Here is a 55,356-nt window from a genome sequence, read left to right as displayed (position 1 = left end):
GGCGGTCGAGGTCGCGTCGTCGCGGCCCGAGCTGCGTGGTGCCACGCGCGTCGTGGCGGGCGGACGCGGTCTCGCCTCGAAGGAGAAGTTCGTGCTCGTCGAGCAGCTCGCCGACGCCCTGGGCGCCGCCGTCGGTGCCTCGCGTGCAGCCGTGGACGCCGGCTACATCCCCCAGTCCCACCAGGTCGGGCAGACGGGGGTGTCGGTGTCGCCACAGCTCTACGTCGCACTCGGGATCTCGGGTGCGATCCAGCACCGCGCGGGCATGCAGACCTCGAAGACGATCGTCGCCATCAACAAGGATGCCGATGCGCCCATCTTCGAGGTGGCCGACTTCGGCATCGTCGGAGACGTGTTCAGCGTGGTGCCGCAGCTGATCGCCGCCCTCGAGGCGCGGAAGAAGTAGTCATGACCACGCGGATGCTGCGGCGCGGACTTCCGCGCGTTCCCGGCGGTGAGCCGTGGCCGCCCGCGGACGCTGCCGGAATCGACGAAACCGTCGACGTCGAGATGCTCGCAGCTCCCGCCGCCGCGTCGGCGGCGCCCGAGCCTTCCCCTGCTGCAGCTCCCGCGACGACGCCTGCGCCGGTTGCGACGACCGCGGAGGCTGTCGCCTCCACGTCCACGACCACGACCACGACCACAGAGCCTGTTCCCTCGCCGGCATCTGCGGGCGAATCCGGGGCAACCGGTATGCGTCGCGGGCTGCCGCGCGTAGCCGGAGGCGAACCATGGCCACCGGCCCGCCTGAGCTCGGCGTCCGGCGGGAAGGCACCGTCGTCGGTCGCCACGGCGGAGGTGGCTTCCGCTCAGGTGCCGGCCGCACCCGCCGCGCATGCCGCAGCGGTTTCCGCCTCAGCCGCGCCGGCCACGACAGCATCCCCCGCTCCGACCACGGCCGCACCCGCCGCCCAGTACGCACCGCCGAACGAGACGACGGTGCGCCGCGGCCTCCCGCGCGTCGCGGGCGGCGAACCGTGGCCACCCGCCGGAACCCGCCCCGTGCAGGCAGCGGATCCGGGAGCCGCGTCGACGGCGCCGGCTGTCGCCGCCGATGCGGACACCGCACTGCCGGAGCCCGCTGCGGCGTCCACGAGATCCGTGGCCTCTGAGCCTGCAGCCACCGCGTCGAGGGACCTCATTCCAGCCGCCGCGCCCGCAGCCATCCTCACCCCCGACATCGGCACTCCGCTGCCGTGGTCGCGAACGGTGTGGAACGGCCGCGCGCCGCGCCACGTGACCGCGACGCCCGCGTCCGGCCGGCTGCGCCCCACGTGGACGCAGGCGATCGCCGGGCTCTTGTCAGCAGCCGGTCTCGGCATCGCCGCCGCCGCCGGCGTCGCGTTCGTGCGGGCGCTGCTGAGCTTGCCGTTCATGCAGGACTTCCTCGTCGCTTTCCCCGGCGAGTACCACCCGGCGATCGACGTCGCTGCGGGTTTCGCGCCGTGGGTCGGATGGCAGCACTTCTTCAACGCCTTCCTGATCGTGCTGATCATCCGCTCCGGGTTGCGCGTGCGCACCGAGAAGCGCCCGACCGTGTTCTGGACCCCGCGCGGCAACAACAAGGGCAAGATCAGCCTGACGCTCTGGTTCCATCAGGCACTCGACATCCTCTGGCTCGTGAACGGCCTGATCTTCATCGTGCTCATCTTCGCCACCGGGCATTGGGTGCGCATCGTGCCGACCAGCTGGGAGGTGCTGCCCAACGCCCTCTCCGCCGCCCTGCAGTACGTGTCGCTGGACTGGCCGACGGAGAACGGCTGGGTGAACTACAACAGCCTGCAGCAGCTCGCTTACTTCGCCACCGTCTTCATCGCAGCTCCCCTCGCCGCGATCACCGGATTCCGGATGTCCGGCATGTGGCCGAAGAGTGCGGAGAAACTCTCCCGGGCCTACCCGGTCGAGTGGGCGCGAGCGCTGCACTTCCCGGTGATGCTCTACTTCGTCGCCTTCATCGTCGTGCACGTCGCGCTGGTGATGTTCACCGGGTTCCTGCGCAACCTCAACCACATGTACGCCTCGCAGGACGCCGTCACCTGGACCGGTTTCTGGGTCTTCACGGCATCCGTCGTGGTGATGATCGCGGCATGGGTCGCTGCTCGCCCGCTGGTGCTGGCGCCCATCGCGAAGCTCTTCGGCAGCGTATCCGGGCGCTGAAGGTTCAGCGGACGAAGCGGACCTCGGTGAGCGTCTCGCCGAGGAAGGGCTCGGTGTGCGTGGCGCCGTCGAGGCGGAAGCCGTTGCGGGTGTAGAACCGGTGCGCGCGCGGGTTGTCCTCGGCGACCCAGAGGTACAGCGGCTCGTCCTTCTCGACGGCGGCGTCGAAGAGGCGCTGGCCGATGCCGGTGGAGTGGTAGGCGTCGAGAAGGTAGATGAAGTAGAGCTCGCGGAACGCCGGCGCATCCTTGTCGCGCGCCGGTCCCGATCCGACGAAGCCGACGATCTCACCGTCGACGAGCGCGGCGCTCATCCTGAAATCGGGGCCCTGGGCGGCCCAGTGCGTCCACAGTTCCGCCATCCGGCGCGGCGACACGCGCTCGAGCGCCGCCTTGCTCACGAGGTGGTCGTAGGTCTCGTGCCAGCACTGGGCGTGCACGCGACCGAGGGCTTCCGCATCCACATCACGGACCGGACGGACGATGACTTCTGGCTGGGCTTCGGCGCTCATGTCGCGACTCTACGCGCGGCTTCCGTCAAGAGGAAATCGAGCGGATGCCGTTTCGGACACGATTCGACCGCATGGAGGCATCCCACAACGATGTTCGCCGATCGTGCGTCGATGGCTACGATCGATCCTCGTGAACGTGATCTGGCGCACTCTCCTGGTGATCCTCGGCGCTCGTCGTCGCGTACGGCAGGGGCGCACCCTCGATCCGACATCGGTCGGCCGCATCCGCCTGACGACGCTTCCGAGCGACATCGACATCCTCCGGCACATGAACAACGGCCGCTACCTGTCGCTGTTCGACCTCGGGCGCTGGGACCAGCTCATCCGCACCGGTCTGTTCGACGCCATGAGGGAACGCGGCTGGTACGCCGTGGTGTCGAGCGAGACCGTCACGTTCCGGAAGTCCCTGGAGCTGTGGCAGCGCTTCGAAGTGCAGTCCCGATTCATCGGGCACGATGACAAGGCGCTGTTCATGGAGCATCGCGCCGTCGTCGACGGCGAGGTGTACGCACGGGCGATCGTCCGTGCGAGGATGCTGCGACGCACCGGAGGCACCGTCAGCAACGAGGAGCTCTTCGCGGCTGTGGGCAAGCCGGAGGGCGTGCCCGAAATCGATGCCTGGGTGCACGACTGGGCTGCAGCCTCCGCCCTTCCCCCGGTCCGCGACGCGGCTCCCAGCGTCTGGCACTGAACCGCGCGGATCCCTCGCACCTCGACCGCCGCGGGCGGTAGTTTAGGGGCGTGCTGGGGATCCTGACCACGACCGGACGTGTGCTGCTGCGACACTGGCCCGCGCTCACGGCGTGGTACCTCGCCGGGGTGCTGGTGCACTACGCCATCGCGCAGGTCGCCGGCTTCATCGGCGCCTACTCCGCGACGGTCGGCTTCCTCGTTCTTCCGCTTGCCATCCTCGCCCGGCTGGTCAGTCTGGTGGCGATGTTCCTCGTCCTGCGTGACGGATTGCTCAACCTGCAGGAGGTCGCCCCGCTGCCGGAGTCTCCGGTGGAGCGGCGCCGCACCTTCCTCTCCGCGCTGCTCGCGGGCATCCTGCCGTTCTTCGCCGTGTACTGGGCGCAGGGTCTGCTCCGCGAGGACGTGAACGCCTACTCCGCGCGTGCTCTCGAGGTGCGCACCGACATCATCTTCGCGGCCAGCGCAGACGGCGGGGGCCCGGTGAGCAATCAGGACACCGTGCTCAATCTGCCGCTCAACCTCTGGACGATCGCGATCATCGTCGTCGCCTTCGCCGGTAGGTGGGCGTGGTCGAAGTGGTCGGCGAGACTGTCGACCTGGCTGTCGCCGGTCGCGGTGTACTTCGAGGTCGTCTGGGTCTTCTTCTCGGTGATGGTGCTCGGCGATCTCTTCGACACCGTCAAAGCCTGGGTGGACGGTCGCGCCGCCATGGCGTTCCTCGAAGACGTTCGGGAGCGGGTCCTCGAGGTCGTCGCACCGCTGCGCTGGCTGTGGGAGGCGATCGGCTGGGTGCTCTCGGAAGCAGGGCCGGTTCTCGTCGCCCCTCTCGCGTGGCTCACCATCGCCGGTGTCGTCTTCGGCCAGGCGATCGTCGCGGAGAAACTGCGGCTGGAGAATCAGCTGATCGCGCGCTTCCGTCAGCACGCGACGGTGATCCCGAATCCGGTGGTGCGCCGGCTCAAGGATCTCGGCGAAGAACTCGGCGCCCGCTTCCGGCCGATCGGACGAGCGGTCCTGCTGATGTGGCGGGCAGGGCCCATCCTGGTCGCTTCCTACGCCCTCTTCTATGTCGCGGCGAAGGCGCTCGAGTCGTATCTGAGCTTCGGCATCACCCGGCTGATCGGTCCGCACGAGTTCCTGACCTGGGCGATCGCCCTGCCGGTGGTCTCACTCCTTCCCCTGCTCATCACCGAGCCGGTGCGCATCGCCGTCGTCAGCGGTGCCTACGACGCGACACTCGGTCGGCTGCGACGGCGGCCGCAGGAGCGCACCGACTCGGCGAGTGTCTCGGCAGAGGAGACCGAGATGCGCGCGGTGGCCGACGCCGCAGGGCTGCTGCCGGCATCGGCGGATGCCGTCGCCGCCGCCATCGTGTCGGCTCCGCCGCGAGACGTGGTGGGCGGTCAGGGTTCGAAGGGGAACCTGAGGAACGACCGGCCCGCGTCCTGAGGCCAGACGTCGACCCAGAACGGACCCTTCACGTCGTCGGGAACCACGAAGGGGACGATCAATTCGTAGTCGCCCTTCTGGCTCGCAAGGCACGTCTCCGGCTCGTCGGGGTCGGAGAGCAGTCCGATCTCGGAGCGTGCCGTCTGCCACTCGCGGCCCGTCTCCTGATGCACGAGCACGGGTGTTGTGCAGGTGACCCCCTCAGAGCCGGCGCTGACGGGAAGGCCGACGGCGATCACGGTCGCATCGTCGGGAACGTCGAACCCGCTGAGGTCGTCGATCTCGCCGCCGCGGACCGGGCCCCAGGTCGCGCCCGCCAGCTCGGCGGAGTCGTCCTCCGGAACGACGATCGGAGTCACCGGCCGCGCGTCGAACCCGTAATACTGGTGCCACTCGTGCCATCCGATGCCGACCGCGGTCACCGGCGCGAGCACGGCGAGGGCGATCAGCGCCAGTCGGTTGCGCCGCCACCAGGACGTCGGCTTCGCCGGCTCTGGGGGAGCGGGCAGGGGGGCCGGCGGCAGCGGAACGGTCATCGCGCCCATCCGTTCTCTTGAACGACAGCCTCGGCCTCGAAGGGAAGCTCGTCGAGCACGAGGGGCAGTTCGATCACGCCATCGAGGAGAACCTCGCCCGAGAAGCCGGTCGTGAGGCCCAGCCGGAGGGTGGCTGGGCCGTCGAGCGCGTCGTCGGGAAGCTCGAAGGCGAGGCTGCCGGCCCGAGGGACTCCCGTGACCAGGCGCTGCCCTGCGAACGTGGTACCGCGGTCGGTGGCGCTGAACGTGCGCTCGGCCACGACCAGCTCAGCAAGACGCAGGGTGCTCCCCTCCTGCGTCACGACGGATGCTGCCTCAAGGTCGACGACGAGCCAATTGCCCTCGGCCGTCCACCCGTCAGCGTCCCTCACGCTGCGCGCGAGGCGCACGTCGGTGATCGTCACTTCGAGGTTCCTGGCGAGCGCGGGCTCGCCGACCTCGGCCTCCGTGCGGAAGGGCGCGATCGTCGCATCGTCCGACAGCGTCGCCTTCGACACGCCCCATGCTCCCGCGAGCAGCGCGACGGTCAGCACCCACACGAGCACCTTCGACTTCATGGCGCCGTCACCTCGTCGATCGTCGCCGTCATGGTGGCACCGACGCGCACGTCATCCCAGTAGTCGCCGCGAACGACACTCTGACCCACGCGATGCGTCGAATCGGGCATTGTCAGCCGCACCTCGTCGCCCTCCTGGAAGTCGTCGGCGCCGACGACCCAGGCGAGGAGCAGGCGGGCCGGCACGCCCGGCTGCAGCATCGGCGAGCCCGTGCCGTCATCGGCGCGGGAGACGGCCGCCGTGTCGTCGAGGCCTTCGATGCGGATGCCGTCGACGACCGCGGAGTTCGTCCTGCCGGCGGCGGAGCTCCGCGGCACGGAGAAGGTGTTGACGACGTCGACGACGACCACGAGCGCCCGCTCGCCCTTCTCCTCGTCGGGGAACACGAGCGCGTTCCCCCGCTCGTCGCGCACTTCGACTCCGACGACCGTTATCTCCAGGTCAGACCCTTCGAACGCCTCGCCGACGGCCACGACGGGAACCGAGTCGACCGCCGCTGCCTCCAAGCCGCCGAAGAGCGCCGTGGTGGCGAGCAGTGCGGCGCCGGCGCCGGTGACCAGCCATGAGGTCGGGACGAGATCGATGCTGCGCCGCGCCCAGCCGAGCACCTTCGCCCGCGCGCCGGTGTCAGCCCGGCGCGCGGCGGATGGATCGGGCTCCTGCGACGGCGCTCCCGACGGTGTCGTTGTCACGGCAACAGCATAGAGCGGCCGGTCACGGTGCGGCGCGCCGACCCCGTCGACCGGGTGGCGTCCGCTGATCGACCGGCATCGAGACCTAATGTGGGAAACATGGCAGAGTCGTCGTCATCCCCCTCGGATGCCGTGGCATCCGCTCCGCTCGAGGATCAGGCGGTCGAGCTCGCCCGCCGCTGGGTGATCGAGGCCGCCGCCGCCGAGGCCGACCCGGCCGCAGAACGGCTCGCCGGCGTGCTGCAGGACGCCAACGGCCTGCCCTTCACCCTCGGCTTCGTCGACGGCGTGATGCGTCCGGAGAGCCTGGGCGCCGCCGCGTCGCAGTTTCATCGGATCGCGCCCATCGTGCCGGACTTCCTGCCGTGGTACCTGCGCGGCGCCGTGCGACTCGGCGGTGGCGTGGCTCCGATCCTGCCCACTCTGGTCGTGCCGATCGCTCGTCGTGTTCTGCGCGAGATGGTCGGACATCTGGTCGTCGACGCCCGTCCGGCCAAACTCGGCCCGGCCATCGCGAAGCTCCGTGAATCCGGTGCCAGGCTCAACCTCAACCTGCTCGGCGAGGCTGTCTTCGGGGAGGCGGAGGCGAAGCGCCGACTCGACGGCATCCATGACCTGATCCGCCGGCCCGACGTGGACTACGTCTCGGTCAAGGTCTCGGCGATCATCGGCCACCTCTCGATGTGGGCGTTCGACGAGGTCGTCGCCGCCGTCGTCGAACGGCTCCTGCCGTTGTATGTCACCGCTGCCGCCGACAGCACGTTCATCAACCTCGACATGGAGGAGTACCGCGACCTCGACCTCACCATCGCGGTGTTCACGCGCATCCTCGAAGACCCGCGGCTGGCCGGCCTCGAGGCGGGCATCGTGCTGCAGGCGTACCTGCCCGACGCGCTGCCCGCGCTGCAGGAGCTGACGGCGTGGGCGCGCGAGCGCGTCGACAGCGGCGGAGCGCCGATCAAGGTGCGCCTGGTCAAGGGGGCGAACCTGGCCATGGAGCGCGTCGAGGCGCGGATGCACGGTTGGACGCCGGCGACCTACGACACCAAGCTCGACACGGATGCGAACTATCTGCGATGCCTCGACTGGGCGCTGCGTCCGCAGAACACCCCCGCGGTACGGATCGGTGTCGCCGGTCACAACCTCTTCGGCATCGCGTATGCGTGGTTGCTCGCGGGTGAGCGAGGCGTTCGTGACGCGATGGAATTCGAGATGCTCCTCGGCATGGCGCAGGGACAGGTGCAAGCCGTGTCGCGGGAGGTCGGTCCGGTGCTGCTGTATGTGCCGGCGGTGCCGCCGGCAGAATTCGACGTGGCGATCAGCTATCTGGTGCGCCGGCTCGAGGAGAACGCGTCGCCTTCGAACTTCCTCTCGGCCGCGTATCGCATGGGTGAGGATGAGGCACTGTTCAACCGCGAGCAGCGGCGCTTTCTCGACGCGGTCGCGCGTTCGGCGGACCCGACGCTGCGGGTCGGCCCTCGGCGCACGCAGAATCGTCTCGCCCCGGTCCACGAGTCGGTGCGACCGGCCCCGCCGCAGCCGGCGGAGGAGACGGAACTGACCAAGGCCGTGCTCGGTATCTCCCGCGGCTCCGACGACGAGCCCTTCCTCGAGACGGCGGTGTATTCCCCGCGTGAGCTTGCCGTCGACGCCGGTGGTGCGCCGGGATTCGTCAATGCGACCGACAGCGACCCGGCGCTTCCGGCCAACCGCGACTGGGCACGCGCGGTGCGAGAGCGGATCGCGACATCCACCGCAGGAGACACGACGCTGGCCGCGGCGCGGATCACCGCCGCCGAGGCGCTGGAGGAGACGATCACGATGGTGCGCGAGAGCGCACCCATCTGGGGGGCCCGGCCCGCGGCGGATCGTGCCGAAGTGCTGCAGCGCGCGGCTGCGGCCCTGGAAGCCAGGCGCGGCGAGCTGATCGAGGTCGCCGCGTCCGAGACCGGCAAGCTCTTCGCCGAGGCCGACGTCGAGGTGAGCGAGGCGGTCGACTTCGCCCGCTATTACGCGGCACGGGCGCGCGAGCTGGATGCCGTCGCCGGCGCGACCTTCGTGCCGTCGCGCGTGACGGTGGTCACCCCGCCATGGAACTTCCCCCTCGCGATTCCTGCCGGCGGCGTGCTCGCGGCGCTCGCCGCAGGCTCCGGCGTGGTGTTGAAGCCCGCACCCCAGGCGCGGCGCTCTGCCGCCGTCGTGGCAGAAGCCCTCTGGCAGGCGGGCGTCCCGCGAGACGTGCTCGTGCTCGTCGACATCGAGGAGGGAGAGCTCGGTCGCCGCCTCATCGCCCACGAGTCCGTCGACCGCGTGATCCTGACCGGCGCGTGGGAGACAGCGGCGCTGTTCCGCTCCTGGCGGCCCGACCTTCCGCTGCTCGCCGAGACCAGTGGCAAGAACGCGATGATCATCACCGCATCCGCCGACCTCGACCTCGCGGTGTCCGACCTCGTGCAGAGCGCCTTCGGGCACGCCGGTCAGAAGTGCTCGGCCGCCTCGCTCGCCATCCTGGTCGGGCCCGTCGGGCGCTCCAAGCGCTTTGCGCGACAGCTGGCGGACGCCACCCGCTCGCTGCATGTCGGATGGCCCGACGAGCCGCTCGCCGAGGTGGGCCCCGTGATCGAGGAACCGCGCGGCAAGCTCGCCTGGGCGCTCACCGAACTCGAGGGAGACGAGCAGTGGCTCATCGCGCCGTCGCGGGTCGAGGGGGACTCGAGCGGGCGGCTGTGGCGGCCCGGCATCCGCGTCGGCGTCCAGCCCGGTTCGCGCTTTCACACCGAGGAGTTCTTCGGCCCCGTGCTCGGCATCATGCACGCCGCCACCCTCGCCAAGGCGGTCGACCTGCAGAACGCCGTGCAGTACGGGCTCACGGCCGGCCTGTACACGCAGGACCCCGCCGACCTCGCGCTCTGGCTCGATCGGGTGCAGGCGGGGAATCTCTACGTGAACCGGGCGATCACGGGTGCCATCGTGCAGCGTCAGCCGTTCGGCGGCTGGAAGCGCTCCTCGGTGGGACCGGGGGCGAAGGCGGGCGGTCCGAACTATCTGCTGGGTCTCGGTTCATGGCGCTCGCGACTCGGAGGGCCGGCATCCAGCACCCTGCATCTGAGGGGTCTGGACGCCCGCATCACCGCGCTCATCGAGGCGGCGCAGCCCTCTCTCGGCTACGAATCCTTCGAGTGGCTGCGGCGTTCCGCACTCTCGGATGCTCTGGCGTGGGATCGGGAGTTCGGCCAGGTGCGCGACGTGTCCAAACTCGAAGTCGAGCGGAACCTCTTGCGCTACCGGCCGGTGCCGGTCGCGATCCGCGCCACCGGCGACGCCCAGTGGCAGGAGCTGCTTCGGGTGGTGATCGCCGCGGTGCGCGCCGGCGCTGGATTCGTGGTCTCGACCCCGGTCGGACTTCCTTCCGCTGTGCGCCACGCGCTCGGCGAACTCAACGCTGTGGTCTTCATGGAGAACGACGAGGAATGGGTCGAGCGGATGAGAAGGCGGGATGCGCATTCCGATGAAACCGTCCTTGACCCGGCCCCTCGGCCTGACCGCGTGCGCCTGGTGGGGCCCGCCACGTCGGTCGCAGCGGTGCACCGCACGCTGGCCTCAGCGCTGGACGGCGACCCGGATCTCGCGGTCTATGACGGCGAGGTCACCTCGGCGGGGCGCATCGAGCTGCTGCCCTTCCTGCGGGAGCAGTCCATCACCATCACCGCGCACCGCTACGGGAACCCGGACGCCTGGAGCAGCGGGGTCATCTGAGCCGAACCGACGGCTGCGAGTCGAGATGTAAAGAATCCTTGACACGGCCTCGTGCGGCGACGTACGCTTCCCATGTCAACAATTTTTTACATCGGAGGCAACATGGTCTATCAAGAGCGCAACGCCTGGGCCGGACTCGTCGTCACCGTCATCGCGGTGACGATCTATGTGGTTCTCGTCATCCAGCAGGCGGAAGGCGGGCCCCTCACGGGTGTCGACTGGCTGCCGCTGATGCTCGGGACGATCGGAATCAGCATCGCGGTCACGATCGTGCTCAGCATCCTCTGGGGCATCCTCGCGGGGATGAAGGACTCGGAAGGCGTGGGCCGGTCGGATGTGCGGGACCGTGACATCAGCAGGATGGGCTCGCGGGTCGAGCAGGCGTTCCTCGTCATCGCAGGCCTCGGCGTCATCGCCCTGTGCGCCGTCGGAGCCGATGTCTTCTGGATCGCCAACACGATGTTCGCCGGATTCGCGGTGTCCGCCATCGTCGGAGGCATCGCTCGGGTCATCGCCTACCGGCGCGGGCTCGCGTGATGGTCAAGCCGACACTCGTCTCCAACAGCATCCGCACTCACCGTGAGGCGGCCGGGATGACGCAGGCCGAACTCGCCCGCGCCGTCGGCGTGACCAGGCAGACCCTGATCGCCATCGAGCAGGGGAAGTACTCACCGACCCTCGAACTCGCCTTCCAGATCGCCCGCGCCTTCGGCGCCGGTATCGACGACCTCTTCCAGTACCCGGAGCGATGACATGACCACAGCGATACCCACCACGATGCCCGCCTGGGTGCGCCGCACCTACGGCCCGGCCGCCGGTACCCGCATCGAGCAGCTGCCGGTGCCCGTACCGGGCCGCGGCGAGGTGCTGCTGCGGGTGCAGGCGACCGCGCTCAATGCCGGCGACGTGCGCCTGATGCTGGGCGACCCCCTGCTGGTGAGGCCGATGTTCGGCTTCACCCGCCCGAAGAATCCGGTGCGCGGGATGGATGTCGCCGGCACCATCGTCGCCGTGGGACCCGACGTCGTCGGCGCAGAGCGCGGTGAGGACGTCATCGTCGAGCTGCCCGGTGGTGGCGGGCTCGCGCCGTACGCAGTCGTCGAGGCCTCCCGGGTCGTGGCACGACCGCCGGACATCACGCCCGACATCGCCGCATGCCTGCCGATCGCCGGTGGCACTGCCTGGCAGGCACTCGACGCCGCCGGTGTCGGACTGACCGGTCAGGCGACCCCGCGGGTGCTGATCATCGGAGCATCGGGCGGCGTCGGCACGTTCGCCGTGCAGCTCGCCGTGCTCCGCGGCGCGGAGGTATGGGCCACCTGCAGCGCCCGCAACGCCCCTCTCATCGAGGCGCTGGGTGCCGCCCGCACGCTCGATCACCGGCAGAGCCCCCTCAGTGACCTGCCCGCCGAGAGGTTCGACGCCGTCATCGACATCGCCGGAGGTATCGCCCTGCGCGACCTGCAGCGGCTCGTCGCGCCCGGGGGATCGGTCGTGCTCACGACAGGGGATGGCGGACACATCATGGGTCCGGTTCCGCGCATGCTGAAGGCCCTTCTCCTGTCGATCGGTCGGAGGCCCCGCATCCGATCGCTCGCGGCGACGAGCCGACCGGAGGTGCTGCGGAAGCTGCTGGCTCTGGTCGCGGAGGGGCGCATCGTCCCGGTGATCGAGCGGGAATGGCCGTTCGACGACGCGGCGTCGGCGCTCGCTCATGTCGAAGCCGGTCATACTGTCGGCAAGGTGGTGGTCCGCGCGGCGTGACCCGGGAACCGGGGTGAAACCGGCCGCGGGTGAATCGGGCGCTCTGGCGGTGCACAGGCGCCGGGTGACACAATGGACACTGGCGTGCCCGAGTCGCATCTTCCTCGCGCAGTTTCGCAGCGAGTCGAAGGACCGCCGGGCCCCTGGACAGCGTCCGCCGCATCTCTTTCGAGGAGCCTTCATGTCTTTTGAAAGCACACTGTCCACGCATGACACCGCTGTGACGACCGCCCCCACCCGCACCGCGCACCGCCGCCACTACCTGATGTGCCGGCCGGAGCACTTCACCGTGAGCTATGCGATCAACCCGTGGATGGAGCCGGCCAATCCGACCGACACCGCCAATGCGGTCGCGCAGTGGCAGCAGCTGTACGACCTGTACCGCGAACTCGGCCACGAGGTCGAGCTCATCGAGCCGCTCGCGGGCTACCCCGACATGGTGTACACCGCCAACGGCGGCTTCCTCATCGACGGCCGCGCGTACGTGCCGAAGTTCCGGTTCGCCGAGCGCGCCGGTGAGGCGCCTGCCTTCGCCGACTGGTTCCGCGCCAACGGCTACGACACGGTGCTCCCCGAAGAGGTCAACGAGGGCGAAGGCGACTTCCTGCTCGTCGGTGATGTGATCCTCGCCGGCACCGGATTCCGCTCCACCGGCGACAGCCACCATGAGGTGGGCGAGGTCTTCGGCCGGGAGGTCGTCTCGCTCAACCTCGTCGACCCCCGGTTCTACCACCTCGACACCGCCATCGCGGTCCTCGACCCGGTCGAGGGCGTCGAGAACGGCGGCCCGGAGCGCGCGAACATCGCCTACCTCCCCGGCGCGTTCGACGATGCGAGCCGCGCGATCCTCGAGGAGCGGTACCCCGATGCGATCCTCGTCTCGGACGAGGACGGTTCGGTGTTCGGCCTCAACTCCTCGAGCGACGGCTACAACGTCATCATCTCGCCGCGGGCGACGGGCTTCGAGCGGCAGCTGCGCGAGCGCGGCTACAACCCGATCACCGTCGATCTGTCTGAACTGCTGCTCGGCGGCGGCGGCATCAAGTGCTGCACGCTCGAACTGCGCGGTGCGAAGTGACCGCTGCTGAGACCGTTCTCGACCCGTCAGAAGTGATCGCCGCCGAACCGCACGTCGCCGAGAACTATCACCCGCTCCCGGTGAACATCGCGCGGGGCGAGGGCTCCTGGGTGACCGATGTCGAGGGCAAGCGATACCTCGACCTGCTCGCCGCCTATTCCGCGGTCAACTTCGGTCACCGCCATCCTGCGCTGGTCGCCGCCCTCACCGAGCAGCTCGGGCGGGTCACCCTCATCAGCCGCGCGTTCATGAGCGACCGGCTCGAGCCCTTCGCGGCGGCACTCGCTGCCCTCTGCGGCAAGGAGCTCGTGCTGCCGATGAACACCGGCGCCGAGGCCGTCGAGACGGGCATCAAGGTCGCCCGCGCCTGGGGCTACCGGGTCAAAGGCATCGCCGAAGGGCGTGCGCGCATCATCGTCGCCACCGGCAACTTCCACGGCCGCACCACCACCATCGTGAGCTTCAGCGACGACGAGCAGGCGCGCGACGACTTCGGTCCGTACACGCCCGGCTTCGACGTGGTCCCCTACGGGGATGCGGATGCCGTGGCCGCGGCCATCACCGAGGAGACCGCAGCGATCCTCATCGAGCCCATCCAGGGCGAGGGTGGCGTGGTCATCCCTCCGGAGGGCTACCTGCGGCGCATCCGGGAGATCTGCGACGAGCGGCAGGTGCTGTTCATCGCCGATGAGATCCAGTCGGGTCTCGGACGCGTCGGCGAGACCTTCGCCTGCGACCGAGAGGGTGTCGTGCCCGACCTGTACCTTCTGGGCAAGGCCCTCGGCGGCGGCATCCTGCCCGTCTCCGCCGTGGTCGGCGACCGTGATGTCCTGGGCGTCATCCGACCGGGCGAACACGGTTCGACCTTCGGGGGCAATCCGCTCGCTGCCGCCGTCGGGCTCCGCGTCGTCGAGATGCTCGCGACCGGAGAGTTCCAGGAGCGGGCCAGGGCGCTGGGTGCTCACCTGCAGCAGGGACTGGAGCCGCTCATCGGCAACGGGGTCACCGCCGTGCGCATCGCCGGTCTCTGGGCCGGCGTCGACATCGATCCCTCGCGGGGGACCGGTCGCGCGATCGCCGAGCGGTTGATGGCCCGAGGGGTGCTCGTCAAGGACACGCACGGCCAGACCATCCGCATGGCCCCGCCGCTGGTGATCCGAGCGACCGAGCTCGACTGGGCCGTCGAGCAGCTTCGGTTCGTGCTCGGGGCCTGAGAATCTCAACGGCTCACGGCCGCGACGCGACAAGGGCGGCTTTCCCGGACCGGGAGGGCCGCCCCTGTCACGTCAGACGCGACCGTCTCGATCAGGCGGGTGAGTCGTCGGGATCGAGGGTGCGCAGTGTGTCCTGTTCGGCCGCGTTGTCAGCGCCGAGCTGATCCTCGGTGTTCTCGTCGCCCCCCAACGGGGAGCGCTGCTCGCCGGCGTCGCCCTGGATGGCGCCGCGGGGAGAGTCGCCGTGCGAGCTGTCGCCCTGGATGGCTCCGCCCTGCGTGGCGCCCTGGCCGTTGGCGCCGGTCGTGTCGTCGACGCCAGGGGCGCCTTCTGCGGGATCCTCCGGATGCGGGGTGCGTTCTGTGTTCTCGTCCATGCCAGGAGGCTATGTCGCCGACCCGGCGCCCGTCAGGGGATTGACAAGCCGCGATTCGTCACCGTGGCAGCTGCGGTGCCTCGCCCTCTCCGTGCTCCGGCACGTCCGGATCGTCATGGGCGGAGAGCTCGTCGGCGGAGACGAGGTCATCGACGTCGAGCGTCGCCGGGCCCGAGTCCGACCTTCCATCGCTGCTCAGCAACGCCGGCGACGGTCGCGTGGGGTTCGCCGGCGCCACGGGGAGGCGGAATCGCCGCTGCAGATTGCGTATCCATCGCGGCTGAGCGCCGAGGATCCCGCGCTCGTCATGGGACTCGACCTCGAGGCCGTAGTAGTCGCCGATCCGGTCGATGAGCTGGGCGCGCTCCGCACGCGCGTAGGCTCGCCGCTCGCGGATGAAGGCGAGCATCGTCGCCCAGCACATCAGCAGCAGCACGACGCTGAACGGAAGGGCGATGGTGATCGCCGCGGTCTGCAGGGCGGTCAGGCCGCCGGCCAGAAGGAGCGCGATGGCAAGGGTCGCGGTCACCAGCACGAAGAAGGCTCGGATCCGTCGTTTCGGGTTCTGCTGGCCACCGGTGGCGATCATGCCCATCACGAGCGCGCCGGAGTCGGCGGAGGTGATGAAGAAGATCGCGATCAGCACCAGGGCGCCGATCGTCACGACGGCCGTTCCGGGCACGTGCTGCAGGAGGGCGAAGAGGGCACCCTGGAGATCGACCTCGCCGTTTGTCGTCAGCGTTCCCGGCTCGTTCAGCTCGATGGCAAGGGCGGAGCCGCCCAACACTGAGAACCAGAGGATTCCGAGAAGTGTCGGCACGAGGATGACGCCGGCGACGAACTGCCGCACGGTGCGGCCCTTCGAGATGCGGGCGATGAAGATGCCCACGAAGGGCGCCCACGAGATCCACCACCCCCAGTAGAAGGACGTCCATTGCGCCTGCCATTGCTCGCCGGCCGAGCCCTGGAAGGCGCTGACGTTGAACGAGAGCCCGATGAAGTTCTGGATGTAGTTGCCGATCGACTGAACGAAGTCGCGCAGCAGGAACTCGCTCGGCCCCGCGATCAGGAGGTAGAGCACGAGTAGCCCGGCCATCACGAGGTTGAAGTTCGACAGCCACTTCATACCCTTGGTGACACCCGACAGCACCGACATGAGCACGAAGACGGAGATGACCAGGATGATGATCACCTGCGTCGTCACGTCCGGCTCTGCGATGCCGGCGGATTCGAGCCCTGAGCTGATCTGCAGTACCCCGAGTCCGAGAGACGTGGCGACCCCGAAGAGCGTGCCGACGAGGGCGATCACGTCGATCGCGTGTCCCCATCCGCCCTCGACACACTTGCCGAGCAGGGGTTCGAGCGTCCACCGGATCGAGATCGGCCGGCGACGGCGGTGGATCGCGTACGCGAGGGCCAGGCCGATGACGACGTAGATCGACCAGGCATGCACGCCCCAGTGCAAGTAGGTCTGGCTGAGCGCCTGCTGTGCGAGCTGCTCGGGTGTGCCGGCGACCCCCGGTCGGGGCGACACGAAATGGGTGAGCGGCTCGGCGACGCCGTAGAAGACGAGGCCGATGCCCATTCCGGCGGCGAACAGCAGCGAGAACCAGCTCAGCAGCGAGAACTCGGGCTCGTCATCGTCGCGCCCCAGCTTGATGTCGCCGAACCGGCTGAAGCCGAGAAACAGGCTGAAGGCGACGAAGAAGGCCGCGATCAGCACGTAATACCAGTTGAACGCGTTGACGATGCTCGTCTGGATGACCGAGAACAGCTGTTCGGCCAGATGGGGCGCGGCGAGCGTGAAGGCCACGAACACGGCGATGATCACCGATGCCGGCCAGAACACCCACCGCTGCACGGGCGGAAGAGACCGTCTCGCCGGGCTTTCGAGCTTCGGTTCGGCGGTGATCTCCCCGGGAAGACTGTCGCTGCTCTCGGATCCGCTCATCCATCCACGGTAGCCCGACGGCGCTCGCCGCGTCAGGCTCGCCGCCTCAGGCCGGGACGATGCCTGACGGCGCTCACTCCTTGCGGGCGGTGCGGATCGGCGTGGTCTGCGCCGCCTCGTCACTGAACTCCACCGGGTCGGCCTCGTCGACGACGGCCAGCGGCCGTGTCTCGTCGAGCGTCAGCAGGAAGCGGCTCTCCGTGCGCCGGTGCAGCCGGCCGGATGAGAGCACCCAGATCGTGCCGATCAGGCAGGCGACGAGCCCCGCGGCTCCGCCGAGCATGATCGCCGCGCGAGGACCGAAGACGTCAGCCACCCAGCCGGCGATCGGGGCGCCGACCGGCGTCGACCCCATGATCACCGCCATGTACAGCGCGAGCACTCTGCCCCGCAGCGCAGCGTCGGTGGTGATCTGCACGTAGCCGTTCGCCGTCGTCAGCAGGGTCACGATCATGAACCCGATGAACATCAGCGTGACGGCATACGAGATGTACGACGGCATGGCCGACGAGACGAAGGCGGCGACGCCGAACCCGCCCGCAGCTGCGATCATCACGCGCACCCGCGCGCGGTCGCGTCGAGCGGCGAGCAGAGCGCCGACGAGCGAACCGATGGCCAGGATCGAACTGAGCACGCCGTAGCCGTCGGCACCGCTGTCGAACTCGATCGCCATCGTCGAGGCGAAGATCGGGAAATTCATGCCGAAGGCGCCGATGAGGAACACCATCACGAACACGACGCGCAGATCGCTGCGGCCCCAGACGTAGCGGAAGCCGGCGGCGAGGCCGCCGCGACTACGGTTCTTCGGTCGGGGAGCGAGGAGCCCGGTTCGCATCATGAGCAGAGCGAACATCATCGCCAGGAATGTCGCCGCGTTCACCACGAACACCCAGCCCGAGCCGATCGCCACGATCAGGAGGCCCCCGACGGCGGGTCCGATCATGCGCGCCAGGTTGAAGGATGCGGAGTTGAGGGCGACCGCGTTCGAGGTCTCAACGGTCGAGACCATGTCGGACACGAACGCCTGCCGCGCCGGAGCGTCGAAGGCGTTGACGACGCCGAATCCCAGCGCGAAGCCGAACATCATCGGCAGGGTCATCACACCGGTGAGCAGCAGCACACCGGCGGCGACGGCCAGCAGCAGCAGCGAGGCCTGCGTGGCCAGCAGGATGCGGCGTCGTTCGAAGCGGTCGGCCACCCAGCCGGTCAGGCTGACCAGCACCAGGGGAGGTCCGAACTGCAGGGCCATCGTGACGCCCATCGCGGTCGCGTCATTGTCGGTGAGTTCGGTGAGCACGACCCAGTCCTGGGCCGTCGCCTGCATCCAGCCCCCGATGTTCGACACCAGGGCGCCGGCGAACCAGATGCGGTAGTTGATGTTGGAGAAGGAGCGGAACATCGCGCTCATCGTTCGGCCACCCTCCTCATGAGTGCACTGGCCTCTCGCAACGTGGCGAGCTCTTCGGCGGTGAAGTCGACCCGGTCGAGCATCGCAGCCAGGAGGTGGTCGCGTCGGCGGATGGTCTCGGCGACGATCTCGGTGCCGGCCGCGGTGATCTCGACCTGTACACGGCGGCGATCGTCCTCGTCGGGGATCCGCACGACGAGACCCTGCTCCTCGAGACCGTTGACGATGCTGCTCATCGAGGGAGCGGTGATGTGCTCACTCTCCGCGAGCGCAGAGATCGTACGTCGGCCGTGCATGCGGAGGCCGGCGAGCACCGCCAACTGTGTGTCGCTCATCGAGTCGGCCGCACGGGCGCTGCGCAGGCGCCGGGCGAGCCGGAACGTGGCCATGCGAAGGTCTGTGGCGGTGAGGTGGAGGGCTTCATCAGACTCAGACATTACTTAGATAGCCTATCTAATCTTCTTGGAAGGGGAAAGACCGGATGCTGCGGGCCCCTGCGCGCGCGGAGGGCAGAATGGACGGGTGACCCGAACGCTCGCCCTGGAAATCGCCGTGCAGGATCCCGCTGGAATGCGGGTCGCCCGCGAGGTCGGTGCCGCGCGCGTCGAACTCGCTCAGGCTCTGGCCCTCGGTGGTCTCACGCCGTCGCCGGCCACGATCGAGCTCACTCTCGAGGCCGCGGGCGACGACGGGCCCGAGACGCACGTGCTGATCCGACCGCGCGCCGGCGGATTCCACTATGACGCGGACGAGCTCGCGACCGCCGAGCGGGACGTGCGTCGCGCCGTCGAAGCCGGGGCGGCCGGCGTGGTGATCGGCGTGCTCGACGATGCGGGGCGGCTCGACGTCGCCGCGATGACCCGACTGCGCGACGCCGCCGGGACGGCATCCGTCACCCTCCACCGTGCCATCGACATGTCCGCAGACCCGCTGGCGACCCTGGCGGCGGCGCGCGCGCTCGGCCTACGACGCGTGCTCACCTCGGGCGGGGCGTCCGCTGCGATCGACGGCATCGACACACTCCGCGCACTCGTCGTGGCGGCGGAGGGTCAGATCGAGATCATGGCAGGCAGCGGGGTGGATGCGGCGACAGCGCCGGCGCTCGCCGCCGTGGGAGTCGACGCGCTGCATTTCTCGGCGAAGCGGTCGGTGACGCAGCAGGGGGGAGTCCGCATGGGATCGGCCTCCGACGGTGTCGGCGGCTACGAGGTCACCGATCTCGAGACAGCCCTTGCGGTCGTGCGTTCCCTCGGCCGCTGACGCGCGAGACGGCCCTCTGCCGCGAGACTGCACTCTCCCGCCGAGGGGGTGGCTTTCCGTCACGTTCTCGGCGCGCGACTGCAGTCTCGCGGGCCGGAGACGACCGGCAGGCTGACTAGGGTGGGGGCGTGACGGATACGCGTGAATTCACCGATGCCCACGGCATCGCCATCGTCTACGACGTGCATCCGGCGGCGGGCACCGCGCGGGGAGTCGTCCAGCTGCTGCACGGTGTCGGGGAGCACGCCGGCCGCTACCCGGCGCTGATCGGCGCCCTGACCGCGGCCGGTTTCATCGTGTACGCCGACGATCACCGCGGTCACGGCCGCACCGGCATCCGCCAGCACGGAGGGCCGGCCAGGCTCGGCCGGCTCGGCAAGGGCGGCCTGCGCGCGACCGAAGACGCGATCTGGCAGCTGACCGGCATCATCCGCGAGGACCATCCTGATCTGCCGCTCGTGCTGCTCGGGCACTCCTGGGGATCCTTCCTCGCCCAGATGCTGGTCAACGATCACCCCGAGGCCTGGGATGCCGTGATCCTCTCGGGCTCGGCCCTTCGGACGCCGAGGATGATGAACCCCGCTCCGCTGAACGCACGCTGGGCGGCAACCGAGGCGACCGGCTTCGAGTGGCTGTCGCGCGACCCCGAGGTGTGGCGCGCGTTCGGGGATGACCCGCTCACGACAGCCGTCCCGCTGCTGAAGCTCTTCGGGCCGATCGAGGCCGCCAAGCTGTATGGTCGGCCCGCGAGGAACCTCGGCCGAGACATCCCCATGCTGCTGCTCGTCGGCCGCGACGACCCGGTGGGCGGACCGCGCAGCGTGCACCTGCTCGCCCAGGACTACCGCACACGTTCCGGCTTCAGCGACGTGACGACGCTGGTCTACCCGGACGCGCGGCACGAGATCTTCAATGAGCTGCAGCAGGACGAGGTCCGCGCCGACCTGCTGTCGTGGCTCGATCGCCGCATCCCCTCGCGCGACTGATCCGGCGGGCAGGAGCACGGGCGCCCCGCGCGGCTTAAGCTGGTTCCGTGCACGGTGAATACAAGGTTCCAGGCGGGAAGCTCGTCGTCGTCGACCTCGACGTGGAAGACGGAAAGATCGCCCGGTTCCGTCTCGCCGGCGACTTCTTCCTCGAGCCCGACGACGCCCTCGACGACATCAACGCCGCGGTCACGGGCCTGCCGATCGAGACGGATGCGTCCGCGATCGCATCGGCGGTTCGTCGGGCACTCCCTGACGGTGCGCAGCTGCTCGGGTTCACCCCCGACGCCGTCGGCACCGCTGTGCGCCGGGCCCTCGTCACCGCGCCCGGATGGCGCGACTTCGACTGGGAGATCGTGCACGACAAGGCCGTCTCACCGCGCATGAACCTCGCTCTCGACGAGGTGCTCACCGCCCGGGTCGGCGAGGGACGCCGTCGCCCGACCCTGCGGATCTGGGAGTGGGACGAGTCGGCCGTCGTCATCGGCTCGTTCCAGTCGTACCGCAACGAGGTCGACCCGGAAGGCGCGGCGCGGCACGGATTCGACGTCGTTCGCCGGATCTCCGGGGGAGGGGCGATGATGATGGCCGCGGGGCAGATCATCACGTACTCGCTGTATGTGCCGGCATCCCTCGTGCAGGGCATGACCTTCGCCGACTCGTACGCCTTCCTCGACGACTGGGTGCTCCAGGCGCTGCGCTCACTCGGCATCGACGCCGTGTATCAGCCGCTGAACGACATCGCGAGTCCCACCGGCAAGATCGGCGGGGCCGCGCAGAAGCGCCTCGCCAACGGCGGGGTGCTGCACCACGCCACCCTCTCGTACGACATCGACGGCCAGGCGATGACCGAGGTGCTGCGCATCGGCCGGGAGAAGCTCAGCGACAAGGGCACGACCTCTGCCGCCAAGCGGGTCGACCCGCTTCGGAGCCAGACCGGACTCAGCCGCGCCGAGATCATCGAACGGTTCAAGGCCACCTTCCGCTCGCTGACCGACGCCGAAGACGGCGCGGTCTCGGCGGAAGAACTGGCCGAGGCGGAGGCGCTCGTCGAGTCGAAATTCGCCACCGAGGCGTGGCTTCACCGGGTGCCGTGACCGACCCCATAGCGCCATCGGCGACGGGGGAGGCGCCGGGTTCGGTGTCGATCATCGAGGGCGACAATCTCGCCGTCGCCCGCGGGCTGCCGTCGGCATCCTTCACGCTCGTCTATCTGGATCCGCCGTTCAACACGGGGCGGCCGCAGGAACGCCAGGTCGTCACGGCACGTCGCGCGTTCACAACTCCTCAGGAATCCGGCCTCGACGCCGCGGCCACCCCGGAATCGGGCCGGAGCGTCTCGGCCGATGCCGCGGAACTGAGGAGTAATGAACCGGTGGCGGCCGCCGCCGAGGTGCGGCACGGGTTCCACGGCCACGCCTACGAGCGCGTCCGCGGAATGCTGCGTGCCTACGACGACCGTTTCGACGACTACGGCGCCTTCCTCATGCCGAGACTCGAAGAGGCCTGGCGGCTGCTCGCCGACGACGGCACCCTGTACCTGCACCTCGACTACCGGGAGGCGCATTACGCCAAGGTCATGCTCGACGCGGTGTTCGGGCGGGATTGCTTTCTCAACGAGCTGATCTGGGCGTACGACTACGGAGCCAAGTCACGCCGGCGCTGGCCGACCAAGCACGACACGATCCTCGTCTACGTCAAGAACCCGAAGGAGTACGTGTTCGACTCGGACGAGGTCGACAGAGAGCCGTACATGGCGCCCGGGCTCGTCACCGCCGAGAAGGCGGCTCGAGGGAAGCTCCCCACCGATGTGTGGTGGCACACCATCGTCCCGACGACCGGTCGGGAGAAGACGGGGTATCCCACCCAGAAACCCGAGGGCATCCTCCGACGGATCGTGCGCGCATCGAGTCGCCCCGGCGATCGAGTGCTCGATCTCTTCGCCGGGAGCGGCACCACCGGTGCGGTGGCCTCCGCCCTCGGCCGTGATGCCGTGCTCGTCGACGACAATCCCGAGGCCATCCGGATCATGCGTGAGCGGATGCCGCACGCCGGCGTCACCCGGCTCACCTGACTCCGCGGTCGCGGGCGTCGCGGTCGCGGTCGGGCGGTCGGTGACTATGGCGGCGGGTCAGAGCAGGGCGAGGACGCTGTCGTACGCCGTCTCGGTGATCTCCGGGTCGGCGCCGGGCGCGGAACGGCCGCCGAACACCCGGGTCGTGCCGGGCTGCGTGCGCCAGGCCGGCCAGCCGGGGTCGCTCTCGGTCACGAATCTCACCGCGGCGGCGTGCATGTCGTCGGCGAGCGACGGCGGCGGAGCATCACCGGCGAGGCCACGCACTCGTTCCAGGTCGAGCGCATCGAACCAGAAGGGCACATCCAGGCAGTGGCACGCCCAGCCCTTGACCGGCGAGACCCACGAGAACCGGTACGCCCAGGTGTCGGCCGCGCCCCGCGACCGCGCCTCCGCGGCTGCGGGAACCAGCGCGCGGAAGATGTGGTCGCTGACATACCGGCCGATGACGGCCGCCGTGCCCTTGGCGCGCTGCTCGGCATTCGCGTCGAGATAAGCGCGCCTGACGTCGCGGTCACGGAGGAACGGTCGCAGCAGCACCGCCGGGGGGATCAGCCGCAGCTTCGCCTGCTCGGTCTCGGCGATCATCGTGAATTCGTCGTCGGCCGCGCCGAGGAGGAGTGGCTTGTCGCTGCCGACCCCCTCGCGGAGCGAATCGAGCGTCGGCATCCGCAGCAACTCCCCGTCGACCATCGGCCCCCACGGGAGTCCGTGCTCGAGCAGATCGGTGAGGGCGCCGATGCCGCGCTTCGCGCTCTGAGCCCGCCGCTGCAGTTCGTGAAGGTGGTCTTCGGGCACGCAGCGGAGGGAAGCTGCGTCGGCGGAGACTCCTGCCAGCGCGGCGAGGCGTTCACCACGCGCTCGCGCGGCGTCGGCGGGAACGTCGGCAAGGGCTGCCGAGACGGCGAAGGCGGACCGGAAGAGATACTGCGCGCCCGGCATCCCCAGCAGCGTCAGCACCGCGCCGCCGCCGGCGGATTGACCGGCGATGGTCACCCGTTCCGGATCGCCTCCGAAGGCGGCGATGTTCTGCCTCACCCATGCGAGCCCTGCAAGCCAGTCGCGCACACCGCGATTGTGCGGGGCGCCGTCGATCCACCCGAACCCGTCGAAGCCCAGCCGGTACGAGAGTGAGACCGTCACGACGCCGTCGCGATTGAACGCTCGTCCGTCGTACCAGGGGCTTGAGGGCGATCCCTCGGTGTACCCGCCGCCGTGAATCCAGACGAGCACCGGCAGGGAACCCGCCGGATCGGGAGTGAAGACGTTGACGTTGAGCGTGCTGTCGCCGGCGATGGCGGGCTCGGGGATGAGCGTGCCGCCGGGGTCGTGCCTGAGCGCCGTGGCGCCGTATCGGGTCGCGTCGCGGATCTCGCTCCAGGGCTCCGGCGCGACGGGCGCCGCGAACCGCAGGTCGTCGACGGGCGGCTGGGCGAAGGGGATGCCGAGGAACGCCGCCGAGGGTCGACCGAACTCCTCGCGCCAGAATCCGCGGACGGGCCCGGCGGCGGTGTGCACGATCGGAGGTCCAGTCACCATGCGCCCAGGCTATCGACCTCGCGCCGCACGGCATCGGTGCCGCACGCCACGCGGCCCGCACCTCAGGCGATGTAGATCTTGCGGAGCGTCTCGAAGACCGTCCAGACCGTCCTCATGCCCTCGGCGAGGCGGACGACCGAACCCGGCGAGACGTCGAGATCGGCAACAGCCGGGTCCTCGAAGGTGATGCGAGCCCGACCGGCGATCACCACGAACACCTCGTCGACCTCGGTGTCGCGCGCTGTGCCGGGCGTCATCTCCCAGATCCCGACCTCGGCGGCACCGACGGTCGCCAGCGGATGGAGGGCCGCCGACGGTGTTCCGGAGAGGGCGTCGTCGGCGGCGAGCGGCTGGTGCGCGAGGGCGATGGATGCGGCATCCACTCCCGTTCCAGCGGCGATCTCGTTCATGAGTCGAAGCCCATCCCGAGCGCGTCGAGGGTCTTGAGGAACAGGTTGCGCCTGCCCTCGTTGTGATCGGCTCGATCCATCGCCGCTCGCACCAGGTTGATCCCGATGGCCGCCGCCGGTTCCGGAGGGAACGGGATCGGCTTCTCGCGCACCATTGCCAGCTGGGTGCGCTCCGTCTCGACGCCGGAGAGGTGATCGAGCATGACGTCGGCGGCGAATCGCGCGGCTCCCACGCCGAGGCCCGTGAACCCGGTCGCATAGGCGACGCGGCCCTTCCTGGCGGTGCCGAAGAACGCGCAGAAGCGGCTCGACGAGTCGATCGCCCCGCCCCATCGATGCGTGAACCGCAATCCCTCGAGCTGAGGGAAGGTCGTGAAGAAGTGCTCTGCGAGACGGCGATGGCTCTCGAGACGGTCCTCGTACTCGGGGCGCACTCTGCCGCCGTAGTGATAGATCGCGTCGTAGCCGCCGAAAAGGATGCGGTCGTCGGCGGAGAGTCGGTAGTAGTGGAACTGGTTGGCGCTGTCGGCGAGCCCTTGCCGGTTCGACCATCCGATCGACGCGAGCTGCTCCGCGGTGAGCGGTTCGCTCATGAGCACGTAGTCGTACACGGGCACGGTCATCAGGCGGTTGCGTGTGAGGAGCGAGGGGAAGACGTTCGTCGCGAGGGCGATGGAGCCGGCCGTGACCCGCCCGCCCTCGGTCTTCAGCGTCACCGGGCCCGAGCCGTCGCCGTCGATCGATCGCACCAGCGCGTGCTCGAAGATCTCCACACCGAGTTCGGTCGCGACGCGGGCGAGCTCGAGGCCGAGCTTGGCCGGGTGCACGAGGGCGCAGCCTTCGCGGTCCCAGGAACCGGCGAGATAGGTCTCCGAGTGCACCTGCTCCCGCACCGCGTCCCGGTCGAGGAACCCCTCCTCGTCGCGGAACCACTCGACTTGATGCGGTTCGACGGCGACCGCGAGCTGTCCGGTGCGCTCGAAATCGGCCCGCATGCCATAGCGCTCGACCGTGGCGCCGATCGCGTCGAGGTTCTCCAGGCCGAGCTGCTCGAGCCGATCGATCTCATCCGGCCAGCGGCGCAGCCCGTTCTCGTGGCCGTGCGTCAGGCTGGCCTCGCAGAATCCGCCGTTGCGCCCCGATGCGGCCCACGCCACACGAGAGGCCTCCAGCAGAACGACCTTTCGGTCCGGCTGGCGCTCCTTCGCCCTGATCGCCGTCCACAGCCCGGCGTAGCCGCCGCCGACGACGGCGAGGTCGGCCGTGACCGCACCGGTGAGACGGGGGTACTCCGTCCGCTGCACGTCGTCGAGCCAGAAGACGGCGAACGAGGTGTCCTTCAGCGCGTGATCGACGACGGATGCCGCCGGCCGCTGACGCTCGAAGACGGTGGTTCCCATGATCACTCCGATATCGGTGCGGGGTTCGCGGACGCGCAGCGCGTCATCTCGTGCCCCAGTTGTAGAGGTCCTTGTAGAGGCCGGCATAGAGGAAGGCCTCGGTGTGGGTCACGCCGTCGATGGTGCGGATGCGCGTCGCGATGAGATCGAGCAGATCCTCGTCGCTCTCGCACACCGCCTCGGCGAGGATGTCGAATGTGCCGAGGGTCACGTTCACATAGGCGAGCTCGGAGATCTGGGTGAGCTCCTCCGCGATGACCCGGGGGTCGCCGATGGTCCGGATGCCGATCATCGCCATCCGGTGGAATCCGAGCTGCATCGGGTCGGTGACGGCGACGATCTGGATGACGCCGGCCTCGGTCATGCGTTGCACGCGCTGACGCGCCGCGGCCTCACTCAGACCGACGGCGCGGCCGATCTCTGCATACGGCCGGCGCCCGTCCTCCTGAAGCAACTCGATGATCTGCTTCGAGACGTCGTCGAGGGCGAGTTGTTTTCCGGAGGTGCGCATAGGCCGATCCTGACAGTTCGATCGCCGCAGGGCAACCGAATTAGTCGATACGAGTAACTCAGGGTTCGGAATTCGTCGTGATCATCCCGCCATGACCGAGAGCGACTTCGCCCGCCGGTGCTCGGACAGGAACCTCGACCGGTCGGACGCGATGTGACAAGCTGAGCGGAGCCGAGCACGAAGGGGGTACTCGTGACGAGACCGCTGGCAGGACCGCAGACCCTGCTCCGAACCCTCAACGGGCGAGCGATCCTCGACACTCTGGCTCAGAAGGGGCCGCAGACCCGCGCCGAGCTTATGGCCGCGACCGGCCTTTCCCGCACCGCGGTGACGCAGGTGCTGCGGATGCTGGAGGCGGCGGGCGCGATCGCCACGGCAGGGGTGGATCGCGAGACCCGCGGGCCGGCGGCCGGCAGGGTGACACTGCACCCCGGCCTGGGCTCGGCGGCCGCCGTGCATGTCGATCATCACGGCGCCCACGTGGTGCTCGTCGACACCACCGGCTCTGTGCGCGCCGAACAGCACGCTCCCTTCCCCCACGCCGCGCCGGTGAACCGAGAGGACCGCGTCTCGCACATCGCGAGCCTCGTCGAGGAGTGCCACCGCGGCGTGCAGGGTCCGCTGCTGCTCGCCGTGGTCGGCGTGCCCGGGATCGTCACCGCCGATGGCGGCATCCGCGACGATCTGGGCCCGGACGGGGGCGCCTTCCGGGCGGCCCTGGCAGCGCGGATCGAATGCCCGGTCCGCGTCGAGAACGACGTCAACCTCGCAGCCCTCGCCGAGCTGACATCGGGAGCGGGGGGCGAGCTGTCGAGCTTCGCGCTGCTGCTGCTCGATGACGGCCTCGGCGCGGGCATCGTCATCGACGGTGCTCTTCACCGAGGAGCATCGGGCGTGGCGGGCGAGGTCATGCACCTGCCGCAGACGCCACTGCCGATCGGGGCTCCGGTGCTGAACGAGGCGGTGATCGGCGACCTCGCGCTCGTCAACGACCGCGACCCGGGGGCGCCTGTCGAGACACACCTCGCCGCCGCTGCGAAGGGTGACCCCGCAGCGCAGCGCATCGCCGACGAGATGGGCCGGCGGATCACCCTCATCGCCGGCAGCGTCGCCCTCGTGCTTGATCCCGAGGCTTTCATCCTGAGCGGGACGGCAGCGCACCCCGTCCTCGTGGATGCGGTCTCGCGCGTCGCCGACTCGTACTCGGCGCAGCTCCCGCTGTGTTTCCTGGTGTCGTCCTTCGGACCGGAGGCGCCGTTGGTCGGAGCGATCGGCGAAGCCGCTTCGGCGCTTCGAGCGGCGGTGTTCTCGCGCGTCCTCGCGCCGTCCGCGAGGATGGCGCGGTGACCGAGACATCGAGCCTCGTCACCCGGCTCGGTTTCGACGCCGGCACCAGGGCGATCATCCTCAACGCGGACGACTTCGGCATGTGCCGCGCGGCCAATGCGGCGATCTTCGACCTGTTCGAGAGCGGGCACATCGATTCCGCGACACTGATGATGCCCTGCGCCTGGGCACCCGAGGCGACGATGTTCGCAGCATCCCGCCCTGATCTCGACATCGGCGTGCACCTGGTGCTGACCAGCGAGTGGAGCCGATATCGCTGGCGGCCGCTGACCGGCACGGCGACGACGCTCGTCGACGGCGACGGGTTCTTCCCCGCCGACGTCGCCACGGTCGAGGAACGAGCCGCAGACGACGACGTCGCAGCCGAGCTCGCCGCGCAGCTGCAGGCCGCCCTCGCCGCCGGTGTGGACGTCACGCACCTCGACAACCACATGGGCTCGGTCTACGGCCTGGCCACCGGTCGCGACTTCCTCGCCCCGGTCTTCGAGCTCGCGGCGCGTCACGGACTGCCCTTTCGGCTGCCGCGGAGCATGGGCGGAGCGGCGGCTGACGCCGCCTTGCAGGCCAGACTCGATGAGGCTGCCGCCGCCGCCGACGCACTCGGCGTCGAGATCGTCGATCGGCTGTGGACGCATCCGTTCGAGCTCGAGGGCGAGGGCACCGCCGACGAGGAGACGTACGAGCAGGTGCGGGATGCGTTCGTCGCCATGCTGCGCGAGGTGCCCGCGGGAGTCACCGAGATCTACCTGCATCCCATGATCGACGGCGATGAACTGCGGGCCACGGTGGACTTCAGCGCCGCGAAGCGGGGCTTTGAACGGCGCCTGCTGGCGGATCCCGTCGTGGTCGAGGCCCTTGCCGACGAACAGCTCGTACGACTCGGCTGGCGCGCCCTGCGCGACCTGCAGCGGGCACGGCGGCGATGATCCTCGCCGGCATCCGCGACCGGCGCATCGATGCCGCGCCCAGCACCGCGCAGTCACTGGCGTTCGGCGCCTCCGGCTTTCCGACGCAGCTCATGGCGCAGACCTTCTCGGCCTTCGTCGTCTACTTCTATGCGGCCCACCTCGCGGTGCCGGCCGGGTGGGTCGCGATCGCGATGATCGCGCACGGCATCCTCAATGCACTGCTCAACCCGGTAGTCGGGGCGCTCTCCGACCGGATCCGCACGCCGTGGGGCCGGCGCATCCCCTGGATAGGCCTCGGCATCGTGCCGCTGGTCGTCGCCTTCATGCTCATCTGGATGCCCCCGGCGCTGCCGGCAGCCGGCCTCATCGCCTGGTTCCTGGTGGTCGTCGCCGTCTACGACATCGCCTTCGTGGTGGTGGTGCTCAACATCTCAGCGCTGTTCCCCGAGATCTTCCGCACGACAGCGGAGCGGGCGCGCGGAAACGTTCCGCGGCAGATCTTCGCGATCCTCGGGATGGTGCTCGGCACGGCCGGCGCACCCCTGCTGTACGGCTTCATCGGCTGGCCGGGGATGGCACTGGTCCTCGGCGGCGTGTGCCTCGTGATGCTGTCGTGGTCCTTCGCCGGCGGCATGCTCGAGCGTCGTGTCCCCGCCGATGCGCGCGCGGCGGTGGCGATGCCCTGGCGCGATCAGCTCCGGTACACCTTCGCCAACCGTGCCTTCCTGCCATACGTCCTCGGCTCCCTGATGGTGCAGACGTCGGTCGCGGTCATCCTCGCCGCCATCCCGTTCTACGTCCGCTACTCCCTGGGAGCCGCCGAGGGCGAAGGCAGCATCCTGCTCGCCGCGATCTTCGTGACCGCGATTCCGGCGATCGTGCTGTGGAGCTGGGTGGTGCGTCGCACGACGCCGCGCGTCGCGGTGCTCTGGAGCGTGGGCGTGTTCGGTGTCGCGGTACTCGGCTACCTCGCCCCCGCCGATGTGATGGGGGCAGCCCTCGTCGGGGTGGGCGTGGGAGTCGGCGTCGGGGGCCTGCTCCAGCTACTCGAGGTCATGCTCGGGCAGATCATCGACGAGGATGCCGCGCGCACAGGTCTCCGCCGGGAGGGCGTGTACTTCGGCGTGAACGGCTTCGTGGTGCGCGGCTCGGTCGTCCTGCAGGCGGTGGTCGCCGCCTGGGTGCTGACGGCGAGCGGGTTCGACGCCTCACTGGGAGGCGCTCAGCCGGGGTCGGTGGACGGCGGCATCCGCCTGATGCTGGCGGTCGTCCCCCTCGCCTTCGCCGCGCTCGCCTGGCTGTGCTTCTGGCTCTATCCGATCCGCACCCGCGACGTCTGAGCGGTGGACTAGGAGCCTGCGGCCCTCCGTGCCTCCCAGCCGGTGCGCACCATCTCGTCGACCGTGTAGCGCATCTTCCAGTCGAGGTCGCGAGCCGCCAGTTCTCCCGTCGCCACGATCCGGTCGGGGTCGCCCGGGCGGCGCGGGCCGATCTCGGGGGTGAAGTCGATGCCGGTGACGCGGGCCACGGCATCCATGATCTGCTTCACGCTGAGGCCGTCGCCGGAGCCGAGGTTGTATGCCGGCTCGATCGGATCGCCGGCCGCCAGACGCCGCGCTGCTGCGACGTGAGCTGCCGCGATGTCGCCGACGTGCACGTAGTCGCGCACGTTCGTGCCGTCCTCGGTGTCGTAGTCGTCGCCGTTGATGCGCGGGGTCTTGCCCGCGAGCAGCGCCTCGAAGACGATCGGGAACAGGTTGTGCGGGCTGACGTCGTAGACGCTGGGATCGGCGGAGCCGACGACGTTGAAGTACCGCAGCGACGTGTGTCGCAGCGGTCGATCGGACTCGGCGGTGGCTGCGGCCTGGTCGCGCAGCAGCCATTCACCGATGAGCTTGGACTCGCCGTAGGGGCTGGCCGGCCGCTTCTCGGTGCTCTCGACGACGAGAGGAACATCGGGGGTGCCGAAGACCGCGGCCGACGATGAGAAGACGATGTTCGCAACCCCGGCGGCATCCATCGCCTCGAGGATCACGCGGGTTCCTTCGACGTTCTGCGCATAGGTGTGCAGTGGTCGCTGCACCGAGACCCCGGCGTACTTGAACCCGGCGACGTGGATCACACCCTCCGCCCGATGGTCGCGGAGGGTCTTCTCGACGAGGTCGCGGTCGAGGATGGTCCCCTTCACGAACGGCACGCCCGACGGGACGAAGGAAGGGACTCCGCTGGAGAGGTCGTCGATGACGACGGGGGAAAGCCCGGCTTCTGCGAGTGCGCGTACCACGTGCGATCCGATGTAGCCGGCTCCGCCGGTGACGATCCAGGACATTGCTTCCTCTCCCGCGCCGCCGTTCGCGGCGCCGCGTCCATTCTTTCAGGCGTCGCGGCGGGCGCCCGCCGACGGAGTCACCGTGAAGAGGTGGGGTTCGGTGAAATCGGATGCTGCGAAGGCCGCCGTCACCGCATCCGAGACCGCGGCCACCGCCTCCTGCTCGATCAGGGCGATGGCAGCCCCGCCGAAGCCGCCGCCGGTCATGCGCGCGCCGATCGCTCCGGCAGCGAGCGCCGCCTCGACGGCGGTGTCGAGTTCGGGCACCGAGATCTCGAAGTCATCGCGCATCGAGGCATGCGACGCCACGAGCAGATCGCCGATCGCGCGCGCCCCGTCCTCGCGCAGCACGCGGACGGTGTCGAGGACTCGCTGGTTCTCGGTGACGACGTGCCGGACACGGCGGAAGGTGACGTCGTCCATGAGTGTCGAGGCGCGCTCGAGGTCGTCGACCGACACGTCGCGGAGGCTCGGGACGCCCATGATCGCCGCCCCGCGTTCGCAGGACGCACGGCGCTCGCCGTAGCCTCCGGTCGAGTGCGCGTGCTCGACACGGGTGTCGATCACGAGGATGGCGAGGCCGGCCTCGGCGATGCCGACGGGAACCAGCTGGGCTTCGAGCGTGCGGCAGTCTAGGAAGATGGCGGCATCGACCTCGCCGCGCATCGACGCCATCTGGTCCATGATCCCGGTGGGTGCGCCCACTGCCTCGTTCTCGGCACTCCGGCCGATGCGGGCGAGAGCGGTGCGGTCAAGGCCCGCATCCCAGAGGTCGTCGAGAGCGGATGCCGTCGCGCTCTCGATCGCGGCCGAGGAGGAGAGTCCGGCGCCGACGGGGACATCGGAGGCGATCGCGATGTCGACACCGCGACCTGCGGTGCCGCTTCGCTGAAGCGCCCAGGCGACTCCGAGCGGATAGGCGGCCCACTCGGGCACCGACGGCGCGCTGCCCGCAGCGGTCGGGAAGAGCGACCCGAGTTCGTCGAGCGACACCTCGACGGCCGAATCGGCGAAGGTCGATGCGACCCGCACCCGGTCGTCCTTCCGAGTCCCGACCGCGGCGAACGTGCGGTGCGGGATTGCGAAGGGCAGCACGAAGCCCTCGTTGTAGTCGGTGTGCTCGCCGATCAGGTTCACCCGTCCCGGTGCCGACCACACGCCGTCCGGCGCGCGCCCGGTGAGATCCGCGAACAGGGCGCGGGCGGCATCCTGCGTCGCGGCACGCGGTCCGTCGATGTGACCCGCGCTCACGCGATCACCTCGCCGACGGTGGCGATCGCATCCCGAAGACGCACGGCGGACTGCTCCGGCGGGATCTCGGCCGTCCACGCCCACATCGCCGCCTCGGAGCCGGCGAGGAACTTCAGCTTGTCGGCGGCGCGCCGAGGGCTGGTCAGCTGCAGGTGCAGGCGCACCGAGTCGCGCCCGACGTGCACGGGCGCCTGGTGCCACGCGGCGATGTAGGGCGTCGGCGTCTCGTAGAGGGCGTCGACTCCGCGCAGCAGGCGCAGGTAGAGTGGCGCGAGTTCGTCGCGCTCGGCGTCGGTCGTCTCGGCGAAATCCGCGATGTGACGATGGGGCATGAGATGCACCTCCAGCGGCCAGCGTGCGGCGAAGGGCACGAACGCGGTCCAGTGCTCACCCCGGAACACGACCCGCTCCGAGGTCTGCTCGAACTCGAGGATGCGCTGGAACAGATCGGGGGCGGTGCGGTCGATGCTGTCGAGCAGGCGAGTGGTGCGCGGGGTGACGTAGGGATACGCGTAGATCTGACCGTGCGGATGCGGGAGGGTCACGCCGATCGCCTCGCCGCGGTTCTCGAACGGGAAGATCTGCTCGACGCCGGGAAGCTGCGACAGGGCGGCCGTGCGATCCGCCCACGCCTCGATGACGGTGCGCGCGCGGGTGACGGACTGGGTGCCGAACGAGCCGGAATGCTCTGGACTGAAGCAGACGACCTCGCAGCGGCCGACGCTCGTGCGGGTGCGGCCCAGGCCGAGAGCTGCGAGATCGTCGAGGCCCCGCGGTGCGTCCTTGGCAGCGGGAGCGGTGCCCAGCGCCTCGGCGAGGGCGGGGCCGAAGGCAGGGGAGCGGTTCTCGAAGACCGCGACGTCGTAGCGCGACGGCACCTCGGACGGGTTGGTCGGCGTCTGCGGCGCGAGCGGGTCGGCATCGGCGCCGGGCATCATCACCCGGTTCTGACGGTTCGCGGCCACCGTGATCCAGTCGCCGGTGAGCACGTCCTGGCGCATCGTCGCGGTGTCGGCGCGGGCGTCGAGCGCGCGTGCGTCGACGGCCCGGTCGGGGCCGAGCGTCGTGTCGGGGTCGTCGTAGTAGATCAGATCCCGGCCGTCGGCGAGCCGCGTGGCACGCCGAACGACACCGGCGCCGAGCTGCTGCGTGCGCAATTCAGGAGAAACATCCGTGTTCACGTAAACATGGTAGGTCACCGCCCATGATAACGTCAACACTCCTGAAATGTGAACGGAGGATGCCGGTGACCGACGACGACCTCGGCGACCTGATGCCGCCCCGCCGCCCGCATCACCGCCCGGCGTCGACTCGAGTGTCGATGGCGCAGGTCGCGCAGCGCGCCGGAGTTTCGGGGCAGACCGTGTCGCGGGTCGTCAACGACAGCCCTCGCGTCGATCCGGCCACCAGGGAACGCGTCGAACGGGCCATGCGAGACCTCGGCTACCGGCCGCATCGTGCAGCACGGGCACTGCGCACCGGCCGGTCGCGCACGATCGGGCTCGTCGTCACGACCCTCGTGACCGTCGGCAACTCCCGGATGCTGCAGGCCACGGCCGAGGCGGCCGCCGAACGCGGCTATGCGCTGACGCTCATCACCGCATCCGGTGGCGTGGCTGCGGCGTTCGATCGGCTCGCCGAGCAGGAGGTCGACGGCGCGATCGTCCTGAACGAGGCGTCGGCGCAGGTGTCGGCCGATGCGCGTCCGACCGGCCTTCGGCTCGTCGTGGTCGACGCACCGACCTCCGCCGGCTTCACCGCCGTGCACAGCGATCACGCCGGGGGAGCGGCAGCCGCTACGACGCACCTGCTGGAGCTCGGGCATCCGACCGTTCACCATCTCGCCGGCCCTGCCGATTCCTTCGCCGCGACCGAACGCGAGCGCGGCTGGCGGGAGACCCTCGCTGCCGCCGGGACCGACGCGCCCCCGGTGGTGCGGGGCGACTGGAGCGCCGAAGCCGGCCACGGCGCTGCGGCCGCGCTCGCCACGGCCACCGCGGTCTTCTGCGCCAACGACCAGATGGCGCTCGGGCTGCTGCGGGCCCTCGCCGACGACGGTCGAAGGGTGCCCGAGGATGTGAGCGTGATCGGGTTCGACGACGTGCCGGATGCCGCGAACTACCGCCCGCCGCTGACCACGATCCGTCAGGACTTCACGGCCCTCGCCGGCCGTGCGGTCGAGGCACTGGTGGCCGACATCGAGGGGTCGACCGAGACACCGGGCGCCACGGTCATCCCGACCTTGCTGATCGAACGCGACAGCGCCCGACGACGCTGATCGAACGCGACAGCGCGCGCTGAACCTCGTGCCGAGCGGGCGGCCCGCCCCTAGGATCGCCGCGCGTGCCGGCGAGGAAGACAATCTCTCCCGCGTCATCACCAGCGCGACATGCAGATGAGCGCCTGAGCCCGGCGTTCGAGAACACCACAGTTGCGCGGCCCCCGGCAGACATGGCATGCTGACGGAAAGCGCTTACCCGCTCGGAGCGACCGCGCCGGGCCGGGCACCGACAGCATCCACACCGCAGAGAACGGACCATCAATGTCACAGACGACGACCCGCGAGATCGGGATCATCATGAACGGCGTCTCTGGGCGCATGGGATACCGGCAGCACCTGGTGCGCTCGATCCTCGCGATCCGCGAAGAGGGGGGCATCGAGCTGTCGGACGGTTCCCGCATCACCGTGAAGCCGCTCCTCGTCGGCCGCAGTGAGCAGAAGCTCGCAGAACTCGCCGCGAAGCACGGGATCGAGGATTGGACCACTGACCTCGACGCTGCCCTCGCGGATCCTGCCTGGGAGATCTACGCCGACTTCCTGGTGACGAAGGCCCGCGCCTCCGCGATCCGCAAGGCCATCGCCGCTGGCAAGGCGATCTACACCGAGAAGCCGACGGCCGAGACGCTCGACGAGGCGCTCGAGCTCGCTCGCCTCGCGCAGAGCGCCGGCGTCAAGACCGGCGTCGTGCACGACAAGCTCTACCTCCCGGGCCTTCAGAAGCTCAAGCGCCTCATCGACTCGGGCTTCTTCGGTCGCATCCTCTCGGTCCGCGGCGAGTTCGGGTACTGGGTGTTCGAGGGTGACTGGCAGCCGGCGCAGCGCCCGAGCTGGAACTACCGCACCGAAGACGGCGGCGGCATCATCAGCGACATGTTCCCGCACTGGAACTACGTGCTGGAGAACCTCTTCGGCGAGGTCAAGAGCGTCTACGCCCAGGCGGCGACCCACATCCCCGAGCGCTGGGATGAAAAGGGTGAGAAGTACACCGCGACGGCGGAAGATGCCGCGTACGGCATCTTCGAGATCGAGGGTGGCATCACAGCCACGATCAACTCGAGCTGGACCGTCCGCGTGAACCGCGACGAGCTCGTCGAGTTCCAGGTCGACGGCACCCACGGCTCGGCCGTCGTCGGCCTGTTTGGCGCGAAGATCCAGCCGCGCAACGCCACACCGAAGCCGGTCTGGAACCCCGACCTGGAAGACACCCGTGACTACGACGCCGACTGGCAGAAGGTGCCGACGAACGACGTCTTCCTCAACGGTTTCCGCCAGCAGTGGGAGGAGTATCTCGAGTCCTACGTGCTGGGCACGGACTATCCGTTCGACCTCCTCGCCGGTGCCAAGGGTGTGCAGTTCGCCGAAGCCGGGCTGACCTCGAGCGCAGAAGGCCGCAAGGTCGCCATCGAGAAGCTGTCGCTCTGATGACAGGGCTGACCCTCCTCGCCGCGGACGGTTCCCTGTCGGATGCCGAGCTGAACGCCTCCGGGGGATACACGCGTCCGCCATCGCCGCTCGAAAGCCGCGTCGCGTACGCTGCCGCGCACGTCGTGCCGAAGGCGCACGCCGACAACACACCCGGCCGCCCGGCCGACATCGACTGGGATTCGACACTCGCCTTCCGCCGCAACGTGTACTCCTGGGGGCTCGGCGTCGCCGACGCCATGGACACCGCGCAGCGGAACATGGGGCTCGACGCGGCGGCGACCCGCGAGCTCATCGCCCGCAGCGCCGAGGTCGCGCGCGAAGAGGGCGGCTCGGTCGTGGTGGGCGTGAACACCGACCACGTGCTCGAGGAACGCATCTCGCTCGATGAGGTGATCGACGCGTACAAAGAGCAGCTGTACTACACCGAGGAACAGGGTGCCGGCCCGGTGCTGATGGCGTCGCGTCATCTTGCCCGGGTGGCGACGGATGCCGAGGACTACCGACGCGTCTATCGTGAGGTGCTGTCGTCGGCCACGACCCCGGTGGTGCTGCACTGGCTCGGCACGGCTTTCGACCCCGAGCTTGCCGGTTACTTCGGCGCGGAGGACTGGCAGACGGCATCCGCAGTCCTGCTCGAGATCATCGGCGAGAACCCCGACAGGGTCGCCGGGGTGAAGATGAGCCTGCTGAACGCGGAGTCCGAGGTCTCGGTGCGCGAGCGCCTGCCGGAGCATGTGCGCATGTTCACGGGCGACGACTTCAACTACGTCGGACTCATCGGCGGCGACACCGTCGGGCAGGGCGAGAGTCACTCCGACGCGCTGCTCGGTGCGTTCGCCGCGATCGCGCCCGTCGCCTCGGCAGCGATCCAGGCGCTGGATGCCGGCGATGCCGAGGCGTACCTGCGCATCCTCGGACCCACCGAAGAGCTCAGCCGACAGGTGTTCGCCGCCCCGACGTTCTATTACAAGACCGGCGTCGCCTTCCTCGCCTGGCTGAACGGGCACCAGCCCGCCTTCCAGATGATCGGCGGCCTGCACTCCGCGCGGAGCCTGCCGCATCTGAGCCGGATCGTCGAACTCGCGAACGCCTCACTCGCCCTGGAGAACCCGGAGCTGGCGCAGGAGCGCTGGCATGCGATGCTGCGGTTGAACGGAGTGGACGCATGAGCGCTCCCGACCCTCGTCTGTCGATCAATCAGGCGACGATCAAGCACGCGAACCTCGAGACCGCGCTGAAGGTGACGGCGGATGCCAGCATCCAGGCCATCGGCCTGTGGCGCGAGCCGGTAAACGAGGTGGGCCTCGATGTCGCCGCGCGGATGCTGGCGGATTCGGGTCTGCGTTTCTCGACGCACTGCCGCGGCGGGTTCTTCACGCTGCCGGACGGCGCGGAGCGCGACGCCGCGCTCGACGACAATCGCCGTGCGATCGAGGAGACAGCCACGCTCGCTGCCGCCGGCGCCGAGGGCTCGACGGCCGTGCTCGTGCTGGTGGCGGGCGGGTTGCCCCCGGGATCGCGCGACCTCGCCGGTGCGAGGGAGCGCGTGCGCGACGCCATCGGAGTGCTCGCGCCGGACGCGAAGGCGGCCGGCGTCACGCTGGCGATCGAGCCGCTGCATCCGATGTTCGCCTCCGACCGCGCCGTGGTCTCGACGCTCGGGCAGGCGCTCGACATCGCCGCCGACTTCGAGGCGCATGTCGTCGGCGCCGCCGTCGACACCTTCCACATCTGGTGGGATCCGCAGGTGCTGGATCAGATCGCCCGCGCCGGGCGTGAGGGGCGGATCGCGACCTACCAGGTCTGCGACTGGAAGACGCCGTTGCCTGCCGACGTGCTGTTGTCGCGGCACTACACCGGTGAGGGGGTGATCGATTTCGGTGAGCTGACCCGGGCGATCGTCGCGACCGGCTACGACCGCGACATCGAGGTCGAGATCTTCAACGCAGACATCTGGGCGGATGCGCCCGAGAACGTGGTGCGACGCACCGCCGAGACGTTCGGCGCCGCGGTCTCGCCGCATCTGCCCTGACCACGGCTGCCGACACGACGTGGGCGCGACCTGCACGACGGATGCACGGATGCGGGGCCGGAAAGCGGATTCTGGTCCTGCATCCGTTCCTCGATCGTGCGACCGGGCGGTGAGTGGCGTTTCTGCAACCTCTCACGGCCGCCGCTGATCGACGGGGCGCGAGCTCCGTTCGAGTTGCGCGGCGGCGTATCGCAGAATCTGCGGCGCGAACCTCCGATGCAGATGAGACAGCGTTGCCCACATCGGTCCCGCCACGGCGCGGTGGAATCGCACCGCTGTCACCAGCGTCACCTCGTCCGCACCGACATGCACCGTCACCTGATCGGTGGTGAGGGTCGAATGGGCCTCACCGCGCAGCGTGTCTGAAGACGCATGGACGACGGTGAACCCGCCGACTCGTCCCTGCGGTGCCGTCCTGCTCAACATCGCTCCGAGTAAGCCTCGCGTCACGGCTCGGGCGGCCACCGGCCGGTCATCTTCGAACATCGCGCGCGCCCAGCTCTCGGCCGTCCATCGGTCGGCGGCGCTGACGTCGAGCCGGAACGCGTCGATGTAGTCGTGCCCGGAGAGAGTCGAAAGTCCCGCCATGACCGGTGGGACCTCCCCTCCTCCTACCCATCGCCGCACCCTCCCGCGTGCTCCGTGGGTGCCGGAGAATGCGTTCTCGGCGGGGAGGTCGGCCGAAGGGCCCTCCACGGCCCGCTTGAGGTTGTCGAGTGTTCCGCTCATGGCTCTGTTGTGCTGGCGCCGGATCATGACCGGCCACAGCACCGCGAACCACCCGCTCAGGTGCCCCGTGATGCTGTGCCGCACGAGGGTGCCGCCGTCGTGCGGAATCAACTCGAAGCCGTGTCCGTCGCTCATCGAGCGGCCGACATCGAACCACAGACGGCGACCGGCTACGACCTCGGCGATCCGGTATCTCGTGCCGTCGTGGATGACGGGGGCGCCCGGGTGCAGACCCTCGGGCAGTCGGAAACTGCCGCTGCTCGGTGGATAGAGCAGATCGAGATCATGCAGTACCGCCCAGACTTCGTCGGGCGTGGCGGCAATGTGGCGTTCGTGCACGTTCTCGATCACGGTGGATCCTTCCGTACGGCTGCGTATGGAGACCACCATACACCGCCGTATGGAGCACGGCCAGACCTGTCATCCCCTCGGTCTGTAGTCTCCGGGGAGAAGATCGTCGAGAAGCTCGACCGTCGAAGCGGCGAATCTCGCGGCGTCTTCGGGGGAGGTGTGCAGCAGACTCGGAAGGGCGACCTCCAGCTGCACCAGACCGAGCCACATCGCGTACGTCTGCACGGCGCGGTGGCGCGCGGCGTCGGGCGTGAACCCGGCTCCGACGAATGCCTCGCTCACGAATGCGATCCGGCGGGCGCTGACGCGCTCCAGTGCTTTCATGACCACCGGGTCGCCGGTGCGATGGATGAGGTCGAGTTCACCCCGGTCATGGGGCACCTGCGCGAGAACTCGCTCGAAGAGGATCCGCAGTCTCGCGCGCGGATCGTCGATGGCGGCGACGCCGTCGATGATCTCCTCCGTCTCGGCCAGCCAGCGCTCGAGAACGGCATCCACGAGTTCGCGACGGTCGCGGAAATGCCAGTAGAAGCTGCCTTTGGTGGCCCCGATCCGTAAAGCGACCCGCTCCACGGCGACCGCGTCCAGCCCGGACTCGGTGAACATCTCGAAACCCGCACGCGCCCAGTCGTCGCGCCCGAGCTTGGAACCGCCGTCTCGAGCCATATCCATACGGTACCGTCTGGGTATCCGCCAGTGATCAACCCGTCGCGTCGGCGGCGTACGCGGGTGAACGTGAACGAGCCGGGCCCCGGTGCCAAGTGCCCGATGCGCTCCCGCTAGGCTCGGGTCCATGAACACCCCTGGCTCCGGTTCGGAAAGCCCTTACCGCACCCGTGTGCGAGACGCTCGACCCAGCGCACCCACCCTGGAGGACGTCGCCCGTTCGGCAGGAGTGTCACTCGCGACGGCATCCCGCGTGCTCAACGGTTCCGAGCGCAAGGTCGCCGATTCATTCCGCGAACGCGTCGAGCAGGCTGCGGCCGAACTGGGGTACACGCCCAACGTGTCGGCTCAGGCGACGGCTCGGGGCACCTCGCCCGTCATCGCGCTTCTCGTCGCGGACATCGCCGACCCGTATTTCGGTCTCATCGCGTCGGGCGTCGCCCGCGGCGCGGATGAGCAGGGCCTCATCGTAACGATCGCCATCACCGAGCGCGACGCGGCACGAGAGGCCAGGATCGTGCGGGCGCTGCGCGGCCAGCGCCCGCAGGGACTCATCCTCGCCGCATCCCGCACGGATGAGCCCACGGAGCAGGAGTCGCGTCACGAGTTGGCCGAGTTCGCGCGTCTGGGCGTGCGGGTCGTCACGCTCGGCGACGGCCGGTCGGGCGAGCGCAACGTCGAGATCGACAACGCTTCCGGTGCGGAGGCGCTCGGACGACGGATGGCTGACCTCGGCTACCGGTCGGCGATCGCCCTGGCCGCGGCCGAGGGTGTGCGCACCTCGGATTCCCGACTCGAGGGCTTCCAGCGCGGCTTCGAGGCGGGGGGTGGCGTGCTGCAGCGCGTGCACCGGGGCGGTTTCCGGCGAGAGTCCGGCGAAGAGACGATGGCTGCGGCACTCGCCGACGGCATCGAACGGCGCACTCTCGTGTTCGCGATCAGCGACGTCGTCGCGATCGGTGCGATGACCGCGATCCGTGCTGCCGGGCGCGACATCGGATCCGACATCGCCGTGTGCGGCTTCGACGACGTTCCGTCGAGCCTCGACGTCACGCCGGCGCTGACGACGGTGCACGTGCCACTGGCAGATGTCGGCTACCAGGCTTTCCGCGCTACCGTCGACCCCGATTGGAGCCCGATGCCGCTCCCGCTCGATGTCGTGGTGCGCGAAAGCACGCCGCGAGTGGCGCCGTGACGTCGGGTGTGGCGAGGATGCCGACGAAGGTCGTCCTGGCACCGGACAGTTTCAAGGGGACGATCACGGCCGCCGATGCGGCGACGGCGCTCGCCGCGGGGTGGGCGTCGGTCGACTCCCGAGCGGAGTTCGTGCTGCGACCGATGGCCGACGGAGGCGAGGGGACCGTCACTGCGTTCGAGGCCGCCGTGGCCGGGGCTGTGCGGATGCCGGTCACCGTCGACGGCCCGGCCGGCACCCCTGTGGACACGTCGTGGTTGCTGCTTCCGGCGACCGCGGATGCGCCCTCGGGTACGGCCGTGATCGACATCGCCTCGACGTCGGGAATCGAGCTGCTGACGGACCTGCGGCCGTGGGATGCCGACACGAGCGGTTTCGGGCAGGCCATCGCCGCCGCTCTCGATCACGGCGTCTCACGGCTCATCCTCGGCATCGGCTCAAGCGCGTCGACGGATGGCGGAACCGGGCTGCTCACCTCTCTCGGCGCGCGGTTCCTCGATGCCGCCGGTGCGCCGGTCGCACGGGGTGCGCGCGGACTCGTCGACATCGCGTCGGTCGATCTCACTGGCCTGCGACCCGCTCCGGACGTACGGGTGCTCACCGATGTCACCAATCCGCTCACGGGGCCGCGGGGTGCCGCGACCGTGTTCGGTCCGCAGAAGGGTCTCGCCGCGGGCGACCTCTCGGTGGTCGACTCCGGCCTGGGGCGGCTCGCCACGCTGCTCGGTCTCGATGCGTCGCACCCCGGCGCGGGGGCAGCCGGCGGCTCAGGAGCGGCCCTCCTCGCCTGGGGTGCGATCCTCGCGCCGGGCGCGGTCGAGGTCGCGCAGCTAATCGGCATGGCGGAGGCGGTGGCCGACGCCGACGTCGTCGTCACGGGCGAAGGCTCCTACGACGGGCAGTCCGGCGACGGCAAGGTTCCCTCGTACGTCGCGGGGCTGGCATCGGCGGCAGGCGTGCCCGCGATGCTCGCAGCAGGGCGGATCACCGCGGATGGCGACACGACGCTGTTCGCGGCATCCGTCTCCCTCACCGACGTCGCCGGGTCGGCGGGTGCGGCGCGTGCCGAGCCGGCGCGCTGGCTGCGCGACGCCGGTGCGATGCTTGCCTGCGCCGCGGCATCCTGAGCACCGCCGCAATGTCAGCGGTGGTGCGGGCTCGAGCACGAACCTCCGCGGCCGCTCTGGCGTACCTTTCCGCCCTCGCACCGGCATCCTGAGCACGAGGCTCGCGCCCCGAGTCCCGCACTCGGGGACGGGCATCGCCCGAGGTGTCAGCCGCCCAGCGCCTCCGACACGACGGCGCGGGCTTCCTCCTGCACCTGAGCGAGATGCTCGGCGCCGCGCAGGCTCTCACCGTAGAGCTTGTAGACGTCTTCGGTGCCGGACGGCCGGGCGGCGAACCAGGCGTGCTCGGTCTGAACCTTCAGTCCGCCGATCGCCGCGCCGTTTCCGGGTGCGTGCGACAGCTTCGCTGTGATCGGCTCTCCGGCGAGCGTCGTCGCGGTCACCGCGTCGGGGGTCAGCTTTCCGAGGGCGGCCTTCTGCTCGGGCGTCGCTGCGGCATCGACGCGCTGGTACGCGGAGGAGCCGAAGGCCTGCTCGAGCTCCGCATAGCGCTCCGACGGCGTCTTGCCGGTGACGGCGATGATCTCGGCTGCGAGCAGGCAGAGCAGGATGCCGTCCTTGTCGGTCGACCATGCCGAGCCGTCCATCCGCAGGAATGACGCTCCGGCCGACTCTTCGCCGCCGAACGCGACCGAGCCGTCGAGCAGCCCGGGGACGAACCACTTGAAGCCGACGGGCACCTCAAGCAGGCGGCGGCCGAGTGACTCCGCGACGCGGTCGATGATCATCGACGAGACCAGTGTCTTGCCGATCGCGGCGTCCCGTGGCCACTGCGAGCGGTGCGAGAACAGGTAGTCGATCGCGACGGCGAGGTAGTGGTTCGGGTTCATCAGGCCGGCATCCGGGGTGACGACGCCATGCCGATCGGCATCCGCATCGTTGCCGGTGAGCACGTCGTAGTCGCCCCTCTTCGCCACCAGCGATGCCATGGCAGAGGGAGACGACGGATCCATGCGGATCTTCTCGTCCCAGTCCAGCGTCATGAAGCGCCAGGTGGGGTCGACCTCGGGATTCACCACGGTGAGTTCGAGTTCGTGCATCTCGGCGATCAGCGCCCAGTACTCCACCGATGCCCCGCCGAGCGGGTCGGCACCGATCCGGACGCCCGCACGGCGGATGGCATCGACGTCGATGATCGACGGGAGGTCGCGAACGTATACATCGCGGAAGTCGTACTCGCCGATGCGCTCGGCGTCGATGTCGGCGTACCGGGTGCGCTGCACGCCCTCGAGCCCCGCGGCGATCAGGGCGTTGGCCCGGTCGGCGATCCAGCCGGTGGCGTCGGTGTCGGCCGGACCGCCGTGCGGGGGGTTGTACTTGAAGCCGCCGTCACGCGGCGGGTTGTGGCTCGGAGTGACGACGATGCCGTCGGCCTGGCCCGTGGTCGCGGTGTCGGTGCGCTGATTGTGGGTGAGGATGGCATGGCTGAGCGCCGGGGTCGGCACCCAGGAGTCTCGGGAGTCGACGCGCACATCGACACCGTTCGCGACGAGCACCTCGATCGCGCTGCGCTCGGCGGGAAGCGACAGGGCGTGGGTGTCGCGGCCGAGGAAGAGCGGGCCGGTGATGCCCTGCGAGGACCGGTAGTCGACGATCGCCTGCGTGGTGGCGAGGATGTGGGTCTCGTTGAAGCTGTTCGACAGCGACGAGCCGCGGTGTCCGCTGGTGCCGAAGACGACCCGTTCGGCGGCGACCTCGGGGTTCGGCACGCGGTCGTAGTAGGCGGCGATCAGCTCGTCGACGTCGATCAGGTCATGTTCCTCGGCGGGGAGGCCGGCGCGGCTCGTCATGCTCTCAGTCTGCCCGCTGTGTCGTACGTTCGCATCCGCCTTGACACGCGCACGTCTGCCGACGTTCCGAGGGATAGGCTGAACGCCGTGACTGAACGCCGCACCTACAGCTACCTCGGCCCTGCCGGAACGTTCACCGAGGCGGCGCTCGAGCAGGTGGCCGAGGCGCGGGGTCAGAACTGGCACCCGGTGCACAACGTCGGCGAGGCGTTCGCCGATGTGCTCGAGGGGCGCAGTGACGCGGCGATGATCGCCATCGAGAACTCCATCGAGGGCGGAGTCTCCACGACGCAGGACGCCCTCGCGACGCTTCCCGGGCTCCGCATCGTCGGCGAATATCTCGTGAAGGTGAACTTCGTGCTCGTCGCGCCCCCCGGGACGACGCTCGACGACGTGCAGGTCATCGCCGCCCATCCGGTGGCCTACGCACAGTGCCAGGGGTGGCTGGGCGAGCACCTTCCCTCGCACTCCCACGTGCCGGCGGCCAGCAACGTCGCCTCTGTCATCGGCATGCTCGACGGCACGCTTCCGGCTCAGGCGGCGATCGCACCGCCCGGAATCGTGCGGCACTACGACGTCGATGTGCTCGCCTCCGAGATCGGCGACAACGCCCAGGCCGTCACGCGGTTCGTGCTGGTGACGCGGGTGGGCACGCCGCCCGCGCCGACCGGTGCTGACAAGACCTCGCTGATCGTCGAGCTGCCGCACGACCACCCGGGTTCTCTGCTCGAGATGCTCGAGCAGTTCTCAACCAGGGGCATCAACCTGTCACTCATCGAGTCACGGCCGATCGGCGACGAGCTCGGCCGCTATCGCTTCGTCATCGACGCCGACGGTCACATCGAGCACGAGCGGATGGCTGACGCACTCCTGGGCATCCGCCGGTTCAGCCCGCGCGTCGTCTTCCTCGGCTCGTATCCCCGGGCCGACCGGCAGATCGTCCAGTATCCCGAACGCTACGCCGACGAGATCTTCGTCGAGGCGCGCGACTGGCTGCGCGGCATCCTCAGCGGAGAACCCGAGGCCTGACCCGCCGGGTCGCCGCTGCCTCGCCCGCGCCCCCGCTGCCCCGGTGGGAGATGGAAAATGCCTCTCCGCGGGCTCTGAGAGCGGCGTTTTCCATCTGTGAGCAGTGTGCACATCCCCGGCGCACGACTCTTCCTGCACGGAAGATCACCGGCGCGTGTTGTGCACGGCCGCTGGGATGCACACCGTGACCGGTTGCAGTGATCGCAGAGCATCTACAGGTGCGCCACCGAATCGAACTTCCGCCTGCTCTGGGCGCCCGCTTCGCCGTGAGGGATGCAGCGGCGGCCGGCATCCGTCGCGGGCGCCGTGACGCTGCCGACCTCGATCGCCCGTTCCACGGGGTGCGGGCGAATCGCGCACCCACGACCTTCCATGAACTCGTCGCCTGTTATGTGCCGAGGCTGAAACCGCATCACCGCGTCGGAGGAGTCTCCGCCGCGAGACTGTGGGGCCTGCCGCATCCGCGTCCTTGGACGAGGGTCGAGCCGCTGGAGATCGTCGTTCCGCATCACCTGACACCCCCGAACACTCGGGGGGTGCGAGGGCGACGGCTGGCGGAGGAGCGTGCGACCACGTGGAATGCGGCTGGCGTGCCGGTCGTGGATCCGGTCGCCGCCCTGTTCACGTGTGCGGCAACGCTCACGGTGGAGCAGGCAGCGATCATGATCGACGCGATGATCACGGACGCAGCGAACTACCCAGGGCTGATACCGGGTCGACCGCGAACCTCCCGCGCCGACATCGAGGAGCGGCTTGCTGCCTGGGCGCGGTGCCCGGGCTGCGGGATCGTCCGCGCTGCCCTGTGTTCAGCGCGTGAAGGCGTGGAGTCACCCAAAGAGACCGAGACGCGACCCATGATCGTCCGTGCGGGGCTGCCCGAACCGGTCGTCCAGTACGAGGTGCGAGAGGGCGGGACTCTGCTGGCGCGAGTGGATCTCGCCTACCCGGACTTGCGGATCGCGATCGAGTACGAGGGCGATCGGCACCGCACCGACAAGAGACAGTGGCGGACCGACATCCGGCGCCAACGCGACCTGGAGGATCGAGGGTGGACCGTGATCCGGCTGACCGAACTCGACCTGCGCGACACCGGCGCCATCATCGCCCGCATTCGTCGTGCCGTCGCTGTCGCCGCTCGCTGATCTTCCGCTTTCGAATCGGCGCCCTCCGCCCCCATTCCGATTCGGCCATAGATGGAAAGTGCCGCTGCGCAGGCCGTCGTGGCAGCATTTTCCATCTATGGGTTCGAGCACACGGCAACGGACGGGCGCCTCAGAGCGCGGCGGCGACGAGCTCGAGAGTCTGCGCGCGGCCGAACGGCGAGTCCATCGGCTCGGCGTCGAACGCTCCGGCGACGGGCGAGAGCATGACCTCGTCGACGCCGAATCGCGCAGCGAACGCGCTGATCTCGGCGGCGACCGACTCGCCGGTGCCGACGAACCACCGCGAGCGGGCGGCCTGCACGATCTGGTCGGTGGCGGCATCCGCCTCGGCCGTGCTCGCCGCGATCGCCTCTTCCACCGTCTCGAGGGCGGTGAGGGGCTTGTTCAGCCGAAGCCGCGCCATCATCCGCAGCTGCGGCAGGGCACGCGCTTCCGCCTCGTTCGCCGTGGGCGATGCGACCGCGTTGACGGTGAGGAATGTGCGGGGCTCTGCGAGCGTCTCGCTTGCTCGGAATCCGCTGCGGTAGAGATCGAGAGCCCGCTCGAGCCCCTCGCCGGAGAAGTGGTTCGCGAAGACGTAGGGCAACCCGAGCGATGCCGCGAGCTGCGCTGAGTAGTCGCTGGAGCCGAGCAGCCAGACCTCCGGTACCCCGGTCGCCGCCGGCGTCGCTCGCACCGTGTACTCGCCACCCGAGGTGAACTGCACCGTCGCGCCGTCGCCAGAAAGCAGCACCGCGATGTCCTGCACGTGGCGAGGGAACTGCTCGACGTCACTCGTGGTGCCGGACCCGCGCAGCAACTGCGTGATCACCGGGTCGCTGCCGGGCGCGCGACCGAGGCCGAGGTCGATCCGCCCGGGGGCTATGGCCTCGAGGGCCGCGAACTGCTCCGCAACGATGAGGGGGGCGTGGTTGGGAAGCATCACGCCCCCCGAACCCAGGCGCACGCGGGTCGTGCGAGCGGATGCCGCGGCGATGAGCACCGGCGGGGAGGTCGACGCGACGGCGGGCATGTTGTGGTGCTCGGCGAACCAGTAGCGGCGATACCCGAGGGCGTCCGCACGTTCGGCGAGAGCGAGGGATGCGGCCACCGCCTCTGTGCTGGTCTGCCCGGAGCGGACCGGGACGAGGTCGAGAACGGAGAGCGAGGTGGAAGTCATCCCCTTCACCAACCGCGCCGCCGCCCCGGGCATTCCCTCCGGCTGCGGCCGCTCAGGCGGCGATGGGGGAGCGCGGCGAGAGCGCGTCGGCGAGGGCGTTCTGGGCGAGGTGATAGCGGATGATCCACCGCGCTCCGAAGCTCTGATCGGGGAGGGTCTCGAGGCGGGAGCGGTCGCCGGCGGAGAGTCCGTCGCGTGCCGCTTCGCGGAGCAGGTCGTCTTTCGTCGCGGGGTACTCCATGCCGGCCAGGAACGAGTCGAGCGAGGGGGAGATGGGCATCTTCGTGTCCTTTCAGGTCGGAGCGGAGGCCGCCCGGGTGGGCGACCTCCGCCGGTGTTTCGCGATCAGGCGTCGATGGCCTGGCGCTCCGGAGTGGATTCGACGGCGATCTTGCGCGGCTTGGCGCGTTCGCTCACCGGAATGACCACCGAGAGGACGCCGCTGTCGTACGACGCGCTGATCCTGTCGACGTCCACCCCGTCGCCGAGCGTGAACTGACGCAGGAACGAGCCGGCGCCGCGCTCACGGGCGAGCCAACGCACGCCCTCGCGCGTGTCAGCCGTGCGCTGGGCACGGATCGAGAGCTGGCCACCGTCGACGTCGACGTCGATCGATCCCGGATCGACGCCGGGAAGGTCGGCGTGGAGGACGTACTGGTCACCCTCGCGGAAGAGGTCGACCGGCATCAGTCGGGGCGCTCGAACGGAGTCCAGCACGCTCGCCGCGAATCGGTCCAGCTGGCTGAACGGGTCGAAGGTCAGTGACATGAGTGATCTCCTTTCGTGTTGCCCGGAACGGGTCTGCTGGTGAGCTACAGATTATCTGCAACTCGTGGTATAGATTTGTTATAGAACAAGTTGGAGCCGAATGCAACCGGTGTAAGGAAGATCTCAGATGGCTGAAAAGAATTCAGGAACTCCGGTCTACGGGATCGCCGTCGCCGCGCAGCTGAGCGGAGTGCCGGAGGCGTCGCTTCGCCTGTTCGAGGCGAAAGGACTGCTGGCGCCATCGCGCAGTGAAGGAGGCACTCGGCGCTACAGCGATGACGACATCGAGCGGCTCCGCCGCGTGACAGACCTTCGCGATGAGGGCGTCAACATCGCCGGCATCCGTCGCGTGCTCGATCTGCAGGACGAGAACGCAGGCCTCCGCGACGAACTCGCCGAGGGACGCGCCAACAGGTCCGGCGCCCGCGCGGACCGGGATTGACGCGGACGTTCTCGGGGAGTACTCCGGAGGTGGGAACGGAGGCGACCGTGGAGCGGTTCAGAGATCGTCGGGATGCGGGGCGGATGCTGGCTGCGCGTGTGTTGGAGCGCTCGCCTGCCGATCCGGTCGTGCTGGGGCTGCCGCGGGGCGGGGTTCCGGTCGCCGCCGAGGTGGCGCAGCTGCTCGCGGCTCCCCTGGACATACTGGTGGTCCGCAAGCTCGGATATCCCGGGCACGAGGAGTATGCGATGGGTGCGGTCGGGGAGGGCGCGACCACCGTGCTCAACCCGGAGGTGGTATCCGCGGGCTTGGTGTCGGCGGATGTGGTCGAACGCGCCCGGCTGCGTGAAAGCGCGGAGGTCGAGCGGCGCGTCGCGCGCTTTCGTGAGGGACGCCCCGCCGCGGAGCTGCGTGGGCGAACCGCCGTCATCGTCGACGACGGGGTCGCAACCGGCGCGACCGCGAAGGCCGGCTGCGCGATCGCGAGGGCCCGGGGTGCTGCGCGGGTGATGTTGGCAGTGCCCGTCGCGGCGCCGGATTCTCTCGCGGGCCTGCAGGATGCCGCCGACGAGGTCGTCTGCCTGCGCGTGCCGTCGGGGTTCATGGCGGTCGGTATGCACTACATCGACTTCCGCCAGGTCGACGACTCCGAGGTCATCGAACTGCTCCGCGCCTCGCATCGCTGACGCGGGTGCACGGGGCCATCGTCTCCGGAGTCCTCGCTCTGCTGCGTGCGACCCCACTTGCTGCGTGAGAACCCACTTGCTGCGTGAGACGCCACCTGCTGCGTGAGACAGCACTTGCTGCGTGAGACCGCACTTGCTGCGTGAGACCGCACTTGCTGCGTGAGACCGCACTTGCTGCGTGAGACCGCACGCGAGACGTGATGTCTAGCGCAGAGTCTGGTGTTTCTGCGGGAACGGGTTTCTCACATCTCCCGCGTGCGGACGCTGCGCCGCCGTGAGAAACCACTCTCCGCGTGAAACACGTCTCGCTGCGTGAGACACGACGCGAGAAGTGATGTCACCACGCGCGAAGTGGTGTCTCACGCACAAACTGGTATCTCGCTCGGCGACAGATCGTAGCGCGCACGACAGAGCGCCCCGCCCTGTGAGGACGAGGCGCTCTGCGCGTTCGGAGAAAGCGGGTCAGCGCGCGCCGACGGGCTCGGGATCCTTATCGTTGACGGCATCCGCCACCGGCTCCTCCGGAGTCTCGTCGGCGGAGTCGTCGGCGAAGGGCAGGCCCTCACGCGGCGCGTTGTAGAGCTCCTCGTCGAGGATGCCCTCGCGCTTCGCGACGATCGTCGGCACGAGAGCCTGACCGGCGACGTTGACCGCGGTGCGACCCATGTCGAGGATCGGGTCGATCGCGAGCAGCAGGCCGACACCCTCGAGCGGCAGACCGAGCGTCGACAGTGTCAGCGTCAGCATGACCGTCGCGCCGGTCGTGCCCGCCGTGGCGGCGGAGCCGACCACCGAGACGAGCACGATGAGGAGGTACTGCACGATGTTGAGCTCGATGCCGAAGAACTGCGCGACGAAGATTGCGGCGATGGCCGGGTAGATCGCAGCGCAGCCGTCCATCTTCGTGGTCGCACCGAACGGCACGGCGAACGAGGCGTACGAGCGGGGCACGCCGAGGTTGCGTTCGGTCACGCGCTCGGTGAGCGGCAGGGTGCCGATCGAGGAACGGCTGACGAAGGCCAGCTGCACGGCGGGCCAGACTCCCGAGAAGTACTGCTTGATCGACAGTCCGTGGGTCTTGACCAGAATCGGGTAGACGACGAACAGCACCAGTGCGAGGCCGATGTAGATCGCTGCGGCGAACCAGGCGAGTGATGTCAGCTTGTCCCAGCCGTACTTGATGACGGCGGCGCCGATGAGACCGAACGTGCCGATGGGGGCGATGCGGATGATCCACCACAGCACGCGCTGGATGACCTTCAGCAGGGATTCGGTGAAGACGAGGAACGGCTCGGCCTTCTTACCAGCCTTGAGCGCCGCGATGCCGACGACGGCGGCGACGACGATCACCTGGAGGATGTTGAAGTTGATGCTCGACGACACCGCACCCGCCTCGGCGTCGAACGAGCTGCTCACGCCGATCCCGAGGAAGTTCTGCGGGATCAGCCCCAGCAGGAAGTTCCACCACGTGCCCACCGTGTACGGTTCACCGGGCTCGAGGCCTTCACCGGCACGCGCACCGGGCTGGATCACCAGACCCAGCACGATCGCGATGGTGACGGCGATGAACGCGGTGATCGCGAACCACAGCAATGTCTGCCCCGCGAGGCGGGCGGCGTTCTGAACCCTGCGGAGGTTGGAGATGCTGGCGACGATCGCGGTGAAGATCAGGGGCACGACGGCGGCGCGCAAGAGCGTCACGTAGGAGCTGCCGATCGTGTCGAGGGTCGTCGACAGTCCGTTCGGGTTCTCTGCGGTGGCGCCGAGCTGGCGGCCGATGAGGCCGGCGGCGATGCCGAGGACGAGGGCGGCCAGAATCTGGAAGCCGAACGAGGTCAGCAGCTTCCGGGCGGGCCCTCGGGTGTCTGGCGCCTTCTGGGCGCGTGCAGTGGTGCTCATGGGACTCCAAGTCGATGCGCGCCGGGTGCGCGCCATGAGTCCCAACGTTAGGAGCCCTGATTCATTCCCAGGGGTGATATGACAAAGGATGACGGATGCCGTCGGCATCCGTCATCCTTGAAAGGCCCGCTCAGGAACGTGGCGTCACTCGGTGACGCAGGTCTTCACGGCGTCACCGATCGTCTTGGACACGAGGTCGCGTGCCTCGACGCTCGTCTGCCTGTCCTCGCCGTTGGCGAGGTTGGTCAGGTCCTGGTCGGAGACGTCGGACTCGATGAGTGCTTCGGCGAGGCAGTCGTTCTGCTCGTCGGTGAACTGACCGGCGGTGGCCTCGTTCTGCTCCCAGATCTTCGCCATACCGTCGGCGAGTTCCTCCTGGGTCGGCCGCTGCGATGCGCCGATGCCGGCGCAGGCCGCAAGCGAGAGCGCGAGGGCTGCGATGGGCAGCGCCATGAGAAGGCGCGCGCTCGGGCGCCGGTTCCGGTGGATGTTCGTCATATCTCCACGGTATCGGCCCACAGCGCGTTCATAGGACGGTTCGCATGGGCAGGATTGCCCATGTTCCCTGAGTGTTCACACGATCGCCTGATCGGGGCACGTGCGATCTCGAGAAGTCGCACCCTATACGCTGGCCCGTGATTTGGCTCGCTGAGGAGAACCACATGATCACACCCGCCGACATCGACGAACCCGCTCTGGCGCGCGCCGTCGAGCAGAACGCCGCGGACCTGCTGTTGCGGATGGGGACAGCCGGCGGCGGTCACCGGCGCGAGGATGCCGTCGCGTGGAGCCTCGGCGGCTCGCCCGTCGACTATCACAACGCCGTCGTCGCCGCCCACCTCACGGCCGACGGCGCCGATTCTGCCATCGCCGAGAGCCGGGATCTGCTCGACAGAGCCGGCCTCCCCGGCACCTGGCACGTCGGCCCGTCAATGCGGCCGCTCGATCTGCCGGCGCGGCTGGGGGCCGCCGGTTTCTCCCCCGACGGCGAGGAGCCCGGCATGGTCGCGTCGCTGGACCAGGTGGTAGAGCACCCGGTCTCAGATGTGAACGTCGAAGTGGTGCATGACGCGCGGGCGCTCAGTGAGTGGGTGGAGGCGCTCGGCAGTGGGTTCGGGGAAGGGCCGCGCGAGGCAGAGTGGGTCGGCACCGTGTTCGACCGCCTCGGGCTCGATCATCCCGACTTCCGGCATCTGCTCGCACGGCGTGAGGGAAGCGTCGTCGGAACAGCCACAGTCTTCTTCTCGTCCGGCGTCGCCGGACTCTATTTCATCTCGACCGTGCCCGAGGCCCGGCGACAGGGGATCGGCGCCGTCCTCACGCAGGCGGCGATGCTGATCGCTCGCGATCGTGGCGCGCAGCACGCCGTCCTCACCTCATCTGCTGCGGGACGGCGCCTGTATGAGTCGCTCGGATTCCTTCAGGTGTGCACCATCAGGCTGTTCACCTGGCGGCCGAGCTGAGAGGTGGCGGCGCCTCACTCCTGGCCCGTGTACGCCTTGAAGGTCGCATCTGCGGCGGCGGCTGCGACGGCCGGGTCCGCGCCCGCGGCGACATGGGCCTCAGCCCAGCCGTCTGCTGCGCCGCGGCTGAACGCCTGACCCTCGTCCGACAGTTGCCACGCTTCGGCATCCGCGCGCGAGATCGAGCCCGCGACTGCGCCGAGGTGCAGAGCAAGCCCGAGCAGACCCTGGTCCCACCCGACGCCCGCCGCCCCGGGGCCGAAGGTCTCCCACATCCCGGGCGGCACATCGGCGGAGCGTGCGGTGTGCTCGATCTCGAGACGGGTGCGACTCTCGCCGAGGGCGGCCAGTCGCACGGCGACCCACGTCGTGCCGCCGCCGTACTCCCACGTCACACGGTAGGAAGCGCCATCCGCGGACGGCGGTGCGCATTCCAGGATCTTCCCGCCGGCGTTGCCTTCGAGCTGATACCGGCCGCCGAGCCGAAGGTCGCCCGAAACGGGAAGGAACCATCGCCCGATCCGGTCAGGGGCGGTCACCGCCTGCCAGACGTCGTCGATCGCGGAGGGGTACTCCTGCGCGATGGTCTGCACGTACGAGGGCTGTCCGTCGAGATCGGACTCTCGCAGCTCTCGAGAGACCGAGTCGAGCTGGGCCTTGATGTCGACCATGATCATTCCTCTCCGTGGGCAGGACTCTCCTGACCACCGACTTCGGATCGCTCGGCTCGACCACGGGCGCTGCGGCCGCGCGCGAGCTCGGTGTCGAGGGCGGCGAGTGGACCGCGCCAGAACCGCTCGAACGGCGTGAGCCATGCCCCGGCTTCCCGCACGCCGCGCGGATCGACGGCATACAGTCGCCGAGCGCCGTCGGCGCGCACTGTCGCGAACGCCTGCTCTCGCAGGACGCGCAGGTGCTGCGAGACGGCCGGCTGGCTGATGCCGAACTCATCCTGGATGACTGAGCCGAGTGCGCCGGCGGAAGTCTCGCCGTCCGCGAGGACCTCGAGGATGCGCCGGCGGACCGGATCTCCGAGGACGTCGAGCGCGTGCATGATAGAAGTGTTTCAGCTGCTACTTATATAAGTCAAGGCTGATTCGATTTCACCGCCACCGTTCAAGTTCGCAAACGGCTCGATACCCGCCAGGATGAAGCCGTTTGCGCACTTCGACCGTGGTCGAGCCGGATTCAGCGGTCGGCCAGCACCAGCAGCTCGCCGACCTCGCAATCCAGGGCGTCGCAGATCGCCCGCAGGGTCGAGTACCGGATCGCTCTGGCCCGATCGTTTTTCAGCACCGACAGGTTGACGATGCTCACTCCGACCCGCGCGCTGAGCTCGGTGAGCGTCATGCCCCGCGCCGTGAGCAGTTCGTCGAGTCGGCAGTGGATGCCGGTGAACTCCTCTTCATTCGCAGGACTCATGCGATCCTCCCCGACAGGATGCGACCCCCAGTGCGGCGCCGCTCGCAACTCGACATCACACGAGCCCTTCCGCGTCGCGCTGCAGCTCGGCGCCGCGGCGGAAGACGATGACGAGTACGCCCGCGGCCATGGCGGCCACGAAGAATGGAACTGCCTGGAGCATCAGCTCTGCCTGGCCGTCGAACTCGCCACCAGTCGCGGCCAGCACGCCGTTGAGCCCCATGTTCTGGAACCACACCGCTCCGAGCGAGCCGATGAGCAGCGAGAGCGAGACCCAGAACGTCAGGATCACGTTGATCCTGTCGAAGATGTGACCACGCAGCAGCCGTCGGCAGACGGCTGACGCCAGCACGGCCGCGGCGATGAGGCCCGCAGACCCGGTCACGATCGCGGCGACGAGGCTGACGACGCTGATGACGCTCACGTCCTCGACGACCAGCGTTCCCGAGGTGATCATCGCGGTTGTGCTGCCACCACCCACGTCGACCGTGACGGTCTGCGCATCGAACGGAGCCGCGACGGTGATCGCGCCCGGCGTCGCGAACAGCGCTGAGATCCGCGCGACGCTGTCGTAGACGAGCGCGGCGACGGCGAGTGCCGCCACCACCACTGCCGTCATGAGGTCCGCCCTGTCGCGCTTGGCCTGCACCTGAGGATCGCGAGTCATCACACCAGTCCTTCCGTCTCACGCTGCATTCGTTCACCCATTTCGAAAGCGCCGGCGATGAGCGCCAGAGCGAAGCCCCAGCCGACAGGAGCGAGGTCGAGTTGGACGAGCAGCGTCCAGAAGGTCTCCGTGATGTCGGGAGCAGTCGACGCCAGGTGCTCCACCAGCACGGCACGTCCCATGGCACCCGCGAGCTGGCCGAACAGGCCTCCTGCGACCACGACGCACGCGACGACGCCGATGGCCCGCGACATCGAGCGCCGGAAGGGGTGGGATCGGATCAGCGAGACGCCCAACCACCAGGCGACGAGACAGACGCCGATGGTCGCGGTCGCGGGCAACGCTCCTTCGAGCAGCAACAGCCAGCGCGTCGCGAGCGGGACGGCTGAGAATGACACGTCCGCCGACGCGTACGAGGCCGCAGTGATCCCGGGCACACCCTCGAGGTCGCTCACCGGCCCGCCGGTCACCGGCATCCGCACCGAGACCTCGTCGCCGAACACCGCGAACGCGGTCTGAATGATCGAGGTCAAGGCGGCGATCGCGATGCTGATCGCGCCGGTCGCGATCAGCCCGAGGACCACCCCCTCGGTGAGGGTCGGCGCTTTTCGCGTTCCCAGCTTCATGAGTCCCACTCCTTATCGAATATCGTTGTTATCGACTCTCGTTAAAGTAACGACTATCGATATGTATGTCAACCTGCATCCCCAGCATCCGTTCAGGAACACCGCCGGCGGTATGCCCACGGCGAACACGGGCATACCGTGCGCGCGTGGTCGTTACTCTCGATGTACAAGGCGCACGGCCGGACCCCGGTGTCGGCGCATTCGCCCCGTGCGAACCAAGGAGTCACAATGTTCGAGAGATTCACGGACCGAGCCCGTCGAGTGGTCGTCCTCGCCCAA

The 55,356-nt window shown here is 69.2% G+C and carries 56 protein-coding genes (1 of these 56 only partly in view); 28 read left to right on the top strand and 28 right to left on the bottom strand.

The features are described from left to right. Positions 1-406, top strand: partial view of an electron transfer flavoprotein subunit alpha/FixB family protein gene (locus RIN18_RS10545; protein WP_309103925.1) — the final stretch only. It extends 566 nt beyond the left edge of the window; only the last 406 of its 972 coding nucleotides appear in the window; the start codon falls outside the window, past its left edge; it ends in the stop codon at positions 404-406. 2 nt (positions 407-408) lie between these two features. Beyond that, complete coding sequence (locus RIN18_RS10540; RefSeq protein WP_309103924.1) at positions 409-2,157, top strand: cytochrome b/b6 domain-containing protein; 1,749 nt, start codon at positions 409-411, stop codon at positions 2,155-2,157. Positions 2,158-2,161: 4 nt separating this feature from the next. Here RIN18_RS10540 and RIN18_RS10535 read toward each other — a convergent pair whose 3' ends face one another. After that, positions 2,162-2,668: a GNAT family N-acetyltransferase gene (locus tag RIN18_RS10535; RefSeq protein ID WP_309103923.1), complete on the bottom strand. Its 507-nt coding sequence runs from the start codon at positions 2,666-2,668 to the stop codon at positions 2,162-2,164. Positions 2,669-2,798: 130 nt separating this feature from the next. Between RIN18_RS10535 and RIN18_RS10530 the strand changes: the two genes are divergently transcribed. After that, positions 2,799-3,359, top strand: a complete 561-nt coding sequence (locus tag RIN18_RS10530; protein WP_309103922.1) for an acyl-CoA thioesterase — start codon at positions 2,799-2,801, stop codon at positions 3,357-3,359. 50 nt (positions 3,360-3,409) lie between these two features. Continuing rightward, positions 3,410-4,810: a hypothetical protein gene (locus tag RIN18_RS10525; protein ID WP_309103921.1), complete on the top strand. Its 1,401-nt coding sequence runs from the start codon at positions 3,410-3,412 to the stop codon at positions 4,808-4,810. Here the strand turns inward: RIN18_RS10525 and RIN18_RS10520 are convergent. Genes RIN18_RS10520 through RIN18_RS10510 form a run of 3 tightly spaced genes read right to left on the bottom strand, consistent with a single transcriptional unit; the run spans position 4,765 to position 6,595 of the window. Further along, complete coding sequence (locus RIN18_RS10520; RefSeq protein ID WP_309103920.1) at positions 4,765-5,346, bottom strand: hypothetical protein; 582 nt, start codon at positions 5,344-5,346, stop codon at positions 4,765-4,767. The genes RIN18_RS10525 and RIN18_RS10520 overlap by 46 nt on opposite strands. Beyond that, the gene (locus tag RIN18_RS10515) at positions 5,343-5,903 is read right to left on the bottom strand and encodes a hypothetical protein (protein ID WP_309103919.1); all 561 of its coding nucleotides are present in this window, start codon (positions 5,901-5,903) and stop codon (positions 5,343-5,345) included. Before RIN18_RS10515 ends, RIN18_RS10520 begins: the two co-directional genes overlap by 4 nt. Then, a complete protein-coding gene (locus RIN18_RS10510) occupies positions 5,900-6,595 on the bottom strand; it encodes a hypothetical protein (RefSeq protein ID WP_309103918.1) in 696 nt (231 codons plus the stop codon). Before RIN18_RS10510 ends, RIN18_RS10515 begins: the two co-directional genes overlap by 4 nt. Positions 6,596-6,694: 99 nt before the next feature. Here RIN18_RS10510 and RIN18_RS10505 point away from each other — a divergent pair, with 99 nt between their 5' ends. The 6 genes from RIN18_RS10505 (at position 6,695) to rocD (ending at position 14,407) form a co-directional block, all read left to right on the top strand. After that, positions 6,695-10,351, top strand: coding sequence for a bifunctional proline dehydrogenase/L-glutamate gamma-semialdehyde dehydrogenase (locus tag RIN18_RS10505; protein WP_309103917.1), 3,657 nt, complete (start codon positions 6,695-6,697; stop codon positions 10,349-10,351). Between the two features lie 72 nt (positions 10,352-10,423). Beyond that, positions 10,424-10,888, top strand: coding sequence for a hypothetical protein (locus tag RIN18_RS10500; protein WP_309103916.1), 465 nt, complete (start codon positions 10,424-10,426; stop codon positions 10,886-10,888). Next, entirely contained in the window at positions 10,888-11,103 is a 216-nt protein-coding gene (locus RIN18_RS10495; RefSeq protein WP_309103915.1) for a helix-turn-helix transcriptional regulator, read from the top strand. The genes RIN18_RS10500 and RIN18_RS10495 overlap by 1 nt, the downstream gene beginning before the upstream one ends. 1 nt (position 11,104) lies before the next feature. Continuing rightward, positions 11,105-12,115 (top strand): NAD(P)-dependent alcohol dehydrogenase, encoded by a 1,011-nt coding sequence (locus tag RIN18_RS10490; RefSeq protein ID WP_309103914.1) that lies wholly within the window; start codon positions 11,105-11,107, stop codon positions 12,113-12,115. A gap of 181 nt (positions 12,116-12,296) precedes the next feature. Next, complete coding sequence (gene ddaH / locus RIN18_RS10485; protein WP_309103913.1) at positions 12,297-13,193, top strand: dimethylargininase; 897 nt, start codon at positions 12,297-12,299, stop codon at positions 13,191-13,193. Then, positions 13,190-14,407: an ornithine--oxo-acid transaminase gene (gene rocD / locus RIN18_RS10480; protein WP_309103912.1), complete on the top strand. Its 1,218-nt coding sequence runs from the start codon at positions 13,190-13,192 to the stop codon at positions 14,405-14,407. Before ddaH ends, rocD begins: the two co-directional genes overlap by 4 nt. Positions 14,408-14,498: 91 nt before the next feature. Here the strand turns inward: rocD and RIN18_RS10475 are convergent, their stop codons facing one another. The 4 genes from RIN18_RS10475 to RIN18_RS10460 all read right to left on the bottom strand — a co-directional run bounded on the left by RIN18_RS10475 (position 14,499) and on the right by RIN18_RS10460 (position 18,579). Next, positions 14,499-14,783 (bottom strand): hypothetical protein, encoded by a 285-nt coding sequence (locus tag RIN18_RS10475; RefSeq protein ID WP_309103911.1) that lies wholly within the window; start codon positions 14,781-14,783, stop codon positions 14,499-14,501. Positions 14,784-14,841: 58 nt separating this feature from the next. Beyond that, entirely contained in the window at positions 14,842-16,734 is a 1,893-nt protein-coding gene (locus RIN18_RS10470) for a BCCT family transporter (RefSeq protein ID WP_309103910.1), read from the bottom strand. Between the two features lie 73 nt (positions 16,735-16,807). Then, entirely contained in the window at positions 16,808-18,133 is a 1,326-nt protein-coding gene (locus RIN18_RS10465) for an MFS transporter (RefSeq protein WP_309103953.1), read from the bottom strand. 5 nt (positions 18,134-18,138) lie between these two features. Beyond that, a complete protein-coding gene (locus RIN18_RS10460; RefSeq protein ID WP_309103909.1) occupies positions 18,139-18,579 on the bottom strand; it encodes a MarR family transcriptional regulator in 441 nt (146 codons plus the stop codon). An 85-nt stretch (positions 18,580-18,664) separates the two neighbouring features. Here RIN18_RS10460 and RIN18_RS10455 point away from each other — a divergent pair, with 85 nt between their 5' ends. From RIN18_RS10455 to RIN18_RS10440, 4 genes are all read left to right on the top strand, one after another. Next, positions 18,665-19,402 carry a copper homeostasis protein CutC gene (locus tag RIN18_RS10455; protein ID WP_309103908.1) on the top strand — a complete coding sequence of 246 codons (738 nt, stop codon included), beginning with the start codon at positions 18,665-18,667 and terminating at the stop codon, positions 19,400-19,402. Positions 19,403-19,530: 128 nt separating this feature from the next. After that, positions 19,531-20,388, top strand: a complete 858-nt coding sequence (locus RIN18_RS10450; RefSeq protein ID WP_309103907.1) for an alpha/beta fold hydrolase — start codon at positions 19,531-19,533, stop codon at positions 20,386-20,388. Between the two features lie 47 nt (positions 20,389-20,435). Further along, a complete protein-coding gene (locus RIN18_RS10445; protein ID WP_309103906.1) occupies positions 20,436-21,485 on the top strand; it encodes a lipoate--protein ligase family protein in 1,050 nt (349 codons plus the stop codon). Continuing rightward, positions 21,482-22,462, top strand: coding sequence for a site-specific DNA-methyltransferase (locus RIN18_RS10440; RefSeq protein ID WP_309103905.1), 981 nt, complete (start codon positions 21,482-21,484; stop codon positions 22,460-22,462). The genes RIN18_RS10445 and RIN18_RS10440 overlap by 4 nt, the downstream gene beginning before the upstream one ends. A gap of 57 nt (positions 22,463-22,519) precedes the next feature. Here the strand turns inward: RIN18_RS10440 and RIN18_RS10435 are convergent, their stop codons facing one another. The 4 genes from RIN18_RS10435 to RIN18_RS10420 all read right to left on the bottom strand — a co-directional run bounded on the left by RIN18_RS10435 (position 22,520) and on the right by RIN18_RS10420 (position 26,322). Then, complete coding sequence (locus tag RIN18_RS10435; RefSeq protein ID WP_309103904.1) at positions 22,520-24,001, bottom strand: carboxylesterase family protein; 1,482 nt, start codon at positions 23,999-24,001, stop codon at positions 22,520-22,522. Between the two features lie 62 nt (positions 24,002-24,063). Next, the gene (locus tag RIN18_RS10430; protein ID WP_309103903.1) at positions 24,064-24,411 is read right to left on the bottom strand and encodes a cupin domain-containing protein; all 348 of its coding nucleotides are present in this window, start codon (positions 24,409-24,411) and stop codon (positions 24,064-24,066) included. Further along, the gene (locus RIN18_RS10425) at positions 24,408-25,811 is read right to left on the bottom strand and encodes an FAD-dependent oxidoreductase (RefSeq protein ID WP_309103902.1); all 1,404 of its coding nucleotides are present in this window, start codon (positions 25,809-25,811) and stop codon (positions 24,408-24,410) included. The genes RIN18_RS10430 and RIN18_RS10425 overlap by 4 nt, the downstream gene beginning before the upstream one ends. A 43-nt stretch (positions 25,812-25,854) precedes the next feature. Continuing rightward, entirely contained in the window at positions 25,855-26,322 is a 468-nt protein-coding gene (locus tag RIN18_RS10420; RefSeq protein WP_309103901.1) for an Lrp/AsnC family transcriptional regulator, read from the bottom strand. A 192-nt stretch (positions 26,323-26,514) separates the two neighbouring features. Between RIN18_RS10420 and RIN18_RS10415 the strand changes: the two genes are divergently transcribed. Genes RIN18_RS10415 through RIN18_RS10405 form a run of 3 tightly spaced genes read left to right on the top strand, consistent with a single transcriptional unit; the run spans position 26,515 to position 29,917 of the window. Continuing rightward, positions 26,515-27,669, top strand: a complete 1,155-nt coding sequence (locus RIN18_RS10415) for an ROK family transcriptional regulator (protein WP_309103900.1) — start codon at positions 26,515-26,517, stop codon at positions 27,667-27,669. Continuing rightward, positions 27,666-28,595 carry a polysaccharide deacetylase family protein gene (locus tag RIN18_RS10410; protein ID WP_309103899.1) on the top strand — a complete coding sequence of 310 codons (930 nt, stop codon included), beginning with the start codon at positions 27,666-27,668 and terminating at the stop codon, positions 28,593-28,595. The genes RIN18_RS10415 and RIN18_RS10410 overlap by 4 nt, the downstream gene beginning before the upstream one ends. After that, positions 28,592-29,917, top strand: a complete 1,326-nt coding sequence (locus tag RIN18_RS10405; protein ID WP_309103898.1) for an MFS transporter — start codon at positions 28,592-28,594, stop codon at positions 29,915-29,917. The genes RIN18_RS10410 and RIN18_RS10405 overlap by 4 nt, the downstream gene beginning before the upstream one ends. Before the next feature lie 8 nt (positions 29,918-29,925). Here the strand turns inward: RIN18_RS10405 and galE are convergent, their stop codons facing one another. From galE to galT, 3 genes are read right to left on the bottom strand one after another with little or no spacing between them, the layout of a single operon-like run. After that, positions 29,926-30,906, bottom strand: coding sequence for a UDP-glucose 4-epimerase GalE (galE, locus tag RIN18_RS10400; protein WP_309103897.1), 981 nt, complete (start codon positions 30,904-30,906; stop codon positions 29,926-29,928). 45 nt (positions 30,907-30,951) lie between these two features. After that, a complete protein-coding gene (gene galK / locus RIN18_RS10395) occupies positions 30,952-32,157 on the bottom strand; it encodes a galactokinase (RefSeq protein ID WP_309103896.1) in 1,206 nt (401 codons plus the stop codon). After that, complete coding sequence (galT, locus tag RIN18_RS10390; protein WP_309103895.1) at positions 32,154-33,338, bottom strand: galactose-1-phosphate uridylyltransferase; 1,185 nt, start codon at positions 33,336-33,338, stop codon at positions 32,154-32,156. The genes galK and galT overlap by 4 nt, the downstream gene beginning before the upstream one ends. A 140-nt stretch (positions 33,339-33,478) precedes the next feature. On the opposite strand from galT, the gene RIN18_RS10385 reads away from it, so the two are divergent. From RIN18_RS10385 to RIN18_RS10370, 4 genes are all read left to right on the top strand, one after another. Further along, the gene (locus tag RIN18_RS10385) at positions 33,479-34,435 is read left to right on the top strand and encodes a LacI family DNA-binding transcriptional regulator (protein ID WP_309103952.1); all 957 of its coding nucleotides are present in this window, start codon (positions 33,479-33,481) and stop codon (positions 34,433-34,435) included. Between the two features lie 264 nt (positions 34,436-34,699). Next, positions 34,700-35,860, top strand: coding sequence for a Gfo/Idh/MocA family oxidoreductase (locus RIN18_RS10380; RefSeq protein WP_309103894.1), 1,161 nt, complete (start codon positions 34,700-34,702; stop codon positions 35,858-35,860). After that, complete coding sequence (locus tag RIN18_RS10375) at positions 35,860-37,032, top strand: dihydrodipicolinate synthase family protein (RefSeq protein WP_309103893.1); 1,173 nt, start codon at positions 35,860-35,862, stop codon at positions 37,030-37,032. Before RIN18_RS10380 ends, RIN18_RS10375 begins: the two co-directional genes overlap by 1 nt. Next, the gene (locus tag RIN18_RS10370) at positions 37,029-37,895 is read left to right on the top strand and encodes a sugar phosphate isomerase/epimerase family protein (RefSeq protein WP_309103892.1); all 867 of its coding nucleotides are present in this window, start codon (positions 37,029-37,031) and stop codon (positions 37,893-37,895) included. Before RIN18_RS10375 ends, RIN18_RS10370 begins: the two co-directional genes overlap by 4 nt. Positions 37,896-38,027: 132 nt before the next feature. Here RIN18_RS10370 and RIN18_RS10365 read toward each other — a convergent pair whose 3' ends face one another. Further along, positions 38,028-38,975: an SRPBCC family protein gene (locus RIN18_RS10365; RefSeq protein WP_309103891.1), complete on the bottom strand. Its 948-nt coding sequence runs from the start codon at positions 38,973-38,975 to the stop codon at positions 38,028-38,030. A 69-nt stretch (positions 38,976-39,044) separates the two neighbouring features. Continuing rightward, positions 39,045-39,641, bottom strand: coding sequence for a TetR/AcrR family transcriptional regulator (locus RIN18_RS10360; protein WP_309103890.1), 597 nt, complete (start codon positions 39,639-39,641; stop codon positions 39,045-39,047). Between the two features lie 127 nt (positions 39,642-39,768). Here RIN18_RS10360 and RIN18_RS10355 point away from each other — a divergent pair, with 127 nt between their 5' ends. Then, the gene (locus RIN18_RS10355) at positions 39,769-40,836 is read left to right on the top strand and encodes a LacI family DNA-binding transcriptional regulator (RefSeq protein ID WP_309103889.1); all 1,068 of its coding nucleotides are present in this window, start codon (positions 39,769-39,771) and stop codon (positions 40,834-40,836) included. Positions 40,837-40,853: 17 nt separating this feature from the next. Beyond that, a complete protein-coding gene (locus tag RIN18_RS10350) occupies positions 40,854-41,963 on the top strand; it encodes a glycerate kinase (RefSeq protein WP_309103951.1) in 1,110 nt (369 codons plus the stop codon). 146 nt (positions 41,964-42,109) lie between these two features. Here RIN18_RS10350 and pgm read toward each other — a convergent pair whose 3' ends face one another. Then, positions 42,110-43,753, bottom strand: a complete 1,644-nt coding sequence (pgm, locus tag RIN18_RS10345; RefSeq protein ID WP_309103888.1) for a phosphoglucomutase (alpha-D-glucose-1,6-bisphosphate-dependent) — start codon at positions 43,751-43,753, stop codon at positions 42,110-42,112. Between the two features lie 78 nt (positions 43,754-43,831). On the opposite strand from pgm, the gene pheA reads away from it, so the two are divergent. Continuing rightward, positions 43,832-44,782: a prephenate dehydratase gene (gene pheA / locus RIN18_RS10340; RefSeq protein ID WP_309103950.1), complete on the top strand. Its 951-nt coding sequence runs from the start codon at positions 43,832-43,834 to the stop codon at positions 44,780-44,782. A 218-nt stretch (positions 44,783-45,000) separates the two neighbouring features. Further along, complete coding sequence (locus tag RIN18_RS10335) at positions 45,001-45,924, top strand: hypothetical protein (RefSeq protein WP_309103887.1); 924 nt, start codon at positions 45,001-45,003, stop codon at positions 45,922-45,924. A 130-nt stretch (positions 45,925-46,054) separates the two neighbouring features. Here RIN18_RS10335 and RIN18_RS10330 read toward each other — a convergent pair whose 3' ends face one another. The 3 genes from RIN18_RS10330 to RIN18_RS10320 all read right to left on the bottom strand — a co-directional run bounded on the left by RIN18_RS10330 (position 46,055) and on the right by RIN18_RS10320 (position 47,872). Then, on the bottom strand, positions 46,055-47,104 hold the full coding sequence (locus RIN18_RS10330) for an LLM class flavin-dependent oxidoreductase (protein ID WP_309103886.1): 1,050 nt from the start codon (positions 47,102-47,104) through the stop codon (positions 46,055-46,057). Positions 47,105-47,156: 52 nt separating this feature from the next. Next, positions 47,157-47,384, bottom strand: a complete 228-nt coding sequence (locus RIN18_RS10325; RefSeq protein ID WP_309103885.1) for a DUF2795 domain-containing protein — start codon at positions 47,382-47,384, stop codon at positions 47,157-47,159. A gap of 65 nt (positions 47,385-47,449) precedes the next feature. Beyond that, positions 47,450-47,872 (bottom strand): Hsp20/alpha crystallin family protein, encoded by a 423-nt coding sequence (locus tag RIN18_RS10320; RefSeq protein WP_309103884.1) that lies wholly within the window; start codon positions 47,870-47,872, stop codon positions 47,450-47,452. 127 nt (positions 47,873-47,999) lie between these two features. Here RIN18_RS10320 and RIN18_RS10315 point away from each other — a divergent pair, with 127 nt between their 5' ends. Both RIN18_RS10315 and RIN18_RS10310 read left to right on the top strand, forming a co-directional pair. Continuing rightward, positions 48,000-48,314 (top strand): MerR family transcriptional regulator, encoded by a 315-nt coding sequence (locus RIN18_RS10315; protein ID WP_309103883.1) that lies wholly within the window; start codon positions 48,000-48,002, stop codon positions 48,312-48,314. 83 nt (positions 48,315-48,397) lie between these two features. Further along, positions 48,398-49,000, top strand: a complete 603-nt coding sequence (locus tag RIN18_RS10310; protein WP_309103882.1) for a phosphoribosyltransferase family protein — start codon at positions 48,398-48,400, stop codon at positions 48,998-49,000. A 462-nt stretch (positions 49,001-49,462) separates the two neighbouring features. Here the strand turns inward: RIN18_RS10310 and RIN18_RS10305 are convergent, their stop codons facing one another. Together RIN18_RS10305 and RIN18_RS10300 are read right to left on the bottom strand one after the other, a co-directional pair. Continuing rightward, positions 49,463-50,899 (bottom strand): dicarboxylate/amino acid:cation symporter, encoded by a 1,437-nt coding sequence (locus tag RIN18_RS10305; protein WP_309103881.1) that lies wholly within the window; start codon positions 50,897-50,899, stop codon positions 49,463-49,465. 144 nt (positions 50,900-51,043) lie between these two features. Next, positions 51,044-51,397, bottom strand: a complete 354-nt coding sequence (locus tag RIN18_RS10300; protein ID WP_309103880.1) for a hypothetical protein — start codon at positions 51,395-51,397, stop codon at positions 51,044-51,046. 164 nt (positions 51,398-51,561) lie between these two features. Here RIN18_RS10300 and RIN18_RS10295 point away from each other — a divergent pair, with 164 nt between their 5' ends. Further along, positions 51,562-52,362 carry a GNAT family N-acetyltransferase gene (locus tag RIN18_RS10295; RefSeq protein WP_309103879.1) on the top strand — a complete coding sequence of 267 codons (801 nt, stop codon included), beginning with the start codon at positions 51,562-51,564 and terminating at the stop codon, positions 52,360-52,362. Positions 52,363-52,376: 14 nt separating this feature from the next. Here the strand turns inward: RIN18_RS10295 and RIN18_RS10290 are convergent, their stop codons facing one another. From RIN18_RS10290 to RIN18_RS10270, 5 genes are all read right to left on the bottom strand, one after another. Further along, the gene (locus RIN18_RS10290) at positions 52,377-53,033 is read right to left on the bottom strand and encodes an SRPBCC domain-containing protein (protein WP_309103878.1); all 657 of its coding nucleotides are present in this window, start codon (positions 53,031-53,033) and stop codon (positions 52,377-52,379) included. A gap of 2 nt (positions 53,034-53,035) precedes the next feature. Then, positions 53,036-53,416: a metalloregulator ArsR/SmtB family transcription factor gene (locus RIN18_RS10285; protein ID WP_309103877.1), complete on the bottom strand. Its 381-nt coding sequence runs from the start codon at positions 53,414-53,416 to the stop codon at positions 53,036-53,038. Positions 53,417-53,550: 134 nt separating this feature from the next. Further along, positions 53,551-53,784, bottom strand: coding sequence for a helix-turn-helix domain-containing protein (locus RIN18_RS10280; RefSeq protein WP_309103876.1), 234 nt, complete (start codon positions 53,782-53,784; stop codon positions 53,551-53,553). Positions 53,785-53,839: 55 nt separating this feature from the next. Next, entirely contained in the window at positions 53,840-54,451 is a 612-nt protein-coding gene (locus RIN18_RS10275; protein WP_309103875.1) for a hypothetical protein, read from the bottom strand. Continuing rightward, entirely contained in the window at positions 54,451-55,077 is a 627-nt protein-coding gene (locus RIN18_RS10270) for a hypothetical protein (protein ID WP_309103874.1), read from the bottom strand. Before RIN18_RS10270 ends, RIN18_RS10275 begins: the two co-directional genes overlap by 1 nt. Between the last annotated feature and the right edge of the window lie 279 nt (positions 55,078-55,356).

It is taken from the genome of Microbacterium sp. (assembly GCF_031179285.1).
Taxonomy (GTDB): Bacteria; Actinomycetota; Actinomycetes; order Actinomycetales; family Microbacteriaceae; genus Microbacterium.
The sequence above is the reverse complement of the archived record's forward strand: the minus strand, read 5'-3'. Positions and strand labels throughout refer to the sequence as shown.

Bases quoted from the DNA above. Each gene is read 5' to 3' on its own strand.
- RIN18_RS10475 (WP_309103911.1), bottom strand. From the start codon at position 14,783: ATGGACGAGAACACAGAACGCACCCCGCATCCGGAGGATCCCGCAGAA.
- RIN18_RS10460 (WP_309103909.1), bottom strand. From the start codon at position 18,579: ATGTCTGAGTCTGATGAAGCCCTCCACCTCACCGCCACAGACCTTCGC.
- RIN18_RS10470 (WP_309103910.1), bottom strand. From the start codon at position 16,734: ATGAGCGGATCCGAGAGCAGCGACAGTCTTCCCGGGGAGATCACCGCC.
- RIN18_RS10325 (WP_309103885.1), bottom strand. From the start codon at position 47,384: ATGCCCATCTCCCCCTCGCTCGACTCGTTCCTGGCCGGCATGGAGTAC.
- RIN18_RS10515 (WP_309103919.1), bottom strand. From the start codon at position 5,903: ATGAAGTCGAAGGTGCTCGTGTGGGTGCTGACCGTCGCGCTGCTCGCG.
- RIN18_RS10310 (WP_309103882.1), top strand. From the start codon at position 48,398: ATGCTGGCTGCGCGTGTGTTGGAGCGCTCGCCTGCCGATCCGGTCGTG.
- RIN18_RS10405 (WP_309103898.1), top strand. From the start codon at position 28,592: ATGATCCTCGCCGGCATCCGCGACCGGCGCATCGATGCCGCGCCCAGC.
- RIN18_RS10420 (WP_309103901.1), bottom strand. From the start codon at position 26,322: ATGCGCACCTCCGGAAAACAACTCGCCCTCGACGACGTCTCGAAGCAG.
- RIN18_RS10465 (WP_309103953.1), bottom strand. From the start codon at position 18,133: ATGTTCCGCTCCTTCTCCAACATCAACTACCGCATCTGGTTCGCCGGC.
- RIN18_RS10290 (WP_309103878.1), bottom strand. From the start codon at position 53,033: ATGGTCGACATCAAGGCCCAGCTCGACTCGGTCTCTCGAGAGCTGCGA.
- RIN18_RS10500 (WP_309103916.1), top strand. From the start codon at position 10,424: ATGTCAACAATTTTTTACATCGGAGGCAACATGGTCTATCAAGAGCGC.
- RIN18_RS10385 (WP_309103952.1), top strand. From the start codon at position 33,479: ATGGCGCAGGTCGCGCAGCGCGCCGGAGTTTCGGGGCAGACCGTGTCG.
- galE (WP_309103897.1), bottom strand. From the start codon at position 30,906: ATGTCCTGGATCGTCACCGGCGGAGCCGGCTACATCGGATCGCACGTG.
- RIN18_RS10520 (WP_309103920.1), bottom strand. From the start codon at position 5,346: ATGACCGTTCCGCTGCCGCCGGCCCCCCTGCCCGCTCCCCCAGAGCCG.
- RIN18_RS10505 (WP_309103917.1), top strand. From the start codon at position 6,695: ATGGCAGAGTCGTCGTCATCCCCCTCGGATGCCGTGGCATCCGCTCCG.
- RIN18_RS10300 (WP_309103880.1), bottom strand. From the start codon at position 51,397: ATGACGAACATCCACCGGAACCGGCGCCCGAGCGCGCGCCTTCTCATG.
- RIN18_RS10380 (WP_309103894.1), top strand. From the start codon at position 34,700: ATGTCACAGACGACGACCCGCGAGATCGGGATCATCATGAACGGCGTC.
- RIN18_RS10275 (WP_309103875.1), bottom strand. From the start codon at position 54,451: ATGACTCGCGATCCTCAGGTGCAGGCCAAGCGCGACAGGGCGGACCTC.
- RIN18_RS10360 (WP_309103890.1), bottom strand. From the start codon at position 39,641: ATGGCTCGAGACGGCGGTTCCAAGCTCGGGCGCGACGACTGGGCGCGT.
- RIN18_RS10355 (WP_309103889.1), top strand. From the start codon at position 39,769: ATGAACACCCCTGGCTCCGGTTCGGAAAGCCCTTACCGCACCCGTGTG.
- RIN18_RS10375 (WP_309103893.1), top strand. From the start codon at position 35,860: ATGACAGGGCTGACCCTCCTCGCCGCGGACGGTTCCCTGTCGGATGCC.
- RIN18_RS10295 (WP_309103879.1), top strand. From the start codon at position 51,562: ATGATCACACCCGCCGACATCGACGAACCCGCTCTGGCGCGCGCCGTC.
- RIN18_RS10435 (WP_309103904.1), bottom strand. From the start codon at position 24,001: ATGGTGACTGGACCTCCGATCGTGCACACCGCCGCCGGGCCCGTCCGC.
- RIN18_RS10350 (WP_309103951.1), top strand. From the start codon at position 40,854: ATGCCGACGAAGGTCGTCCTGGCACCGGACAGTTTCAAGGGGACGATC.
- RIN18_RS10320 (WP_309103884.1), bottom strand. From the start codon at position 47,872: ATGTCACTGACCTTCGACCCGTTCAGCCAGCTGGACCGATTCGCGGCG.
- RIN18_RS10425 (WP_309103902.1), bottom strand. From the start codon at position 25,811: ATGGGAACCACCGTCTTCGAGCGTCAGCGGCCGGCGGCATCCGTCGTC.
- RIN18_RS10280 (WP_309103876.1), bottom strand. From the start codon at position 53,784: ATGAGTCCTGCGAATGAAGAGGAGTTCACCGGCATCCACTGCCGACTC.
- pgm (WP_309103888.1), bottom strand. From the start codon at position 43,753: ATGACGAGCCGCGCCGGCCTCCCCGCCGAGGAACATGACCTGATCGAC.
- RIN18_RS10285 (WP_309103877.1), bottom strand. From the start codon at position 53,416: ATGCACGCGCTCGACGTCCTCGGAGATCCGGTCCGCCGGCGCATCCTC.
- RIN18_RS10490 (WP_309103914.1), top strand. From the start codon at position 11,105: ATGACCACAGCGATACCCACCACGATGCCCGCCTGGGTGCGCCGCACC.
- RIN18_RS10495 (WP_309103915.1), top strand. From the start codon at position 10,888: ATGGTCAAGCCGACACTCGTCTCCAACAGCATCCGCACTCACCGTGAG.
- RIN18_RS10370 (WP_309103892.1), top strand. From the start codon at position 37,029: ATGAGCGCTCCCGACCCTCGTCTGTCGATCAATCAGGCGACGATCAAG.
- RIN18_RS10315 (WP_309103883.1), top strand. From the start codon at position 48,000: ATGGCTGAAAAGAATTCAGGAACTCCGGTCTACGGGATCGCCGTCGCC.
- RIN18_RS10270 (WP_309103874.1), bottom strand. From the start codon at position 55,077: ATGAAGCTGGGAACGCGAAAAGCGCCGACCCTCACCGAGGGGGTGGTC.
- RIN18_RS10430 (WP_309103903.1), bottom strand. From the start codon at position 24,411: ATGAACGAGATCGCCGCTGGAACGGGAGTGGATGCCGCATCCATCGCC.
- ddaH (WP_309103913.1), top strand. From the start codon at position 12,297: ATGTCTTTTGAAAGCACACTGTCCACGCATGACACCGCTGTGACGACC.
- RIN18_RS10330 (WP_309103886.1), bottom strand. From the start codon at position 47,104: ATGACTTCCACCTCGCTCTCCGTTCTCGACCTCGTCCCGGTCCGCTCC.
- RIN18_RS10535 (WP_309103923.1), bottom strand. From the start codon at position 2,668: ATGAGCGCCGAAGCCCAGCCAGAAGTCATCGTCCGTCCGGTCCGTGAT.
- RIN18_RS10540 (WP_309103924.1), top strand. From the start codon at position 409: ATGACCACGCGGATGCTGCGGCGCGGACTTCCGCGCGTTCCCGGCGGT.
- RIN18_RS10305 (WP_309103881.1), bottom strand. From the start codon at position 50,899: ATGAGCACCACTGCACGCGCCCAGAAGGCGCCAGACACCCGAGGGCCC.